This is a genomic window from Microbacterium sp. LMC-P-041 (assembly GCF_030209555.1).
GTDB lineage: Bacteria > Actinomycetota > Actinomycetes > Actinomycetales > Microbacteriaceae > Microbacterium.
In genome coordinates this window covers 55058-110812 of the sequence record NZ_JARVRV010000002.1, presented here as the reverse complement: position 1 = coordinate 110812, position 55755 = coordinate 55058, and the positions used below count along the sequence as shown (strand labels likewise).

Sequence of the window (55755 nt, the reverse complement as noted above, 5' to 3'; positions counted from 1 at the left end):
GCGGGTTGCCGGCATGCGGGCGGATGCCGAGCTGCGCGTGATCTCCGTGACCGAGGAGAAGCGCCGGATCGGATTCGTGCTGGGCACGGTCGGAGGCTCGGTGGTGCGCGGTGAGGAGTCTTTCGACATCGACTGGCGTGAGGACAACGACGAGGTGTGGTTCTCCGTCCGTGCCTTCGACGCGCCGAACTCCCTGCTCTACCGCGTCGTCCCGCCGCTGGTGAAGCGCCGTCGCCGGGAACTGTTCGCACGCTATCTGCGGGCGATCTCGCCGCTGTACGCGACTCCGGTCTGATGGTCGCACCTCTCTGATGGCCGGTCCGCTTCCACTCGGCGATCCGGCACCGGCAGACGGACATCTGCCCTCCGATCTGCCGATCGATTCCTCCGTGCCCTTCTCCGCATACCTGCACGTCCCCTTCTGCCGGGTACGGTGCGGCTATTGCGACTTCAACACCTACACCTCGGGAGAGCTCCGCGGCGCGAAGCAGGAGGACTACGCCTCGACGCTCATCACCGAGATCGCCCTGGCGAGGCGCGTTCTCGCGGATGCGGGCGCGCTGCGCCCGATGGACACCGTATTCTTCGGAGGCGGCACGCCGACGCTGCTGCCGCCGGGCGACCTGGCGCGGATGCTCGGTGCGGCGACCGACGCGTTCGGCCTCGTCGACGGCGCCGAGGTCACGGTCGAGGCGAACCCCGACACGGTGACGTCCGAGGTCGCGCGGACCCTCGCGGATGCCGGCGTCACGCGGCTGTCGATCGGCATGCAGTCGGCAGTGCCGCATGTGCTCGCCGCTCTCGACCGCACTCATCGCCCCGAGAACGTGACGACAGCGGTCGCCGCGGCGAAGGACGCTGGCCTCGCCGTGAGCGTGGACCTCATCTACGGCGCCCCCGGTGAGTCGATCGGTGATTGGGAGGCGTCGCTCGATGCGGCGCTCGCACTCGAGTCGGACCACATCTCGGCGTACGCGCTGATCATCGAGGACGGCACGAAGCTCGCGCGACAGATCCGCCGAGGCGAGGTGCCGGCGCCGGACGACGACCTGCAGGCCGACATGTACGAGCTCGCCGATGCGCGTCTCGCAGCGGCGGGCTTCGACTGGTACGAGATCAGCAACTGGTCTCGCTCGCCCGAGCAGCGTTCGCGGCACAATCTCGCCTACTGGCGGGGGAGCGACTGGTGGGGATTCGGTCCCGGCGCGCACAGTCACGTCGCCGGCCTGCGGTGGTGGAACGTCAAGCATCCGGCCGCGTATGCACAGCGGCTCGCCGCAGCGGAGTCTCCCGCCGCCGGCACGGAGCGGCCGGACGAGCAGTCGACGACGCTCGAGCGCATCCTGCTGCTGAGTCGCATCCGCGAGGGCATCGCCGTCAGCGACCTCGCCGCGGACAAGAGGACACGCGTCGCGGGTCTGATCGCGGATGGGCTCGTCGACCCGGCCGCTGCCGTTCGCGGACGCGTGCAGCTCACACTGCGGGGGCGCCTGCTCGCCGATGCCGTCGTGCGTGAGCTCACCGACTGATCGGCGACCGCTGAGTCCGGACATCGTGCCGGATCAGCACGTGGTCGGCGTCGGCGGGTAGAATTGGCACTCGTAGCCAGTGAGTGCCAAGAGGGAGGGAGTTGCGATGGTCAGCGAAAGAGGCCTCCAGGTTCTCCGCGCGATCGTGCAGGACTACGTCGAGACCCATGAACCCGTCGGCAGCCGATCGATCGTCGACCGATACTCCTTCGGCGTGTCCGCGGCGACGATCCGCAACGACATGGCACTGCTCGAAGACGAAGAGCTGATCGCCGCCCCGCACACCTCCTCCGGTCGCGTCCCCACCGACAAGGGCTACCGCGTGTTCGTGGATCATCTCGCCCAGCTGCGGCCACTGTCGGTCGCGCAGCGCACGGCCATCGAGTCCTTCCTCACCGCTCCCTCCGACCTCGACGACCTGATGGTGCGCACGGTCCGAGTGCTGACGCAGCTCACGGGGCAGGTCGCGCTGGCGCAGTACCCGTCATTCGCGCGCGCGCATCTCACGCATCTCGAACTCGTGGCGCTGGCGCCGAATCGTCTGCTCATCGTGCTCGTCACCGACGCGGGCGGCGTCTCGCAGCGCATCGCCCCGCTGCCCGTCGACGTCGACGACGCCGACATGGCGCTGCTGCGTGCTCGTCTCTCCGCCCTGATCACGGGCCGGGCGGTGAGCGACGCCGCTGAGCGGCTGCAGGCGCTTCTCGCGGACGACGCACACAGTCATGACGTCGTACTGCGCGCTCTCGCGACGATCGTCATCGACGAGCTCGGCGCCTTCCGTCAGGAGCGCCTGGTGATGGCCGGAGCAGCGACTCTGGCTCGCCGCGAGCAGGACTTCCGCGGCAGCATCCACCCTCTGCTCGAGGCGATCGAGGAGCAGGTGACGCTGCTGCGGCTGATGAGCGAGATGGAGGCGGACTCCCACGGTCTCGCCGCCAGCATCGGCACCGAGAACGCGTCCTTCGGCCTCGGCGAGGCATCGATCGTGGCCAGCAACTACGCCGCCCCCAGCGGCACGGCGCGAGTCGGCGTGATGGGGCCGACGCGCATGGACTATCCGAGCAATCTCGCGGCGGCGCGGGCCGTGGCCCGCTATCTGTCTCGGATGCTCGACGAAGACGAGGCGGCCCGCTGACGCGGCCGCCCAGAGAACAGCACACGCAGAAGGGCCATTGTGGCAGACCACTACGAGGTACTCGGCGTCTCTCGTGACGCCTCCACCGACGAGATCAAGAAGGCGTACCGACGCCTCGCTCGTCAGCTCCACCCCGATGTGAATCCGGGTGAGGACGCGGCCGAGCAGTTCAAGCTCGTCACGCATGCATACGACGTCCTGAGCGACGACGATTCCCGTCGCCGCTACGACATGGGCGGCGGAGACGGCGCCGCCGGCAACTTCCAGGGCTTCGGCGGCTTCGGGGACATCTTCGAGACCTTCTTCGGCGCGGGCCAAGGCGGTGGCAGGGGCGCGCGTCCGCGGTCACGCCGCGAACGGGGACAGGACGCCCTCGTCCGGGTGACCCTCGATCTCGGCGACGTCGTCTTCGGTGCGCACCGCGACATCGAGGTCGACACGGCCGTGCTGTGCGAGACGTGCAACGGCTCGTGCTGCCAGGAGGGCACGTCGCCCGTCACCTGTGACATCTGCGGCGGCTCCGGACACGTTCAGCGTCAGGTGCGGAGCCTGCTCGGCAACGTCGTGACCTCTCAGCCCTGCGGCACCTGCGAGGGCTACGGCACGACGATCCCGTATCCGTGCGGCACCTGCGGCGGCCAGGGGCGGGTGCGCTCGCGTCGCACCGTCTCGCTCGACATCCCCGCCGGCGTCGAGACCGGGCTGCGCCTGCAGCTGCCGGGCTCTGGCGAGGTCGGCAAGGCGGGTGGCCCGAACGGCGACCTGTACGTCGAGGTCACCGTGAACCCGCACCCGTCTTTCAGCCGCGACGGCGACGACCTGCTGGCGACGCTGGAGGTGTCGATGCCGGATGCGATCCTCGGCACCGAGACCACGATCCAGGGTCTCGACGGCGAGGTCGATCTCGAGATCCGCTCGGGCGTCCAGTCCGGCGACGTGTTGACGATCAAGGGCCGCGGCATCACGCCGCTGCGGGGCAACCAGCGCGGCGACCTCCGCGTCGGCGTGCAGGTGGTCACTCCGACCCGGCTCGACTCCGCGCAGCGCGCGCTCATCGAGGACTTCGCGAAGAAGACCAAGGCACCGGGCCCGCAGCTGGCGCAGTTCCAGCAGGGGCTGTTCTCGAAGCTCCGCGACCGCTTCCGTTCGCACTGATCCGGACGGCGCTCATGGCACTCCACTTCCTCGTCGAGAACTCCTCGGATGCGGCGGTCGGCGACCTCGTGTCGCTCACCGGCGCCGAGGCGAAGCACGCCGCCGTCGTCCGACGGCTCCGCGTCGGTGAGGCGGTGACGGTCGGCGACGGCTCGGGGGTGTGGCTGACCGGCGTCGCCGAAGAGGTGTCTCCGTCCCGCGTCGACGTGCGCGTGGCCGAGCGATCGGTCGACCCCGCGCCCAGCCCTCGCATCGTGCTCGTGCAGGCTCTCGCGAAGGGCGATCGCGACGAGCTCGCCGTGCAGGCGGCATGCGAGCTCGGCGTCGATGAGATCGTGCCGTGGCAGGCGAGCCGAAGCGTGTCCCGATGGGATGGTCCCAAGGCCGTCAAGGGGCGCGAGCGGTGGGCGACGATCGTCCGCGAGGCGGCGAAGCAGGCTCACCGGGCGTGGGTCCCGGAGGTGGCGCCTCCGGCGTCGACCGCCGACCTCGCGAGACGCGCCGCATCTCAGCGGGTGCTGCTTCTCGACCCGACCGCCCCCGTGCGGTTGTCCGAGCTCGAGCCGGACGGCAGGGACATCGTCCTCGTCGTCGGGCCCGAGGGCGGTATCTCCGACGACGAGCTCTCGAAGCTGTCGGATGCCGGCGCCGAGCGTGTGCTGCTCGGAGACACCGTGCTGCGCACGTCCACGGCGGGCCCGGCTGCGATCGCCGTGCTGTCGGTCGCACTCAGCCGCTGGTGATCAGGCTACGGACCCGGCAGTGCTGCGGTCAGTAGACTGGGAGCATGTCCGAGCCCTCGATCTTCACGCGCATCCTCAACGGCGACATCCCGGGTGAGATCCTGCTCGACACCGGCCGCGTGTTCGCGATCCGGGACATCAACCCGCAGGCACCGCTGCACGCGCTCGTGATCCCCAAGACCGAGGACTACCGCGACGTCACGGAGCTCGCCGAGGGCGACCCCGGTCTGCTCGCGGAGATCGTCGCGGCTGCGAAGCAGCTCGCCTCCGAGCATGCGAACGGCGAATACCGCCTCATCTTCAACAACGGCGCCAGCGCCGCCCAGTCCGTCTTCCACGTGCACGCCCATGTGCTCGGCAACATCGAGGAGAGCAAGCTCGTTGGCTTCTGACGAAAACGACCTGACCGCATCCGACACCGCCGTCGAGAAGATCTACGCCGACGGCGTCGCCATGGTGCAGCTCCTCGGTCCGCAGGATCGACTGCTCCGGATGCTCGAGAAGGAGCACCGCGACGTCCAGGTGCTCGTGCGCGGCAACGAGATCACGCTCACCGGCGCGCCGGAGGCAGTCGCGAAGGCGAAGACCCTGGTCGACGAGCTGATGACCATGACCAAGGCAGGCCACGACCTCGCCCCGAGCGACGTGACGAGCTCGGCCCGCCTGCTGCGCAACGACGGCGGCCCTCGCCCGAGCGAGGTACTCGGAGAGGCGATCCTGTCGACCAGGGGCAAGGTCATCCGTCCCAAGACGCTGGGGCAGAAGGAGTACGTCGACGCGATCGAGGAGAACACGATCGTCTTCGGCATCGGCCCGGCCGGTACCGGAAAGACCTACCTCGCGATGGCCAAGGCCGTCCAGGCCCTGCAGCGCAAAGAGGTCACCCGCATCATCCTCACCCGCCCCGCGGTCGAGGCTGGAGAGCGGCTCGGATTCCTGCCCGGCACGCTCACCGACAAGATCGACCCGTACCTCCGCCCGCTCTATGACGCGCTGAACGAGATGATGGACCCCGAGATCGTCCCTCGTCTGATGGCGACGGGCACGATCGAGGTCGCCCCTCTCGCCTACATGCGCGGCCGCACGCTCAACGACTCGTTCGTGGTGCTCGACGAAGCGCAGAACACGACTCCCGAGCAGATGAAGATGTTCCTCACGCGTCTCGGCTTCGGGTCGAAGATGGTCGTCACCGGTGACATCACCCAGGTCGATCTCCCGCAGGGATCCTCGGGACTCCGGCTCGTCACCCGCGTGCTCGACGGCATCGACGACATCCATTTCGCGCGGCTCACGAGCGACGACGTGGTGCGTCACTCGCTGGTCGGACGGATCGTCGACGCCTACAGCGAGTATGACGAGCGGCGCACCGCCCAGCGCTACGAGCGCGAGCAGGCGGCGGAGTTCGCCAACCGTGCCGACCGGCGGGGCGCACAGCGACCAGGACCCCGAGACCGGATGCCGAAACGAGGCCTCTCCTGATGAAACGAGCACAGCCATGATCGAGATCAACAACGAGTCGGCCATCGACGTCGACGAGACCGTGCTGCAGCGCCTGACAGACTTCAACCTCGCGCAGATGCATGTCAGCCCGGACGCCGAGGTCGCGATCGTGCTCGTCGACGAGGCTGCCATGGAGGCCCTCCACGTGCAGTGGATGGATGAGCCCGGTCCGACCGACGTGCTCAGCTTCCCGATGGACGAGCTGCGCCCGGGCACCGAGGATCGCCCCACGGCCCCGGGGCTGCTGGGAGACATCGTGCTGTGTCCTCAGGTCGCCGAGGCTCAGGCCCAGGCCGCCGGCCACACCCTGATGGACGAGCTGATCCTGCTCACCACCCACGGTCTGCTGCACCTCCTCGGCTTCGATCACGCCGAGCCCGACGAGGAGCGCGAGATGTTCGGACTGCAGAAGGAGCTCATCCAGGGCTTCGCCGCGGCTGAACGTCGACGATGACCGCGGCCCTCCTGCTCGCAGGCGCTGTCCTGCTCGTCGCCTTCGGCGGCCTGATGGCGGCGATCGACGCCGCCTTCGGCGTCACGTCCCGGTCGGACATCGAGGAGATGGGCGCGGAGGGGCGCAACGGCCCCCAGCTGGTGCGCATCGCCGCCGACCCTGACGCACACGTCAACGCCGTCGCATTCATCCGCGTGCTCGCCGAGACGGCGGCCGCGGTGCTCGTCACGGTGGCGTTCAGCATCCTGTTCGACAACATCTGGTGGGCGATGCTGGCCGCAGCGCTGCTCATGACGGGTATCAGCTTCGTGCTGGTGGGGGCGAGCCCTCGATCCTTCGGGCGGCACCACGCCGAGGGCATGCTCCGGGCCAACGCACGCATCGTCCGCGGGCTGCGCATCATCCTGGGGCCACTCGCTCACGGACTCGTGGTGCTCGGCAACCGGGTGACCCCCGGGCGGGGACGCAGCTCGTTCACGTCTGAGGAGCAGCTGCTGAGCATGGTCGACGAGGCCGCCTCGAACGATCTGATCGAGGCTGACGACCGCGACCTCATCCACTCCGTATTCGACTTCACCGACCAGTTCGTGCGTGCGGTGATGGTGCCGCGCACCGAGATGGTGACGGTCGATGCGACGGCGACCACGAGCGAGGCGATGACGCTGTTCCTGCAGCGGGGAGTCTCGAGGATGCCGGTGGTCGACGACGACGCCGATGACGTGGTCGGAGTGCTCTATCTGAAGGACCTGGTGCTGTTCGCCTTCCGCGACGAGAACGCCTGGCGAACCGCATCCATCCGTCCGATCTCGCGACCCGCGACCTTCGTGCCGGAGTCCATGCGCGCCGAGACCCTCCTGCAGCAGATGAAGCGGGATGCCGTGCACGTGTGCCTCGTGATCGACGAGCACGGCGGCATCTCGGGGCTCGTGACCCTGGAGGACCTCATCGAGGAACTCGTGGGCGAGATCTCCGACGAGTACGATCAGGTATCGGCAGAGGTCGTCGAACTCGGCGACGGACGCTATCGCGTGAGCTCCCGACTCTCGCTGGAGGACGTCGGCGATCTGTTCGGCCTCGAGCTCGAGGACGAGGACGTCGATTCCATCGGCGGTCTGCTGGGCAAGGCACTCGGACAGGTCCCGCAACCGGGATCCACAGCGACGGTCGAGGGATTGACCCTCACCGGCGGCGCGTCTCGAGGACGAGGGCGCGGAATCGCGACCGTCTTCGTGGAACGAGCGGCAGACGACGCGGGTCATGCCGCAGAGGAGAGAGACGGAAACGATGACTGAGCAGACGCGGAGCGGGTTCGTGACCTTCGTGGGACGACCGAACGTCGGGAAGTCCACTCTCACGAATGCGCTGGTGGGCGAGAAGATCGCGATCACCAGTGAGAAGCCGCAGACGACGCGACGGGCGATCCGCGGGATCGTGAACCGTCCGCAGGGGCAGCTCGTCATCGTCGACACCCCCGGCATCCACAAGCCCCGTACGCTCCTCGGCGAGCGCCTGAACGACCTCGTCGAACAGGTGCTCGGCGACGTCGACGTGATCGGCTTCTGCGTGCCGGCGACCGAGAAGGTCGGGCCCGGCGACCGCCGCATCGCGACGTCCCTCGACGGATACCGTCGTGCCAAGAAGATCGCCATCGTCACGAAGACGGACGCGGCCAGTCGCGACCAGATCACCGAGCGACTGATGGAGGTCGACGCGCTGCGCGAGGACTGGGACGCGGTGATCCCGATCTCCGCGCTCACGAACGACCAGCTGGAGGTGCTCGCCGACGAGGTGCTCGCACTGATGCCCGAGGGGCCGGCTCTGTACGGCGAGGGTGTCACGACCGACGAGTCGGAGGAGGACCGGATCGCCGAGATGATCCGCGAGGCCGCGCTCGACGGGGTCCGCGACGAGCTTCCCCACTCGATCGCGGTCGTGATCGACGACATCGCCCCGCGTGAGGGAACCGACCTGACCGATGTGCACGCATCCATCGTGGTGGAGCGTGACAGCCAGAAGGCGATCATCATCGGCCACAAGGGCAAGCGTCTGGCCGATGTCGGACGCCGGGCCCGTGTCGGGATCGAAGAGCTTCTCGGCACGAGGGTGTTCCTGGGCCTCCATGTGAAGGTCGCGAAGGAATGGCAGCGCGACCCGAAGCAGCTCGGCCGCCTCGGCTTCTGACCCTCGACACGAGAGGCGGCGAGGATCCGGCGCTCCAGCGGTACGGCCGCAGGACTCTCCCGCAGGGGTAGGGTCGCGATATGACACTCGCACAGCACTGGATCGCATCGTCGTGGGGCGCCCCTGAGACATGGGAGTTCGTCGACTACGAGGTGCCGTCTCCCGGCCGCGGTGAGGTGACGATCCGCGTGGAGGCCGCCGGGGTGAATCCCGCGGACGCCAAGCACGTCGCGTCTGCTCACCAGGGCGTGCAGCTGCCTGTGCCGATCGGCTACGAGGTCTCGGGCACGATCAGCGCGATCGGACCCGACACGCGGATCGGCTCGGGGGAGGCGAAAGAAGGGGACGAGGTCGTCGCCTTCCGCGTGCGCGGGGGATACGCGACCGAGCTGACCGTGCCTGCCGAGAAGGCCTTCGCGAAGCCGACCACACTCACGCACGCGGAAGCCGCGAATCTGCTGCTCGCCGGCACCACGGCCGCTGAGATGCTCTGGGTGACTGGCGCGGCACCGGGGGAGACGATCCTCCTGCACGGCGCGTCGGGAGCGGTGGGAGTGAGCGTGCTGCAGCAGGCCGCGCTGCGGGGGATCCGAGTGATCGGCACCGCGAGCGCCGAGCGGTTCGACGTCGTCCGTCGTCTCGGGGGAGTCCCCGTGCGATACGGGGCCGGCCTGGCGGATCGGGTCCGGGGGGCCGCGGGCGAGGCGGGCGTCTCGGCAGCCCTCGACGCGGTGGGCACGGACGAGGCCGTGGACGTGTCCCTCGAGCTGGTCGCAGACCGCCAGCGCATCGTCACGATCGCAGCGATGGGCAGGGCCGCCTCCGACGGCATCCGGGTGATCGCCGGTTCGATGCCCGTCAGCGCCCGATTCCGGGACGAGGTGCGCGGGGAACTGATCGCTCTCGCTCAGAACGGAGATCTGATCGTTCCCGTGGCGCGGACGTTCGCCCTGGAGGAGGCTCCGGCGGCACTCGCTCTGCTCGCCGAAGGGCACCCCGGCGGAAAGCTCGCTCTGATCCCGTCGTCCTAATCGATCTCGCGCAGCGCCGAGGTCACGACCACCACCCCATCGCCGTAGGCCGCATCCATCGCGTTCTGCACCGACCCGTCGTCCCACACGACCTGCATCCAGACATAGCCGCGTTCGGTCCACAGGGTGAGCGCATCGCGTCCCACGGCATTCGACAGCTCGTCTGACACCTGCGCCAGCTCAGCCTCGGAGCTCGCGCCTGGGACACCGCCCGTGGGATCCTCCGGTCGGACAGGGTCGTACAGGGCGAGCATGATCGGAGGATCGGTGACCGCGTATCGCTCGCCGTCGAAGGTTCCGTACACCGCGTAGGTTCCCCACGTGGTGTCGCCGCTGGATTCGCTCCCGTCTACCCCGTCCCAGGTCCAGCCGTCGAGGGGAAGGCCCGAGCACTGCGGTGGATACGACTCGGCGACGATTCCGAGGCAGAGCCGAGGCTCACCGTCCACATCGAGCACCGTGCCGGTGCCGATCACCCGTCCTTCCGGCGGTGGGACGCTCGCGGCATCCCAGGTCGGTGAGGCCGAACTCGTCGGCGCGGATGCAGCTCCGGAACCGGACGAGCAGGCGGCGAGGCCGCACATCCCGATGACGGCGACGGCGGCGAGAAGCATGCGGCTGTGCGATGTGCTCATGCCTGACAGTATCTCGTGACGGGTGATCGTCTCACGGCGGCTCGGAGCGGATCGGCATCCCTGCTACCATGGCCGCATGCCTTTCGGCGGTCTGCTTCTTCTTAGCTGCCGCGACGAGTCCTAAAGCTAGGGCCTTCCTCGTCGCGGCGCTTGTGTTGGCCCGTTCACAATTCTGACGAAGAGAAGAAGCCCCATCATGCAGAACACTCAGCGCCCGTCTGCGATGCCGATCCACAAGTATCGGCCGTACCACGAGCAGATCACGGTCAACCTGCCCGACCGCACCTGGCCGGACGCCCGCATCACCGAGGCGCCCCGTTGGTGCGCAGTCGACCTCCGCGACGGCAATCAGGCGCTCATCGACCCGATGTCGCCCGAGCGCAAGCGCGTCATGTTCGAACTCCTCGTCAGCATGGGGTACAAGGAGATCGAGGTCGGATTCCCCTCGGCGAGCCAGACCGATTTCGACTTCGTCCGTCAGCTCATCGAAGAGAACCTGATCCCGGATGACGTCACCATCCAGGTGCTGACCCAGGCGCGCGAGCATCTGATCGCCCGCACGTACGAGTCGATCTCCGGGGCCAAGCAGGCGATCGTGCACCTCTACAACTCGACCAGCGTGCTGCAGCGCGAGGTCGTCTTCCGCACTGACAAGCAGGGCATCATCGACATCGCGCTCGAGGGTGCTCGGCTCTGCCGTCAGTACGAGAAGACCATCCCCGACACGAAGGTCTACTACGAGTACTCGCCCGAGAGCTACACGGGAACCGAGCTCGAGTTCGCCGTCGACGTCTGCAACCAGGTGATCGAGGTCTTCGAGCCCACCCCCGACCGTAAGGTCATCGTCAACCTGCCGGCGACCGTCGAGATGGCCTCGCCGAACGTCTACGCCGACTCGATCGAGTGGATGAGCCGCAACCTGGCGCACCGCGAGAACGTGATCCTGTCGCTGCACCCGCACAACGACCGTGGCACGGCGATCGCGGCGGCCGAGCTCGGCTACATGGCCGGGGCCGACCGCATCGAGGGCTGCCTGTTCGGCAACGGCGAGCGCACCGGAAACGTCGACATCGTGGCGCTGGGCATCAACCTCTTCACGCAGGGCATCGATCCGCAGATCGACTTCAGCGACATCGACCAGGTCAAGCGCACCGTCGAGTACTGCAACCAGCTGCCGGTGCCCGAGCGGTCGCCGTGGGCGGGCGACCTGGTCTTCACCGCGTTCAGCGGGTCGCACCAGGATGCGATCAAGAAGGGCTTCGAGGCGATGGCTGCCCGTGCCGAGGCTGAAGGCGTCACGGTCGACGACATCGAATGGGCCGTCCCCTACCTGCCGGTCGACCCGAAGGATCTCGGACGCTCCTATGAGGCCGTGATCCGTGTGAACTCGCAGTCCGGCAAGGGCGGCGTCGCCTATCTGCTCAAGGCGGACCACGCGATCGACCTGCCGCGCAAGCTGCAGATCGAGTTCTCGGGCGTCGTCCAGAACAAGACCGACGCCGAGGGCGGCGAGGTCACGAGCGAGCAGATCTGGTCGATCTTCAACGACGAGTACCTGCCCGCCACTGACACCGAGGCAAAGTGGGGGCGGTTCGAGCTGCTCTCGACGCAGACCCGCAGCGACATGTCGGGTGACGTGGTGCTCGACGTGACACTGCGCGACGACGATCAGCAGGTGTCCGTCGCCGGTAACGGCAACGGACCGATCGCCGCGTTCATCGAGGTGCTGCGCGGTCAGGGCTTCGACATCACTCTCTACGACTACGTCGAGCACGCACTCAGTGCAGGTGGCGACGCACAGGCTGCGGCGTATGTCGAGCTGCAGGTCGGCGATCAGCGCCTGTGGGGCGTCGGCATCGACGGAGACATCTCGACGGCATCCCTCAAGGCGATCGTCTCGGGCGTCAACCGCTCGATCCGCACGCGCCAGCTGGAGCTGGCAGCGGTCTGACGGTCGACGAGAACGCCCCCGCGGTCATCGACCGCGGGGGCGTTACGTCTGCCCCGTGCCGAGGATCGGTCACTCAGGGCTCGGCGTGACGACCTGGATCACTCCGGTCTCTGCGGCGACCTTGCGGCGATACAGGCGACGTTGCTCCGGAAGCGAGACGTCGAAGCTCACGGCGAGCACTCGGATCACCGCGGTGACGACGATGCCGAGCACGGCGGCGAGCGTGATCGACATCCCGAGTCCGTTCGCGGTGGCGATGAAGACGCAGCCGGCACCGGCGGCGACGGCGTAGAGCGAGCCGACATGCATGATCGAGGTCGGCAGGCCCATCAGCATGTCGCGCAGCACGCCGCCGCCGACCGCTGCGCAGACGCCGATGAACACCGCGGGAACGGGAGGGATGCCGAAGGCGATCGCCTTGCTCGTGCCGAACGCGCCGAACATGCCGATCACCACGGCGTCGAGCACCACGATGACGGTGTTGAGACGGTTGAAGAGTCCCGCGAGCAGCATCCCGAGCAGCGAGGCGCCGGTGGCCGTGAGCAGGTACCAGTTGCTCTGCAGCGTGGCCGGAGTCTGACCGAGCAGGATGTCGCGGATGAGACCGCCGCCCATACCGATCATGATGCCGATGATCGCGACGCCGAGCCAGTCGAGTCGTCGCTGCCCCTGGAACCCCGACGCGAACATCGCGCCCTGCACGCCGCCGAGGCCGACGCCGAGGAGGTCCGCCCAGAGCGGAATGGTGAAGAGCGGTTCGGTCACGCCTCTATTCTCCCGCACGGAGGATAATCGAACGGTGCCCACCTACCGAGACGAAGCGGTGATCCTGCGCACCCACAAGCTGGGTGAGGCGGATCGCATCGTCACCATGCTGTCGCGTCAGCACGGCAAGATCCGTGCGGTGGCCAAGGGCGTCCGGCGCACGTCGTCGAAGTTCGGGTCGCGCCTCGAGCCGTTCATGGTGGCCGACGTGCAGCTGTATCAGGGACGTTCGCTCGACATCGTGCAGCAGGCGGAGTCGCTCGGCTCCTACGGTTCCGACATCGCGGCCCACTACGACCGGTTCACATCGGCGAACGCGATGGTCGAGACCGCCGATCGGCTGAGCGACTCCGAGGCGACGCCCGAGCAGTACCTGCTGCTGGTGGGCGGGCTGCGTGCGCTCTCGCGGGGCGAGCATTCCCCCAGGAGCATCCTCGACTCCTACCTTCTGCGCGTGATGGCGCTGTCGGGATGGGCGCCGTCTCTCGGCGACTGCGCACGATGCGCCGCCCCCGGCCCGCACGCGCACTTCGTCGGTCAGCTCGGAGGCGCCGTATGCGTGAACTGCGCGCCGGCCGGAAGTCCGAAGGTGGCAGAGAAGACCCTGTCGCTGCTGCGATCCCTCATGACCGGAGAGTGGGAGGCGATCGATGCCGCGCCTCACGCGGACAACGCCGCGGCATCAGGCCTCGTCGCTGCCTATGCGCAGTGGCACCTGGAGCGCGGCATCCGCTCGCTGGCCCACCTCGTGGCCGACATCCCTCGAGAAGGAGCACGGTGAGCCCCAAGCCCTACACCCACAAGGATGCCGTCGCCTATCGTCCGCTCGACTGGACGGGCGTCCACCCGCCGGCGTTCCGAGCGGTGCCCGAGCACGTCGCCATCGTCATGGACGGCAACGGCCGCTGGGCGAACCGCCGCGGACTGAACCGCGTCGAGGGGCACAAGGCGGGGGAGGAAGTGCTCCTCGACGTCGTCGCCGGTGCGATCCAGGCAGGGGTCAAGCATCTCTCCGTCTACGCGTTCTCGACTGAGAACTGGGCCCGGTCTCCCGAGGAGGTGCGCTTTCTCATGGGGTACAACCGCGACGTGCTGCACCGTCGACGTGATCAGCTCAACGAGTGGGGCGTGCGCGTGCGATGGGCTGGACGCAAGCCCCGGCTGTGGGGCAGCGTGATCAAAGAGCTGCAGTACGCGGAGCAGCTCACGAAGAGCAATGACGTGCTCACCCTCACCATGTGCGTGAACTACGGCGGGCGTATCGAGTTGGTCGACGCGATGCGCGCGATCGCCGCCGATGTCGCGGCGGGACGGGTGAAACCGAACGCGATCACCGAGAAGATGATCCGTCGCAACCTCTACGTGCCGGACATGCCCGACGTCGACCTGTTCCTGCGCAGCTCCGGCGAGCAGCGCACCTCGAACTTCCTGCTCTGGCAGGCGGCGTATGCCGAGATGGTGTTCCTCGACACGCTCTGGCCCGATTTCTCTCGCGAGGAGCTCTGGCGCGGGATCGGGGTCTACCTGTCCCGCGATCGTCGTTTCGGCGGGGCGATCGACACCCCCGACGTTTCCGCCTGAGCCCGCAGCCACCGTTCCGTCTCTCGCGGGTGGCGCAGCCGGACGATGAGAAGATGGGGCTGCTCGCTCACGACGTCGGGCATCCGCTCGGTCCACTTGTGCAGCGTTAGCGTCTGCCAGGCGATGATGTTCTCCTCGGGATCTCCCGAGAACATCCGCCAGATCGGCTTCTCGACGTTGCCGTTCCACATGCGGGTGCGCAGGATGCTGCGCCCGAGCGTGCGCCGCAGCAGACGTGCCCGGACCACGCGATACGGGTAGTCCAGCCAGATCACGACCTTCGCACGAGGAGCGAGGATCTCATCGGTTCCCTTGCTCGTGTACTGCCACTCGGTGACCCAGCGGTCCTCCGCAGCGAAGGCGCGGACGTCGTCGAGGAAGGACGGCCGTGGAGTCCAGTTCTCACCGTGGAAGAGTCCGTCGATCTCGACGTGACGCAGATCCCAGAGGTCGGCGATGCGTCGTGCGAGCGTCGTCTTGCCGGATCCAGTGACACCGGCGATCAGCACTCTCTCCGGCCGAAGCGGCAGCGGATCGTCGGCGGAGAGCATCTGAGAATCCTAACGACGGAATAGCCCATAGGTGCATACGGTTGGATGTCAATGTGAGTGAAGCCATCTCGATCGACATCTGGTCCGACATCGCCTGCCCGTGGTGCTACATCGGCAAGCGCAACCTCGAGAAGGGTCTCGAAGCCGTCTCCGGCGACGACGACGCGCCGCAGGTGAACATCACCTTCCATTCGTTCGAGCTCTCGCCCGACACCCCGGTCGACTTCGACGGGGATGAGATCGACTTCCTCGCCGGTCACAAGGGGATGCCGCGCGACCAGGTCGAGCAGATGCTGTCGCACGTCACCGGAGTTGCCGAGAACGCCGGGCTCGCGTACCGCTTCGACCTCCTTCAGCACACCAACACCGTGAAGGCGCACGAGCTCCTTCACTTCGCGAAGGCGCAGGGTGTGCAGCACGCGATGGAGGAGCGGCTGATGTCCGCGTACTTCACCGAGGGCAAGCACGTCGGCCGTATCGACGACCTGGTCGAACTCGCGGTCGAGGTCGGACTCAACCCGGATGACACGAGAGAAGCACTGGTGTCCGCTCGTCACCTCGCCGACGTCCGCCAGGACCAGGCGCAGGCCCAGGCCTATGGGATCCAGGGCGTGCCGTTCTTCGTGATCGACGGTCAGTACGGCATCAGCGGAGCGCAGCCGCCCGCAGCGTTCGAGAACGTCCTGCGTGACCTCTGGGCCAAGCGCGGTGAGACCGAGCCGGAAGCCGAAGCCGAGAAGGCCGCGGTCTAGCGGGTCAGCGCGGCTTCGATCGCGCCGACGATCTCGGGGTCGTTCGGCTTCTGCTTCGGGCGGAAGCGGACGACCTCTCCGTCGGGAAGCACCAGGAACTTCTCGAAGTTCCACTCGACGCGACCTGCCTTGCCGCCGGCATCCGGGGTCTCCTTGAGCGTCTTGTAGAGATCGGTGGCGTTCTTGCCGTTGACCTTCACCTTGTCGTTGATCGGGAAGGTCACACCGTACGTGGTCGAGCAGAACTCGAGGATCTGATCGACCGATCCCGGCTCCTGCCCGAAGAACTGGTTGCAGGGGAACCCGACGACGCTGAACCCGCGGTCGCCATACAGGCGCTGCAGCTCCTCGAGCTGCTCGTACTGCGGAGTGAGGCCGCACTTCGAGGCGACGTTCACCACGAGGACGACATCGGCACCCAGATCATCGAGTGTCTTCTCGTTGCCGTCGGCGTCTGTGAAGGGGATGGAACGGACTGCGGGATCGGTCATATTCACAGCTTAGGTCGATGCGCCAAGACCGGCTCCGTGTCTGGGAGAATGGAGGGGACATGACTCTCGCCACCGCCTCAGCTCGCACCCTCAACATCGGTCCGATCGCCCTCGACGTGCCGGTCGTCCTCGCACCCATGGCGGGTATCACGAACACCGCGTTCCGCAGGCTGTGCCGCGAATACGGTGCGGGGCTCTACGTGAGCGAGATGATCACCTCGCGCGCGCTGGTCGAGCGCAACGAGACCACGATGCGACTCATCCGCCACCACGAGTCCGAGACTCCGCGGTCGATCCAGCTCTACGGCGTCGACCCGCACACGATCTCCGAGGCCGTCCGCATCATCGTCGCCGAAGACCACGCCGACCACATCGACCTGAACTTCGGATGCCCGGTCCCCAAGGTCACGCGCAAGGGCGGGGGAGCGGCGCTGCCGTGGAAGAGCTCTCTCTTCTCGCAGATCGTCACCCAGGCGGTCAAGGCGGCGGGCGACGTGCCCCTGACCATCAAGATGCGCAAGGGCATCGATCCCGACCACCTCACGTTCCTCGACGCCGGGCGCGCTGCCGAAGACGCCGGTGTCTCGGCCATCGCGCTGCATGCGCGGACGGCGAGCGAGTTCTACTCCGGCTTCGCGGACTGGAACGCGATCGGCGAGCTCAAGCAGGCCGTCACCAGCGTCCCCGTGCTCGGCAACGGCGACATCTGGTCGGCCGACGACGCCGTGCGCATGATGCAGCAGACCGACTGCGACGGAGTCGTCGTCGGACGTGGATGCCTCGGTCGTCCCTGGCTCTTCGGCGAGCTCGCGGCGGCCTTCGGCGCGGAATCGCATCCGGTCGACGCGACCCTCGGGTTCGTGGCCGATGCCTTCCGTCGCCACGCCGAGCTGCTGGTCGAGTTCTTCGAGGATGAGGACCGCGGATGCCGCGATGTCCGCAAGCATGTCGCGTGGTACTTCAAGGGCTATCCGGTCGGCGGCGACATCCGGACGGGGCTCGCGACAGCATCCAGCCTCGCCGAGATCGACGAGCTGCTCGGCCAGCTCGATCATTCGGCGCCGTACCCCGGCGCCGATGCCGAAGGACAGCGCGGTCGGTCCGGTCGCCCGAAACGCCCGGCGCTGCCGGACAAGTGGCTGGAGTCGCGGGAACTCGCGGCGTCGGCCTCAGAGATGATGCGAGGGGCGGAGATCGAGAACAGTGGCGGCTGATCCTCAGGCATACCCGGCTCGCGGACGCTCGGACGGATACGACCCGCGCGATGCCGAGCGATTCTTCGCCGAGACCCATCGATCCGAACGAGACGACTTCGCCCGCGACCGTGCGCGCGTGTTGCACTCGGCGGCTCTGCGTCGACTGGCCGCGAAGACCCAGGTGCTCAGCCCGGCCAGCACAGCCGATTTCGCCCGCAATCGTCTGACCCACTCGCTCGAGGTCGCCCAGGTCGGACGCGAACTCGCCACCGCACTCGGAGTCTCGGCCGATGTGGTCGACACCGCGTGCCTCAGTCACGATCTCGGACACCCTCCCTTCGGGCACAACGGCGAGCGTGCGCTCAACGAGTGGGCCGAACCCATCGGCGGGTTCGAAGGCAATGCGCAGTCGCTGCGCATCCTGAGCCGTCTCGAGGCCAAGGCGATCGACGACGACGGGCGCTCTGTCGGACTCAACCTGACGCGAGCCAGCCTCGACGCGACCTGCAAGTACCCGTGGACCGCCGACAGCCCCGTGCCCGACCCAGGAGGTCGACTCAAGTTCGGCGTGTATCCCGAGGACGAGGCGGTCTTCCGGTGGCTGCGCGAGGGAGTCCCCGGACGCCGACGCTGCATCGAGGCGGAGATCATGGATCTGTCCGATGACATCGCCTATTCGGTGCACGACTTCGAGGATGCGATCGTCAACGGCTACGTCGATGTCGCGCAGCTGTCCGATCCGCGTCAGCATGAGGCGCTCATCGACCGCATCCAGCAGTGGGTCGGGTACGACTTCACCCGCGACGACCTCGCCGATGCCCTGTATCGACTCGCCTCCCAGCCGATGTGGCTGCAGTCCTTCGACCGATCACGGCATGACCTCGCCCGGCTCAAGAACCTGACGAGCGACTTCATCGGCCGCTTCGCGAGAGCAGCCGTCTCGGCGACGCGTGAGGCATACTCCGGCCCCGCTCTCGTGCGCTACAACGCTCACGTCGTGGTGCCGCGGGTGATCGAGGCTGAGATCGCCGTGCTCAAGGGCATCATGGGGCAGGCGATCGTCACGATCGATGCCCGCAAAGGCGTGTACAAAGAGCAGCGGCGGGTGCTGAAGCGTCTGGCCGATGCGCTCTGGTCGACCGACGCGCTGTGGTCTGCCGGCGCGGACGTGCTCGAGCCCGCCTTCTCGGCGGACTTCCTCGCGGCGACGAGCGACGCCGAGCGCGCCCGCGTGATCGTCGATCAGATCGCGAGCCTCACCGATCAGAGCGCGATCGACTGGCACAACAGGCTCGTCGGCGAGATCGACCCTGCGGAGGTCGGGATCTGGACTCCGAGACATGCGCGACCGGGTGCTCGTCAGCACACGCCGCGTCAGGCGGTCATCGAAGGGGTCGGCTGATGCCCCGCATCCGCCAGGCCGATGTCGACGAGGTCAAGGCCCGCACGAACATCGCCGACATCGTCGGGGAGCGCGTCGCACTCAAGTCCGCCGGAGTCGGCTCGCTGAAGGGCCTGTGCCCGTTCCATGACGAGAAGAGCCCCAGCTTCCACGTGCGGCCCCAGGTCGGCTACTACCACTGCTTCGGATGCGGTGAATCGGGTGACGTCTACTCGTTCCTGCGCGAGATGGACCACGTCAGCTTCACCGAGGCCGTAGAGCGACTGGCCGGCCGCCTCGGCTACGCGCTGCACTATGAAGACGGCGGGTCGGCACCGGAGACGAGCGGACGCAGTCGTCTCTATGCGGCCAACACCGCCGCCGCCGAGTACTTCCGCGGCCAGTTGCTCACCGCCGATGCGGAGGCGGGACGCCGGTTCCTCGGGGAGCGCGGCTTCGACGCCGGTGCTGCCGCGCACTTCGGCGTGGGCTTCGCGCCGCGCGGGTGGGACAAGATGTTGAAAGCCCTCACGGCTCAGGGGTTCACGCGCGAGGAACTGAGTGCTGCCGGTCTGGTGTCGACAGGTCAGCGCGGCGTCTACGACCGCTTCCGAGGCCGCCTCGTCTGGCCGATCCGCGACGTCTCCGGTCAGACGATCGGGTTTGGTGCGCGCAAGCTCTTCGACGACGACCAGGGGCCGAAGTACCTGAACACGCCTGAGACGCCGATCTACAAGAAGGCCCAGGTCCTGTACGGCCTCGATCTCGCCAAGCGCGACATCTCGCGGGGCGATCCCCGCCGGGTCGTGGTGGTCGAGGGATACACCGATGTCATGGCGTGTCACCTCGCCGGCCTCACGACCGCGATCGCGACGTGCGGCACGGCGTTCGGAACCGATCACATCAAGGTGCTCCGCCGGGTGATGGGCGACGACAACGCCTCCGGAGAGGTGGTCTTCACCTTCGACGGCGACGAGGCAGGTCAGAAGGCCGCGCTTCGCGCCTTCACCGAGGACGATCGCTTCAACGCGCAGACGTTCGTGGCGGTGGCGCCCGACGGCCTCGACCCGTGCGACCTCAGGCTGCAGCGCGGTGATGCCGCCGTGCGCTCCCTCATGGAGACCAAGCAGCCGATGTTCGAGTTCGCGATCGACAGGAAGCTCAGCGGCTTCGACCTCTCGACGGTCGAGGGCCGGGTGGGCGCGCTGCGCGCGGCAGCGCCGATCGTGGCGGAGATTCGCGATCGTCTGCTGCGACCCGGATACGAGCGGGTGCTCGCGCGAAGGCTGGGCATGGACCCGACCGAGGTGCGCAACGAGGTCGAACGTGCCGCACGTGGGGGAGCGCAGTCCGCGCGGCACGAGGCGGCCAGGCACGAGACCACGATCGACCCCGCCACAGTGGCGCCGGGCATGGCTCCGGTCACTCTTGCGAGCCTGCCGCGAACCGCGGATGTCGCGGTCGAACGCGACGCGCTGATGGGCGCCCTGCAGTACGGTCACCAGATCGATCAGGCGCTGCTCACCCGCGCCCTCAGCGCTCCGTTCCGCACCCCGGGGCTCGACGCCGTGCGCGAGGCCGTCGCGGCCGCGGCTGACCGCACCCGCGCCGGTTGGGTGACGGATGCCGTGAACTCGGTGCGCGAACCCTACCGATCGCTCGCGGGCGAGCTGCTGATGACGCCGTTCCCGGCTCGCAACGAAGACGGCGCCGTCGCCTCGACGACCGATCTCGCCAAGCGGCTCATCATGCGCATCCTCGAGCACGAGAAGCAGGAGCTCCTCGGTGCCGTGCAGCGGGTTCCCGCGGACTCGGACGGCGGGCGCGCCCTGCGGATGCGTCTTCGCGACATCGACGTCGAGCGTCAGCGGTTCGCCGAGTCGTAACGCCGGCTGTCAGGCGCGGCAAGGCAGGATGGAGGAATGTTCTCCCGGCCCGAATCGACCAACGCGATCGACAGCTCTGATCTGGTCATCGATCGAATCGGGCACAGCGGCCCCACCCGCGCGATCGACGGGGTGAGCTTCGCTCTCGCACCGGGCGAGCTCATCTGCGTCGCCGGCCCGACCGGCTCGGGCAAGTCGACGCTCGTCGCGGCGCTGGCAGGATCCACGGATCCGTCGGTCCGGGTCGTCGGAGGCAGCGCTCAGGTGTGCGGAGTCGACATCCGCCGGCCGGGACGCAAGCATCGCCTGCTGACCTACCGCACGGGATTCGTTCCGCAGGGCGCCGGTGCCGACCTCCCTCCCCAGCTCACGGTGAGCGAGATCATCTCAGAGCCGATCCTGATCCGCGAGAAGCGGGTCAATACCCAGGCGCTCTCCATCCGCGTCGCGACGCTGCTCGACGAGTTGCACCTGCCTCTCGGAACAGCCGCGAGGTTCCCGTACGAGTTGAGCGCAGGCATGCGTCAGCGCGTGGCGATTGCGCGATCGTTCGTGCTCGAGCCCTGGGTGCTCATCGCCGACGAGATCCTCGCCAACCTCGATCTCGAGGTGCGGCCCGTGGTGTTCGACGCGATCACCCGTCGGCGCAAGGAGCAGGGGATGGGCGCGCTGCTGGTGACGAACGACGCCGACTTCATCCGTGAGCTGAATGCGGAGACGCTGATGCTGCGCGGGGGTCACGTGGTCGCCCGCGGTGTCGGCAAGGACCTGCTGTGGGCGCCCAACGCCGAGGCGGATTCGGGCCACTGACAGGGGTGCCGACGACACGCCCGACCTGCGGCCCGTGTCACGAGCACGCTCCGGAGTTTGCTAGGATTGACGAGTTGCCCGCACAGCGGAGCACATTCCTCGGTAGCTCAATTGGCAGAGCAGCCGGCTGTTAACCGGCAGGTTCTTGGTTCGAGTCCAAGCCGGGGAGCCAATGAAAAGCCCCTCTTCGGAGGGGCTTTTCCCTTTCTGCGGTGCGAGTCCCCGCTATTGTCTCTTCGAGGTCATTCGATGGTGACCTCCGGATATGCGAACGAGGCCCCGTCGGATGACGGAGCCTCGTTCGGTGATCAGAGCGAGATCAGCGCGCTGCGCCCTTGAGTGACCCGGTGGTCTGGCCGGCGGGGTCGGAGATCACGCACTGCACGACGCGGTCGTTCAGCTCGTCCCAGGTCTGCTGGGTCGGCGTGATCGGGTAGACCTCGAGCACCGAGGCCTCGAAGGCGACACCGACGAAGCTCGTGTAGGCGTCGCCGATGCACTCCTGCGACGCGGCGTCGATGTTCTCCTCGGAGAACTCGCCGTCGTCCATCGTGATCTCGTAGTAGACCTCTTCATCGTGCGGCTGGTCGCACGGGACGACGTCGGCGTCCTCGATGAGACCGCTTGCACTCGCCATCTTGCAGTCGCCGAGCTTCAGCGAGAAGATGTCGATGTTCGAGCTCTCGGTCACCTGTCCGGTGTCCTCGTCGCGGTCGGCGTCGCCCGAGCCGCCCCCCAGGATGCCGTTCAGCGCGCTGCAGCCGGTCAGTGCGACCGACAGCGCCACAGCAGAACCTGCCAGCGCCAGTGCGCGTCGCGTGCGCATCTTCATCATTTCGTCCCCTCCAGAGCCTCTTGGTGAGTGGCATATTGAAATACCACCTCAAGCACGGTATCCGGGCCGGAGTCTGTGATGCAACTCCGAGAAGACTGTGAGCGGGCTGGGAGGGAAGGTCAGGCTTCCAGATCGTCGATGCCGGGGACCCAGCTCGCGCCGGGCTTGCCCCACCCGCGCTTCTTCGCGATCTTCTGGACGGTCTTCCAGTCGCCGTCCGAGAGGCGGTCGATGTAGAGGATGCCGTCGAGGTGGTCGAACTCGTGCTGCATGATGCGGGCGCGCCAGCCGTCGACCGCGATCTCCACAGGCGCCCCGTCGAGATCGACGCCTGAGACCCGCACCCGCTCCGAGCGCCGTAGCGGGAATCGCTCACCCGGGAACGAGAGGCAGCCTTCGGACTCCAGCTCGTCGTCCGGCTCGCCGGGCTCCAGCGGCACCATCCAGAGCTCCGGGTTGATGATCACGCCACGCCACGGCTGCTCGTCATCGTCGACGTACGCGTACGTGTAGATGCGCAGCGGCACGCCGACCTGGGGTGCGGCGAGACCGACGCCCGGGGCCCTGTCCATCGTCTCGAACATGTCGGCGACGAGCGTGCGGATGTCGTCGGAGATCTCCTCGACGACGGAAGCGGGGGAGTGCAGGACGGGGTCGCCCATGATGCGAATAGGAAGAACAGCCACGCCATAACCCTACTCGGCGCACATCGCCGGGTAGGGTCGAAGGGTGAGCATCTCCGTATGGATGACTGGGGCGGAAGACGTCACCGAGCAGCTGGTCGGTGTCTTCCAGAACCCGAAACTGCTCCTCGGCATCCCCCTCGCGCTTGCGGGTGCCGTCTTCATGTCTCTCGGCGCGCAGTATCAGCATCGTGGCGTCGAGAAGGTGGAGCGGCTCAGCGGATCCGACGGAGCCAGCGGTCTGAGCATGAGCCAGATGAAGGGCCTGCTCACCCGGCCCTCCTGGATAGCCGGAACGCTGATGCTCGGCCTGGCGATCGTGTGTCAGCTCGCGGCGCTCTCTCAAGCGCCGCTGATGGTCGTGCAGCCGCTCGGCGCCATCGCGCTCGTCATCACCACGCTGCTCAACGCACGGATCTCGGGTCATTCGCCGACCAGGAAGTCGATCATCGCGATCGTCTGCTGTGTGGGCGGCATCTTCCTGTTCGTCTTCTTCGCAGCGATCTACGCCACGGAGAAGGAGATCACCGACACCGAGCTCTTCACGATCCTGGCGATCCTGCTGGTCGTCATCATCGTGCTCGGCGCCTGCTGGCTGGTGCTCCGCCACCGCATGCGCGCTCTGTTCTACGTCATCGGCGCCGGCATCCTCTACGGTTTCGTCGCCACTCTCGCCAAAGCCGTCATCAGCCGGATCAGCGCCGGCAACTTCGAGTGGATCACCCTCGTGTGCGTCATCGCGCTGATCGCGGCCGGCGCCGTCGGAGCGTACTTCGTCCAGTCCGCCTACAGCTCGGGGCCGCCGGATCTCGTCATCGCCGGACTGACGGTCGTCGACCCCATGGTCGCCGTGCTCATCGGCATGGTCGTGCTCGGAGAGGCCGCGGCGTCACCGCCGTGGGTCCTCGTGATCTTCGCCGTGGCCGGTGCCATCGCGATCTGGGGCGTCGTCAACCTCGCGCGGTACCACCCGCAGGTGCTGAGCGACAGCCAGGACCTCGGGATCACGCGCGGCAGTGACGACGCGACAAAAGACCCCGAGGCCTGAGTTCTCTCGACTTCAGTACGCCGGGTCGATGAGGTCGGGCGAGACCTCTGACGCAGCGGCCTCGTCGACGAAGAAGACGGTGCGCTTGCGGCCCTTGGCGCCCGCGGCTGGAACGTTGGTGTAGCTCGCTCCCGCGAGGGCGAGTCCGAGCGCCGACGCCTTGTCCGCGCCGGTGAGGACCAGCCAGACACGCTTCGACGCGTTGAGCACCGGGCGCGTCAGCGTGACACGCTCCGGCGGAGGCTTGGGAGAGTCGCGAACTGGCAGCGCGGCGGCGTCCGTCACGGTGACCTCGGGGCGATCGGGGAAGAGTGAGGCGATGTGGCCGTCGGGCCCCACGCCGAGGAAGCAGACCGCGAACGAGGGCCACGGGTGCTCGTCGGTCCCGTAGCGCGCGAGATCCGCCGCGTACCCCGAAGCCGCCTCGTCGAGGGTCAGCCCCTCGTCCGCAGCAGCGACCTCGTGGATGTTCTCGGCGGGGACGGGAATGTGGTCGAGCAGGGCCTCACGCGACTGCACCGCATTGCGATCGGCGTCGTCGCGAGCGACGAACCGCTCATCGCCCCACCAGAAGTGAACCAGCGACCAGTCGATCTGACCCGACCTGGGGTCGTCGCGCGTCGCACGCAGAACCGCACCGCCCATCGAACCGCCGGTGAGGGCGATGTGGGCGATGCGGCCGTTGCGCGTGCGCGCACGAAGGCGCGTCAGGAATCTGTCGGCCACGCTCGCGGCAAGTGCTGCGGGCGTGGCTTCGACCACGACCCGCTTCTCTGCGGGCGCTGTCTTCGTCGACATCATTCTCCTGTCTGGGGCGGACCCAGTTTCTCCCAGCCCTCGGTGATCACTCGACCGTACAGGACGTCGGGGTCGAGGCGACGCAGCTCCTCGGCGAGGCACTCCCGCAGCGTGCGGCGCGGCAGGTGCAGGTCGTGGTCGGGCTGGTCGGGCTGCGTGAGCACGGCCACGCCGGGCGTGGGGCGCTCGAGCAGGATGTCGCCCGACGAGCGGTGCAGACGCACCGACTTGATGCCCTCCTGCCAGTGCTCGGGGTCTTCGTACGACCAGGTCACCGGGACGTTGAGGGCCATCTGCAGCCATGCGGCGAGCAGCGCGGTCGACGGCGAGGCCGATCCACCGCGCACCTCGACAGCGGTGACCTCTTCGAACGGCGGCTGATCGAGCACGGCGGCGAGCTGCTCGCGCCAGTGCGTGAGACGGGTCCACGCGAGGTCGGTGTCGCCCGGCGCGTGGGTCTCGCCGAGCAGTCCCAGGCGGTCGCGAACATCGGGTGCGGTCGCGGCATCCGTGATGCGGCGCTGCGCGATCTTGCCGAGGGGAGACGAGGCCGGCGATGTCGGCGCCTCTTCGGGCCACCAGGCGACGACGGGGGCGTCGGGCAGGAGCAGACCTGTGACCAGGCTCTCCTCGTTGCTGGCGGCGTCGCCGTAGGCCCGGAGGACGACGACCTCGGAGGCGCCGGCGTCACCGCCGACGCGGATCTGAGCGTCGAGACGCGACTCGCCCTCACCCGTGGTGAGAACGATGACACGCATGGGGTGCTCGCGGGACGCGTCGTTTGCCGCGTCGATCGCTGCCTCTGCGACGCCGTTGCGTGCAGAGATGATCAGCGTGAGCACACGGCCGAGTGCGACGGCGCCGCCCTCTTCGCGCACCTTGACGAGCTGCTTGGCGACCTGGCTGACGGTCGTGTCGGGAAGGTCGATGATCATGGGCGTCTCCACACTCGTCCATCACGGGCAAGGAGGTCGTCGGCGGATGCCGGACCCCACGAACCGGGTGCGTACTGGTCGACCGGGCCGCCCTCGGCTGCCCAGTACTTCTCCACGGGGTCGAGGATCTTCCAGGAGAGCTCGACCTCCTCATGGCGCGGGAACAGCGGCGGGTCGCCCAGGAGCACGTCGAGGATCAGACGTTCGTACGCCTCGGGGCTCGCCTCGGTGAACGCGTGGCCGTAACCGAAGTCCATGGTGACATCGCGCACGTTGGTGCCGTTTCCGGGCACCTTCGATCCGAAGCGGATCGTGACGCCCTCATCGGGCTGGACGCGGATGACGAGTGCGTTCTGGCCGAGCTCTGCCGTGTTCGAGCGGCCGAAGAGGTGCTCCGGTGCCTTCTTGAACACGACGGCGACCTCGGTCACACGACGCCCCAGACGCTTTCCGGTGCGAAGGTAGAACGGGACGCCGGACCAGCGTCGGGTGTCGATCTCCAGCTTGATCGCGGCATAGGTCTCGGTCGCGGACTCGGGGTTCATCCCGTCCTCGTCGAGGAATCCGGTCACCTGCTCGCCACCCTGCCAGCCGCCCGCGTACTGCCCGCGGGCGGTCGCGAGCGAGAGATCCTCCGGCACGTGGACCGCAGCGAGAACCTTCTCCTTCTCGGCACGCAGGTGCTCGGCGGACAGGCTGATCGGCTCTTCCATGGCGGTGAGCGCGAGCAGCTGCAGCAGGTGGTTCTGGATGACATCGCGCGCCGCACCGACGCCGTCGTAGTAGCCCGCACGGCCACCGACGCCGATGTCCTCGGCCATCGTGATCTGCACGTGGTCGACGTAGTTGCGGTTCCAGATCGGTTCGTACAGCTCGTTCGCGAAGCGCAGGGCCAGGATGTTCTGGACCGTCTCCTTGCCGAGGTAGTGGTCGATGCGGAAGATCGAGTCGGCGGAGAACGCCACCTCGAGGGCGGCATTGAGTTCGCGCGCCGACTCGAGGTCGTGGCCGAACGGCTTCTCGATCACGACACGTCGCCAGCGCTCATCGTCGTCGTCATTCGCTCCGACGAGGCCGGAGTCCTTGAGCTGCTTCGCGACGAGGGGGAAATCCTTCGGCGGGATCGACAGGTAGAACGCGTGGTTGCCCATCGTGCCGCGTTCGACGTCGAGCTGATCGACCGTGTCGCGCAGCTTGCGGAAGGACTCGGGGTTGTCGAACTCGCCCGAGACGAAGCGGATGCCCTGCAGCAGCTGCGCCCACGTCTCTTCGCGGAAGGGCGTGCGTGCATGCTGCTTCACGGCGTCGTACACGACCTGGGCGAAGTCCTGGTCCTCCCAGTCTCGACGGGCGAAGCCCACGAGAGCGAATCCGGGAGGCAGGAGTCCGCGGTTGGCGAGATCGTAGACGGCGGGCATGAGCTTCTTGCGTGACAGATCTCCGGTCACACCGAAGATCACGAGGGCGCTGGGCCCGGCGATCCGGTTGAGGCGGCGATCATCGGGGTCACGCAGCGGGTTGTGCCCGCGCGAGATGGGAACAGACATCGGTGGGGGATTCTCCTGGCTGTTACTTCTGTGCGGCTTCGAAGAGGGTGAGGACGTCGGCCGACGAATCGGTGATCGTCAGGGAGACGACCGGACGGCCGTGCTCGGCGAGGACACCGGCATCGCCGGCGGCCTGTGCCTCGATGAGCTGTCCGAACGTGAACGGGCGCTCGGGGATCTCGAGGTCGACATCCGTGCGCTCCAGGATCTGCAGGAACACGCCCTGCGCCGGCCCGCCCTTGTGGTACTGGCCGGTGGAGTGCAGGAACCGGGGTCCCCATCCGAACGTCGTCGGCCGACCGGAGTCGGCGGCGACGAGCTCGCGGAGACCCTGCAGCTGCGGGACGTCGAGCCTGTTGACGTATGCCTGGATCGACACGTAGCCGTCTTCCGGCAGCACAGCCCACAGCGCGTCGAGCACGCCCTCGACGGTTCCCGACACCGCGAGAGCGGGGTCGGAGACGCGGACCTCGACGCCGTTCTCGACGAACGCCGGTGTCGTCGGAGCGGGACGTGCATCCAGCAGTCCACGGGCGGCGACCTTCGCCGACTCGACGTCGGGCTGGTCGAACGGGTTGATGCCGAGCAGATACCCGGCGATGGCGGTCGCGTACTCCCACACGATGAGCTGCGCACCCAGCGAACCGCTGACGAGGATCTCGCCCTCGTGACGTTCGCGCAGGTGGAACTCGTTCGCGTCGTCGACGAGCCGCACGATCTGGAGATCGGCGGGTCGGGAGTCGAGCTCCGGCGACACGGGCAGCAGGACGACGGGAAGGATGCCGGTGCCGTCCTTGCCGGTGGACTCCGCGATGAGCTGCTCGATCCAGTCGGGGAGCCCGTTGATGTGCGTGCCGTCGGTGATGAGACCGAGCTTGTCGCGTCGCGGCGTGGTGGCTGAGATTGCCGCGGCCAGCCGGAGTGCCGGGTTGTCGGCCGAGTCGATGGCGACCTCGAGGAGCGAGGCCTCGGCCTCGTCGAGGAGCTCGGCGATGTCAGCGCCCGCGAGCCCCGACGGTACGAGGCCGAAGGCGGTGAGGGCCGAGTACCGCCCGCCGACGTGCGGGTCGGCGTTGAACACGCGGTAGCCGGCTTCACGAGCGGAGACGTCGAGCGGCGAGCCCGGGTCGGTCACGACGATGATGCGCTCGAGCGGGTCGATGCCCACGTCGCGGAACGCGGCCTCGAAAGTGCGACGCTGCGAGTCGGTCTCGACGGTCGAGCCGGACTTCGAGGAGACGACCAGCACGGTGTTCTCCAGGCCCTCGTCGAGCGCGGCGAGCACCTGGCTCGGCGCGGTCGAGTCGAGAATCGTCAGCGGGACACCGGCGGTCTGGGCGATCACCTCGGGGGCGAGCGATGAGCCGCCCATGCCGGCGAGCACCACGCGGTTCACACCCTTCGCGTGCAGATCGGCGCGGAGGGCGACGATCTCGGCGACGAGGGGGCGCGAGACGGATACCGCCTCGACCCAGCCCAGGCGGATCGACGCCTCGGACTCGGCGGCGGGACCCCACAGGGCTGCGTCGCCGCCGGTCACCCGCGAGGCGACCAGGTCGTGGACGAGAGCGGGAACCGTCTCGTCGATCGCGACCCGAGCCGCGCCCGAGGCGTGGATCGCAAAGGTCATCGCTGCGCCTCGAGGCCCTCAGCCACCTGCGTCAGCAGATCGTGCCAGGAGTCGATGAACTTGGCGACGCCCTCGTCCTCAAGCACCTGGGTGACGTCGGTGAAGTCGATGCCGAGGTCGGCGAGACCGGCGAACACGGCGCGAGCCTCGTCGTAGCCGCCCGTGATCGTGTCACCGGTGACGACGCCGTGGTCGAAGGTGGCCTCGAGCGTCTTCTCCGGCATCGTGTTGACGACGTCCTTCGCCACGAGCTCGGTGACGTAGAGCGTGTCGGGCAGGGCCGGGTCCTTGACGCCGGTCGACGCCCACAGCGGACGCTGCGGGTTGGCGCCCAGCTTGATGAGGTCCTGCGCACGCTTCTCGGCGAACTTCTGCTCGTAGAGCTCGTAGGCGAGACGCGCGTTCGCGAGGCCTGCCTTGCTCTTGAGCGCCTCGGCCTCGTCGGTGCCGATCGCCGAGAGGCGCTTGTCGGTCTCCGTGTCGACGCGCGACACGAAGAACGAGGCCACGGAGTGGATGCTCGACAGATCGAAGTCGGCGCTGTGCGCGCGCTCGAGACCGGTGAGGTAGGCGTCGATGACCTCGGCGTAGCGCTCGAGGCTGAAGATCAGGGTGACGTTGACGCTGATGCCCGATGCGATCGCCTCGGTGATGGCAGGCAGGCCCGCCTTCGTCGCGGGGATCTTCACGAGCAGGTTCGGACGGTCGACCTTTGCCCACAGCTGCTTGGCCTGTGCGACGGTGCCCTCGGTGTCATGCGCGAGGTCGGGGGAGACCTCGATGGAGACGCGGCCGTCGACGTGGCCCGACTTCTCCCACACGGGGCGGAAGACGTCGAGAGCGGCGGCGACGTCCTGCGTGGTCGCGGCGAACACGGCCTCTTCCGCCGTGGCGCCCGACGCTGCGAGCTCGGTGACCTGAGCGTCGTACGAGGTGTTGTTCTTGTCGGTGATCGCGTTCGCGAAGATCGTCGGGTTGGTGGTCACGCCGACCACGTTGCGCGACTCGATCAGCTCGGCGAGGTTGCCGGACGAGATGCGGGTGCGGGACAGGTCGTCGAGCCAGATGCTGACACCGGCTGCTGCGAGGTCTGCGGTGGGGGTGCTCATGCGTTCTCCTTGATGGTCTCGCGTGCGGCCGCGATGACGGCCTCGGTGGTGATGCCGAACTTCTGGAACAGGGTCTTGTAGTCGGCGGAGGCGCCGAAGTGGTCGATGCCGACCGAACGGCCGCGGTCGCCCACGATGCCGCGCCAGCTGAGGACGGAGCCGGCCTCGACCGAGACGCGGGCGGTGACGGCCTTCGGCAGGACCGACTCGCGGTACGCCTCGTCCTGCTCGTCGAACCACTCGAGCGAGGGAGCCGACACGACGCGGACGTTGACGCCCTCTTCGGCCAGGGCCGCCCGGGCGTCGACCGCCAGCTGGACCTCGGACCCGGTCGCGATGATGATCACGTCGGGGGTGCCGTTCGGCGCCTCGGCGAGCACATATGCACCCTTCGAGACACCGTCTGTCGAGGCGAAGAGGTCGCCGTCGGCTGCACCCTGGCCGCGCTCGAACACCGGGATGTTCTGACGGGTCAGCGCGATGCCGGTGGGGCCCTCGTGGCGTCGGAGGATCTCGAGCCAGGCGGCCGAGGTCTCGTTGGCGTCAGCCGGACGCACCAGGGTGAAGTTCGGGATGGCGCGGAGCGTCGCGATCTGCTCGACGGGCTGGTGCGTCGGGCCGTCCTCTCCGAGGGCGACGGAGTCGTGGGTCCAGACGAAGATGCTGGGGACGTTCATCAGCGCGGCCAGACGCACCGGCGGGCGCATGTAGTCGCTGAAGATGAGGAAGGTGCCGCCGAAGGCGCGCGTCGGGCCGTGCAGCACGATGCCGTTGACGATGGCGCCCATGGCGTGCTCGCGGATGCCGAAGTGCAGCACGCGGCCGTAGGGGTCGCCCGACCACTCGTGGGTCGACCACTCGGCGGGGATGAAGGACTTCGAGTCCTTGATCGTGGTGAGGTTCGACTCGGCGAGGTCGGCCGATCCGCCCCAGAGCTCGGGGAGCTCGGCGGCGAGTGCGTTGATGACCTGACCGGAGGCCGCACGCGTGGAGACGTCCTTGCCGCCTTCGAAGACGGGGAGCGCCGAGGTGATGTCGGCCGGCAGCTCCTTCGCCTCGAGGCGGTCGAGCAGCGCCTTGCGCTCAGGGTTGGCCGCGGCCCACGCGTCGAACGACTTCTGCCACTCGGCGCGGGTCTCCGCGGCGCGATCCGCGAGTGCGCGGGTGTGGGCGATGATGTCGTCGGCGATGGAGAAGTGCTCTTCGGGGTCGAAGCCCAGGACCTTCTTCGTTGCGGCGAGCTCGTCGCCACCGAGCGCGGAGCCGTGGATCTTGCCGGAGTTCTGCTTGCCGGGCGAGGGCCAGCCGATGATCGTCTTCAGGATGATGAGCGACGGCTTCGAGGTCTCGCCCTTCGCGGCCTCGATCGCCGCGTTGAGCTCGGCGACGTCCTCGACGTACTCGCCGGTCTTCTTCCAGTCGACGAGCTGGACCTGCCAGCCGTAGGCCTCGTAGCGCTTGGCGACGTCTTCGGTGAAGGCGACGTTCGTGTCGTCCTCGATCGAGATCTGGTTGGAGTCGTAGATCGCGATGAGGTTGCCGAGCTCCTGGTGGCCCGCGAGCGAGGAGGCCTCGCTGGTGACGCCTTCCTGGAGGTCGCCGTCACCGGCGATCACGTAGACGAAGTGATCGAACGGGCTGGTGCCCGCCTCTGCCTCGGGGTCGAACAGGCCGCGCTCGTAGCGAGCGGCGTACGCGAAGCCGACGGCGGAAGCGAGTCCCTGGCCCAGCGGGCCGGTGGTGATCTCGACGCCCTTGGTGTGACCGTATTCGGGGTGACCCGGGGTGAGCGAGCCCCAGGTGCGGAGCGCCTTGAGGTCGTCGAGCTCGAGGCCGAAGCCGCCGAGGTAGAGCTGCACGTACTGGGTGAGAGAGGAGTGTCCGACCGAGAGGATGAAACGGTCACGACCCAGCCAGTCGGTGTCGGTCGGGTCGTGACGAAGCACCCGCTGATAGAGGAGATACGCGGCCGGAGCCAGGCTCATCGCGGTGCCGGGGTGGCCGTTGCCGACCTTCTCCACGGCATCCGCAGCCAGAAGACGCGCGGTGTCCACCGCGCGTCGGTCGATCTCATCCCACTGCAATTCCGACACTGTGAAGCCCTTCTGCAACTGTTCGAGAGCGCCGGATTGCACGATCGCAGTCCGCAACGATACGGAGGGGTTTGTGATGTGCGCCGGACGCGCGAGTCATTTCAGCATAGCGCCGAGGTTCGACTCGTTACCCCCCTTTACAACGCTCCGCCCGTCCAGTAATTCCATGCCTTCGTCGAGGCTTGCGATGAGCGGTGGAACTGCGGATCAGGAGTCCTGGAACGCGATCCCGTCGCGTCCCGGGAGCCCGGATGCGAGGGTCGGTGGAGCGCTGATCATCGGGGCGGGCGAGCCCTGCGCCCGGCGTGCCCTAGACTGGGAAACGCTGTCGTGACGCGTGTGGAGGAGGCGATCGAGATCTCGACGATGTCTGATCAGACCGTTGTGAAGAAGTCCATCGGTCGCACCGTGAAGGCGTACGTCGCCCTCACCAAGCCGCGCGTCCTCGAACTGCTGCTGGTGTCGACCGTCCCGGTGATGTTCCTCGCTCAAGGCGGTCTTCCCGATATGTGGCTCGTGCTGGCCACCGTGATCGGCGGCTCGCTGAGCGCCGGCTCGGCCGCGGCGTTCAACATGTACCTCGACCGCGACATCGATGCCCACATGCATCGCACGGAGAACCGTCCGCTGGTGACCGGCGAGATCAGCCCGCGAGGCGCGCTGATCTTCTCCTGGACGCTCGCCGTCGTCTCGACCGTATGGCTGTGGTTCACCACGAACTGGCTGGCGGCCACGCTGTCGGCATCCGCCATCTTCTTCTACGTCGTCATCTACACGATGATCCTCAAGCGACGCACCGAGCAGAACATCATCTGGGGCGGCATCGCCGGGTGCTTCCCGGTGCTCATCGGCTGGGCTGCCGTCACCGGCTCGCTCGACTGGCCCGCGTTCATCCTGTTCGCGCTCATCTTCCTCTGGACGCCGCCGCATTACTGGCCGCTGTCGATGAAGTACAAGGACGACTACGACGACGTCGACGTGCCCATGCTCGGTGTCACCCGCAACGCCTCACAGGTCGGCCTCCAGGTCATCCTCTATGCCTGGGCGACCGTCGCCTGCTCGCTGCTGCTGATCCCGATCGCGAACATGGGCCTCGTCTACGGCGTCTCCGCCGCGGTGTTCGGCGGCTGGTTCATCTATGAGTCGCACCGCCTGTACAACCAGGCGGTGCGAGGCAACGAGGCGCGGCCGATGCGAGTCTTCCACGCCTCGATCACTTATCTGACGCTGATCTTCGTGGCCGTCGCGGTCGACCCGCTGCTGCCGTTCTGATCCTGCTCGGCGTCGCCGACCAGCTCGTCGTCCGCCACTGTCGCGGGGATCTCGGAGTCGATGGTGTCGGCTTCATCGGCCTCAGCTGACTCGTTCGTCCCGTCGATCGGCCCGACGACTGCGGGCGCAGGAGAAGACAGGAGCGCCTGCACCGCACTCAGACCGACGGCGATCAGCACGCCGATGACGCCGGCGCCCAGAAGCGCGGCTCCGACGACGACGAGCGACTGCCCCACGTAGACCTCGATGCCGGTCGCCGTGCCGTCGAGCAGAGTGCTCGTCATGGTGCCGACCTGGCCGGCGATCAGCCACCCGCCCACTCCCGCTGAAGCGAGCGAGAGCACGAGGAGGAGCCAGAAGCCGATGCTGCGTGTCAATGACTTGTTCATGTCCGCAACGGTGCAAGACGAACTGATGAGCCGCTGATGCCCGGGCTATGCATCCCCTGTGCGCAGCCGGGGTCAGGCCTCCGCAGCGGCCGGCTTCTTCAGGTTCAGCACCACCACGGTGTACGCAGCCGCCGACAGCGAGGCGAGCACCATGTGGATGCCCACGAGCACCGGCGGGAGGCCTTCGCGCGCCTGCCACACGCCCACGCCGACCTGCACCAGGATCGCCAGCACGAGCACGAGCAGCCATCTGCGCGGTCGTAGGTGCAGGACCCACGCGGCGATCGTCAAGGTGACGACGAGCGCGGCGAGGATGTATCCCGGCCAGGAGTGCACGTGGGCGAGCACCGTGGCGTCGAATCCCTGGCGCTCGACGGCCGCGTCGCCGGAGTGCGGCCCGGAACCGGTGGTCAGCACGCCGAACAGGATCGTCACGGCGAGGGCGAGACCGGTGATGTGGCTCAGTGCCGCGAACCAGGTCGGCACCGCGCGCTCACGCGGTCCGGGCGCGGCGTAGAGCCTGACCAGGAAGGCCGCGGTCACGCACACAAGGAGGAGGGACGACACGTAGTGGAATCCGACGATGAAGGGGTTCAGTCCCGTGAGCACCGTGATGCCGCCCACAAGAGCCTGCGCGACGACGCCGATCAGCACGACCCAGGCGAGGATGACGAGATCCCGCCTTTCGGTCGTCACCCTGACCGATCTGACCGTGGCGGCGATGACCGTCACGAGCAGAGCCGCCATCGCGAAGGGCGTGGCGGGGAGGTCGACGAGCGTGAAGACGAAGAACACGACCCCGGCCGCCACGATTCCGGCGGCGGCGAAGCGGAGGGCCGAGAACACCGTGGCCTTCCCCCCGGTGCGCGCCAGCACGAGCAGCAGGACGGCGAGGGCGATGACGCCGACCACACCCGTCATGACGCGGTTGCCGAACTCGATGATGCCGTGGATTCCCTGATCGGCATAGATCGGGACGAGCGACTCCGGCGTGCAGAGCGGCCACTCGGAGCATCCGAGGCCTGATCCGGTCAGCCGCACGGCACCGCCGGTGCCGATGATGATGGTCTGCGCGAGGAATGAGAGCCAGGCGAAGACGCGAAGCGCTCGTCCCCAGAGGATCGCATGCGTCGACGCTGCCGCGTTCGTGGGGGAGGAGATCGTCGTCTCGGGCATAAGTCTCTCCGAACCGCGCCGGACACGGCGAGCGGCCCTGTCTTCAGGCGGAACCTGTAGAATCGGATTGTTGTGATGAGCGCTGACCGCGCTGAAGCATCGCTAACAGTTTAGGCGCGATGGATGCGCCGGTGATGAGGGCCCACCAACGGCACCCGCTCCCGCAGACTCGACGGGGATCAGGTGTGTCGGGGCGGATGACACCGTTTGGGACCTGTGAGGAGAGTGTGTGATGTCGGATGTGCTGATCGACCGCCCGGAGCTTGACGGCCTGGGGGTGTACGAATTCGGGTGGCATGACGAAGATGCCGCCGGAGCCATCGCCAAGCGCGGTATCTCCGAAGAGGTGGTCCGCGGGATCTCGGCGCTCAAGCACGAGCCCGAATGGATGCTGAAGACCCGACTCAAGGGCTATCAGCTCTTCGGTCGCAAGCCGATGCCGACCTGGGGTGCAGACCTCAGCGAGATCGACTTCGACAACATCAAGTACTTCGTGCGCTCGACCGAGAAGCAGGCCCAGTCCTGGGAGGATCTCCCGGCTGAGATCCGCGAGACGTACGAGCGCCTCGGCATCCCCGAGGCCGAGCGTCAGCGCCTCGTCGCCGGCGTCGCAGCGCAGTACGAGTCAGAGGTCGTCTACCATCAGATCCGCGAGGATCTGGAGGAGCAGGGCGTCATCTTCATGGACACCGACACCGCGCTCCGCGAGCACCCCGAGTTCTTCGAGGAGTACTTCGGCACCGTGATCCCGGCCGGCGACAACAAGTTCGCCGCGCTCAACACCGCCGTGTGGTCGGGAGGTTCGTTCGTCTACGTCCCCAAGGGCGTGCACGTCGAGATCCCGCTGCAGGCGTACTTCCGCATCAACACCGAGAACATGGGCCAGTTCGAGCGGACCCTGATCATCGCCGACGAGGACAGCTACGTCCACTACATCGAGGGCTGCACCGCTCCGATCTACAAGTCGGACTCGCTGCACTCGGCCGTCGTCGAGATCATCGTGAAGAAGAACGCCCGCGTTCGGTACACGACGATCCAGAACTGGTCGAACAACGTCTACAACCTCGTCACCAAGCGCGCCGTCGCCCATGAGGGCGCGACGATGGAGTGGGTCGACGGCAACATCGGCTCCAAGGTGACGATGAAGTACCCGTCGATCTACCTGATGGGCGAGCACGCCAAGGGCGAGACCCTCTCGGTCGCCTTCGCGGGTCCCGGCCAGCACCAGGATGCCGGCGCGAAGATGATCCACATGGCTCCGTACACGCAGTCGTCGATCGTCTCCAAGTCGATCGCCCGTGGCGGCGGACGTGCGGGATACCGCGGCGAGGTGAGGGTGGACGCGAACGCGCACCACTCCGCGAACACCGTGCGCTGCGACGCGCTGCTGGTGGACACGAAATCGCGCTCCGACACGTACCCGGCCATCGACATCCGGGTCGACGACGTGCAGCTGGGCCACGAGGCCACCGTCTCGAAGGTCAGCGAGGAGCAGCTCTTCTACCTGCAGTCCCGCGGCATGCCCGAGGACGAGGCGATGGCGATGATCGTGCGCGGCTTCATCGAGCCGATCGCGCGCGAACTGCCCATGGAGTACGCGATGGAATTGAACAAGCTCATCGAAATGGGCATGGAAGGATCGGTCGGCTAAATGGCGGCCTCGACGACAGCGCCCAGCGAGGCGCAGCACACGAACGCGCACATCGACCCCGCAGCTCAGGTCTCGGATGCCGGATTCGTCCCGGTGCAGACCCGCTCGGAGCGTCCGCACTCCTTCGAACCAGCCGACTTCGGTTCGCCGACCGGCCGCGAGGTCAACTGGAAGCACACTCCGGTGGCCAAGCTCTCCGCCCTCTTCGAGGTGGCAGGTCCGACCGAGGGCGTGCGCTACTCGTTCGGTGACGGCGAGAAGTACGTGGCGGCACCGCTCGCCGCGGGTGATGCCCCGCGCGGAGAGGTCTTCCTGGCCGAGGACATCACGGCGGCCGTCGCCTGGCAGGGCTCGTCCGAAGCGCTGCACATCCGCATCCCGCGTGAAGAAGAGGTCGCTGAGCCGATCCTCGTCTCGATCGAGGGCCTCGGCGCCGAACTGCGCGCCGATGCCCACATCGTGATCGAGGCACTCGAGCACAGCTCGGCCACCGTCGTGCTCCAGCACACCGGAGCCGCGCAGTACTCGCAGAACGTCGAGATCATCGTCCGCGATGGCGCGAAGCTCACTGTCATCAGCCTGCAGCAGTGGCAGGACGAGGCCGTGCACACCTCTGCGCATCAGGCCAGGGTCGATGCGGATGCCACGCTCAAGCACTTCGTGATCAGCTTCGGCGGCGGAGTCGTGCGCGTGAACCCGAGCGTCGAGCTCGCCGGCGGCGGATCCGAGGGGTACCTCTACGGACTGTCCTACGCCGATGCCGGGCAGCACCTCGAGAGCCAGGTCTACCTGCACCACAAGGGCCCGCACACCAAGGGCGACGTGCTCTACAAGGGTGCGCTCCAGGGGCAGGGAGCGCACAGCGTCTGGATCGGCGACGTGCTCATCGGCGCCGACGCGACGGGCACCGACTCCTACGAGGCGAACCGCAACCTGGTGCTCACCGAGGGTGCACGCGCCGACTCGATCCCGAACCTCGAGATCGAGACCGGGGACATCCTCGGCGCCGGCCACGCCAGCGCCACGGGGCGCTTCGATGACGAGCAGCTGTTCTACCTGCAGGCCCGCGGCATCAGCGAAGAGGAAGCGCGCCGACTCGTCGTGCTCGGATTCCTCACCGACATCGTTCAGCGCCTGGGGATCCCGGCACTGGAGACCGAGCTGCTCGACGCGATCGAGACGGAGCTCGCCGAGGTGAACGCATGAGCGCCGAGCGCGTGTGCGGCGTCGCGGAACTCGAGCAGGACATGCCGATCCGCGTCGAGCCGAACGGCGTCCCGATCACCGTGATCAAGGACTCCGAAGGCGTGATCCACGCCATCGGGGACACCTGCACGCATGGCGACATCTCTCTCGCCGAAGGCTTCGTCGAAGGTGACACGGTGGAGTGCTGGGCCCACGGCTCCGCGTTCTCGCTGCTCACCGGCAAGCCCCAGAACCTCCCTGCTTATGAGCCCGTTCCGGTCTACGTCGTCGAGATCGACGGCGACGACGTGCTCATCGACCCGACTGTGACGAAGGAAGTCTGAATGTCTGTTCTCGAAATCCGCGACCTGCACGTGACGGTCGAGACCGAGGCGGGTACCACCCCGATCCTCAACGGAATCACCCTCACCATGAACACCGGTGAGACGCACGCGATCATGGGCCCCAACGGCTCGGGCAAGTCGACGCTCGCGTACACGATCGCCGGTCACCCGAAGTACACCGTGACCTCCGGCTCGATCACCTTCGACGGCCAGGATGTGCTCGCGATGAGCGTCGACGAGCGCGCGCGCGCCGGCCTGTTCCTCGCGATGCAGTACCCGGTCGAGATCCCCGGCGTGACGGTGACGAACTTCCTCCGCACCGCCAAGACGGCACTCGACGGCGAAGCTCCGGCGATCCGCGGCTGGACCAAGGACGTCAAGGCGGCCATGGCGAACCTCCGCATGGACCCGAAGTTCGCTCAGCGCAACGTCAACGAAGGCTTCTCCGGTGGCGAGAAGAAGCGTCACGAGATCCTGCAGCTCGAGGTCCTCAAGCCGCAGTTCGCGATTCTCGACGAGACCGACTCGGGCCTCGACGTCGACGCGCTGAAGATCGTCTCGGAAGGCGTCAATCGCGCCAAGGAGTCGACCGGACTCGGCGTGCTGCTGATCACGCACTACACCCGTATCCTCCGCTACATCCGTCCGGACTTCGTGCATGTGGTCGTCGCGGGCAAGATCGTCGAAGAGGGCGGCCCTGAGCTCGCAGACCGGCTCGAGGAAGAGGGATACGACCGTTTCCTCGACCCCGCAGCCCCCATCGAGGCGTAGGCTGATTCGCATGACAGCCACCCTCACGGACGCGAAGTACGACGAGGTCACCGAGGCGCTCAAAGACGTCATGGACCCGGAACTCGGGATCAACGTCGTCGACCTCGGCCTCATCTACGACCTCGCCTGGGATGACGAGAACGATGCTCTCGTCATCCACATGACGCTGACCAGCGCCGGCTGCCCCCTGACGGACGTGCTCGAGGACCAGACCGCGCAGGCTCTGGACAACGTCGTCGACCGCTTCCGCATCAACTGGGTGTGGATGCCGCCGTGGGGTCCGGAGAAGATCACAGACGACGGGCGCGACATGATGCGCGCCCTCGGCTTCGCGATCTGAGAATGCTCGAAGTCACGGCTCTGCCTCTGGCGGAGCTCAGACGACGTAGCAGCGAGAAGTGGCGGGAGTATCCCGCCGACGTGCTTCCGCTCTTCGTCGCGGAGACCGATTTCCCGCTCGCACCGGAGGTCTCGAACGCGTTGCGTCGCGCCGTCGAGCTCGGAGACACGGGGTACATCGCCTCGCGGACACCATTGCCCGACACCTACGCGGCGTTCGCACGCCGTCGCTTCGGCTGGGAGGTGGATCCGACGCGGATGCGCACCACGGCCGATGTGAGCATGGGCATCGTCGAGATACTCCGCCGCGTGACGCAGCCGGGAGAGCGCGTGGTCGTCACCCCTCCCGTGTACCCGCCGTTCTTCGACCTGGTGTCCGAGGCCGGCGCCGAGGTGGAACGGGTGCCTCTCATCGACACGGGGATGGGGTGGGAACTCGATCTCGACGGCGTCCGTGCAGCGTTCGAGGACGGCGCGACCGCGATCCTGCTCTGCAATCCGCACAACCCGACGGGCACCGTCCACAGTCGCGACGCGCTCGCGGCGCTGGCCGAGATCGCCGACGAGTTCGGCGCGGCGGTGGTCTCCGACGAGATCCACGCACCGCTCGCCCAGCCGGGAACCGGCTTCACGCCGTTCCTCCACACGGGCGAGGCCGCCGAGCGCGTGGGGTATGCGGTCGTCAGCGCGAGCAAGGCCTTCAATCTGGCCGGCCTCAAGTGCGCCCTCATGGTGACCGCTTCCGAATCGACGAGCGCGGTCGTGCGCGGGTTGCCGATCGAGGTCGAGTGGCGCACCGGTCAGTTCGGTCTGCTCGCGGCTGTCGCCGCCTTCTCGGAGGAGAGCGATGAGTGGCTGGACGGGCTGCTCGCGACACTCGACGCGAACCGCGTACTCCTCGAGGACCTGCTCGCATCGAAGCTCCCCGGTGCCCGCTACCGGATGCCCGATGCTGGCTACCTCGCCTGGATCGATCTCTCGGCTCTCGGATGGGGCGACAACCCCGCGCGTCGGATCCTCAAGGAGGCGAAGGTGGCCCTGCACTTCGGCCCCGCCTTCGGCGAGCAGGGCAGGGGATTCGTGCGGTTGAACTTCGGGACGAGTCCGGAGATCATCACCGAGGCCATCGAGCGCATCGCGACGCTCGTGGATCGATGACGGTCGATCGCGCGACATCATCGATCTGGGACCGAGAACGCCTCTGGGTCACCGCCGGCGCAGTCGCGCTGATCTTCCTCGCGGCGATCGAGGCTCTGGCGGTGACGACCGTCATGCCGATCGTCAGCGAGGCGCTCGACGGCCAGGCGCTGTATGCGGTGGCCTTCGCGGGGACACTGGCGACGAGCGTGATCGGGATGGTCGCAGCGGGTGCCTGGTCGGACGCTCGCGGGCCCCGGGGTGCGCTGTACGCCGCCGTGTCGCTGTTCATCGCCGGCCTTCTGCTGTCGGGGTTCGCGGTGACGATGGATCAGTTCCTCATCGGCCGCCTGGTGCAGGGGCTCGGTGCGGGCGGACAGACGGTGGCCCTGTACGTCGTGGTGGCCCGCCTCTATCCGCCCCACCTGCACGGAAGGGTCTTCGCGGCGTTCGCCGCGGCCTGGGTGGTGCCGTCGATGATCGGCCCGTTCCTCGCGGGTGCCGTCGCCGAGTACCTCGACTGGCGGTGGGCATTCCTCGGGGTGGCCGTGCTGACGACGGCCGCCTTTCTCATGATCGCGATCCGGTTGCGCGGCGTCGACCTCGGGCATGGCGAACCACAGGACCGTCGAGCTCTCGTGACTCGTCTGATGCTCGCCGTCGTCGTCGCGGTGTTCGCCGTGCTGATCGGTTTCACGGCCGAGATGACCGCGCAGATCGGATGGTCGGTCGCACTGGGCTCGGTGGCCGTCATCGCCATGGCCGTGCTGCCGCTGCTCCCTCGACGCACTCTGCGCGCCGGCCGGGGCCTGCCGAGCGTCGTGCTCATGCGGGGCGTCGTCGCCGGCGCGTTCTTCGCCGCGGAAGCGTACATCCCGTACCTGCTCATGGAGAGGTTCGGGTTCACGGCGACGTGGGCGGGCATCGCCTTGATGTTCGCCGCGTTCGCCTGGGCCGGTGCGTCCGCGCTGCAGGGGAGGTTCGGTGAACGTCTCGGCAACACGAGGATCACCGTCATCAGCCTCTCGCTGCTGGTCTGTGCTCTGGTGTTCGTGCTCCTCGCAGCGCTCTGGGGGTTCTCGCCGCTCGTCGTGGTGGTGGGATGGGCCTTCGCCGGCGGCGGCATGGGTCTGCTCTATCCCCGCCTCACCGTGCTCACGCTCGCGTACTCGGATGCCGGCAACCAGGGCTTCAACTCGTCAGCTCTGTCGATCTCGGACTCCACGGGCGCCGCGGTCGTCATCGCTCTCGCGGGTCTCGCCGTCGCCAGCCTCGGCGGTGGTGCGAGCGCCTTCGGCGTCGTCTTCGCGTTCTGTCTCGGTCTGGTGCTCCTGGCGTTCGTGCCAGGACTCAGGCTGGGGCACGCCGCGGAGCTGACGGATGCGGAGTCGCGCGAGCGGTGAGGCCGGCGCCGGACGACTCTCCGGCGAGCGCGGCCACGCCGAGGTCGAAGACGCGGTCGAGTCCCGCTGTGACGTCGATCGTGTGGTCGTCGAGCGCTGCTCCGTGGCTGTCGGCGTGCATCCGCTGCTGAACGAGAGTCGCATGGCCGAGCACGAAGTGCAGGAGTGCGGCTGCTCGCTCCGGTGCGTCCGACAGGCCGTGGCGCGTCAGCGCGGCTTCCAGTGCGGTGTGCGCATACGACGAGCCGAGACGCAGGGCATACGTGCTGAGCACGAGCTCGGCCCCGTCGCGATAGGTGAAGAGCGCGTCGCGGATGCTGCGGGCGGTGGTCAACACGTCCGCATCGTCGCGCGGGATGCCCGCGGTGATGCGATCGGCCAACTCCGCCAGCAGCTCCTGCTTGCTCGAGAAGTGCCAGTAGAGAGCACTCGGCTGCACATCGAGCGTGCCGGCGATCCGCCGCATCGAGAGGTCGGCGAGGCCGACCTCGTCGAGGAGCGCGAGTGCAGCGCGCGCGACGCCGTCGCGGTCGTGACGGGTCGAGTTGTGCTCCGGGGTCATACCGTCAGTATAGTGAACACCGTTCAAGTGAACGGTGTTCAGGAAGGTGATGGATGATGGCTCGGCACACAGACGACCTCGGTCGCGAACTCGCGAGGGTGGCGATCTTCGCCGCGCTCATCATCGTCCTCGGAATGGTGACGATCCCGATCCCCGGCGGGGTGCCCATCACCGCGCAGACCCTGGGGGTGATGCTCGCCGGCGCTGTACTCGGCCCGCGGTCGGCCCCGCTCTCGGTGCTCCTCGTGTTGGTGCTGGCAGCGGTCGGGCTCCCCGTCCTCGCCGGTGGCCGTGGCGGTCTCGGCGTCTTCGTCGGTCCGACAGCCGGCTACCTGCTCGGGTGGCTCCTGGGCGTCATCGTCATCGGACTGATCGTGCGCAGCGGTCGGCCCAGCTGGTGGCGGATCGCCCTCGGGGTCGTCGTCGGCGGCATCGTGGTCGTGTACGTCTGCGGGGTGCCCGTCACCGCGCTCGTACTCGGGCTCGACCTGGGACCCACCGCACTGGCGAGTCTCGTCTTCCTCCCCGGCGATCTGCTCAAGGCGGCAGCGGCCACAGCGCTGGTCCTCGCGCTACGGCGCGCGTACCCTCGAGCTTTCGGCACGAGTGCCCCATCCGTGCCGGCATCCGTCCGTGCGGTCTGAGACCTCGACCGGATCGATCTCGGTCGACGATGTCACCGTGGAGCGGGAGGGGCAGCCGATCCTGCGCGATGTGAGCATCGAGCTCACGACGGCGAGGATCGCGGTCATCGGCGCGAACGGTTCAGGAAAGTCCACTTTCGCGCGTCTGCTGAACGGCCTCGTGCTCCCGGATGCAGGGCGCGTGACGGTCCACGGTCTCGATTCTCGTAGGGATGTGAAGGCTCTGCGGCGGCGGGTGGGTTTCGTCTTCACCGATCCGCAGGCGCAGATCCTCATGCCTACGCCTGCCGAGGACCTCGCGCTGTCGCTTCGCGGATCCTCTCGTGCGGACGTCGACAGACGTGTGGCCGCGGCACTCGCCGAGCACGGCTTGACCGATCGGGCGGACGTGCCGGCGTCGGCGCTGTCCGGCGGTCAGAAGCAGATGCTGGCTCTCGCGTCTGTCCTGATCACCGAACCGCAGCTGATCGTCGCCGACGAGCCGACGACCCTGCTGGACCTGCGCAACTCCCGACGGATCTCGGATCTGCTGCTGGCGCTTCCCGCCCAGGTCGTCATCGTCACCCACGACCTCGAGCTCGCAGCGAGGTGCGACCACGCGGTCCTCTTCGAGGCGGGCTCGATCATCGCGTCGGGCGCCCCGCCGGACGTGGTCGCCGAGTATCGCGAGCTGGCCGCGTGATCCAGTCCTATCGGCCGGGGGCGAGTATCGTCCACCGGATGCCGGCGGGCCCCAAGCTCGCCGTCTTCGCCGTGCTCGCGCTCGTCTCGTCCGGCTATCCGCACGATCGATGGAGCGTCACAGCCGCGCTTCTCGTCGTCTGCCTGCTCTATCTCGCCGCCGGCCTTCCGGTGACGGCCCTGCTCGTCGAGGCGTGGCGGCTGCGGTGGCTCGTACTGGTTCTCGGGGCCGCCCTGTGGATCTTCGCCACACCGCTCACGGCATGGGTCAGCACGGCCAGGGTGGCATCACTGCTGCTGCTGGCGTCGCTTCTCACGATCACCACCCGGATGGGCGATCTGCTCGCGGTGCTGCATCGGATGCTGAGACCGCTGCGCCGACTGGGCATCGATGCGGATGCCGTCGCGATGACGATCTCACTGACCCTCACGATGATTCCGGTGGTCGCAGGCTTCGCCCATGCGGTCACCGAGGCCCACCTCGCACGCGGCATCCGTCGCGGCGTGCGAGGCGCGGTGCCGCTCATGGTCAGGACACTACGCCACGCGGACGACGTCGGCGACGCTCTCGCCGCTCGCGGTCTCGTGTGATCGGCGGGCGATGCGCAGGGACAGCAGCATCCCGCCGGCGGCGACCGCGGCAGTGAGCACGGTCGTCCCCACGACGAGGAGCAGGACGACGGAGGTGATGCCCAGGACGGCGGCGATCACGACCCGGTGCGTCCTGTCAGCGGATCGCGGCGACGGCTGCGTCTCGATGCGGGTGAGGGAGATCGCGATCGCCGCTGTCAGAGTCAGGGCGACGGCGAGCCAGATCGGACGCGACACCCACCACGAGACGGAACTCGGATCCGGCAGCGCGATTCCGCTGACGAGTGAGGCGACGGCCGAGATCCCCGCCATGGCGAGCAGTACCGGCATGTGCCACAGGTAGATCGTCATGGTGCGGCGATTGACGAAGGCGCCGAACGCGGCGGGGACCGGCCGGTGGCTGAGCGCGTCGATGCGATCGCGCAGAAGCGAGACGGCGCTCAGGTGCACGACGCCGACGAGCAGCAGCGCGGCGGTCGGGGGATTGATGTTCGCGATGAGGTCGGGGGAGTAGATCCCGGTCGCGAACGCTGCGATGAGGGCGGTCAGAGCCGCTGCTCCCACTAGGGCCCGCGTCGCTCGAGGCAGCCGGTCGATCGTGCCGTCGGCGAGGAAGAACCCGATCTGCTGGAGTGCGAGCCACACGAAGGCGAGATTCAGAAACCCCAGTCCCTCGACCCCGGTGCTCGCCCGGACCACATCGACGCAGACCGATGCCCACACGAGGGCTGCGACGGTGACCAGGGGCCTGCGTGCGTGGGCTCTCGAGAGTGCCGGGAGGAGCGCCTGACAGCCCAGGAAGACACCGAGGAACCACAGCGGCTGGCTGTAGCGGAAGCCGGCGGTGACGATGATGTCGGCGGGAACACCTGCGACGCGGAGAGCCGCGAGCGCGACGCCGACGACGGCGATGGCGAACAGTGCGGGCCGGAGCAGGCGATGCACGCGGGCTGCGATGAAGTCGGATGCGGTGCCGCCGCGCGCCTGCGACCGCCGGAAGGCGATGTGACCGGCGAAGCCTCCGATGATGAAGAACAGCGGCATGACCTGGAGGACCCAGCTCACGGGGATGATCCACGAGGTGCCCTCGCTCGCGTTCGCGAAGACCGGGCTGCCGTCGGCGATCGTGACGCCCACCATGATGGCGTGAAGCAGCACGACTCCTGCGACGCAGATCGCTCGCAGCAGGTCGATCGCGGCATCACGACCGGCCGGCAGCGGGGGGCGGGGAGCGATGCGGGGCGGCGCTTCGACGATGGCCATGGAGTCCTCCTCGGATGGGTGTCCGAGGAGCGTATGGACGCGGTGCCGGTCGGGGGATCACTCTCCGGGCTGGTTCGCACCCCTACTGCGGTGTGACCCGGAGCAGCGGCTCAGGAGGGCTCGACGAGACCCGTGTCGTAGGCGAGGATCACGGCGTGCACGCGGTCGCGGAGTCGGAGCTTGGCGAGCACCTTGCCGACATGCGTCTTCACGGTCTGCTCGGCGATGAAGAGGTCGGACGCGATCTCGCTGTTCGACCGTCCGCGACCGATGAGCACCAGCACCTCCCGCTCCCGATCGGTCAGGTCCGCGAGCGAGGTCGCCGCCTTCGCAGTGCGGGGCCGACGTCCGGCGAACTGCTCGATCATGCGCCGCGTCACACTGGGGGCGAGCAGGGCATCGCCGCCGGCGACGACGCGCACGGCGTGCACGAGCTCCTCGGGAAGAGCGTCCTTCAACAGGAATCCGCTCGCGCCGGCCTCGAGCGCGTCGTAGACGTAGTCGTCGATGTCGAAGGTCGTGAGCATGAGGATCCTCGGCACATGAGCCGCAGGGTAGCCGGGTCCGAGGATGCGCCGAGTGGCCTCGATGCCGTCGACCTGCGGCATCCGCACGTCCATCAGGATGACGTCCGGATCGAGGCGGGCAGCGAGGGTGATGGCTTCGGCTCCGTCGGCCGCCTGGCCCGCGACACGGATTCCCTCGTGCGCATCGAGCAGAGCGGCGAATCCGGCGCGCACCATCGCCTGGTCGTCGGCGATGAGGACGCTGATCGTCACGGGTTCTCCTGGGTGATCGGAGCGGTGGTCTCGCTCGATGGACGCTCGTGCAGCGGGAGGGAGGCGATGACCTCCCACCCGCCCTCGGTGGTGGGGCCGGCGGTGAAGGACCCGCCGAGCAGTTCGACGCGCTCACGCATGCCGCGAAGTCCATAGCCTCCGCTGGGGTGAGCCGGTGGGGTGGTGGCGCGGCCGTTGCGGACGCGGATGCCGATGGCGTGGAGATCCGCCTGCAGGCGCACCGTGACGGCGGCGCCGGACGCGTGCCGTACCGCGTTGCTGAGCGCCTCCTGCGCGATGCGGAAGGCGGCGATCTGCACGGCCTGCGGGGCGTCGGTGAACGCGCCCGTCATCTCGAGCCCCACCGTCACGCCGGCGCGCCGGATCGTGTCGACGAGGGCCGGGATGTCGTCGATGCTCTGCTGCGGCGCCAGCTCGGCCGCCTGATCCTCGGTGCGCAGCACGCCCAGCATCCGCCGCATCTCGGTGAGCGATCCCCGCGCTGTGGCCGCGATGCTCTCGAACTCCGACGTCGCCGCGTCGCCGATCTCGGGGAGTCGGTATCGAGCAGTGGACGCCTGCACCTGGATGACCGACATGCTGTGGGCGATGACGTCGTGCAGTTCGCGGGCGATACGGGTGCGCTCCTCGACGAGCGCGCGGCGGGACTCTTCGAGGGCTGAATGCTCCCGTTCCTTCGTGAGCTCGGCAGATACCCTCACGCGTCCTGCGACCAGTATGGCGACCAGGAACACGGCTGCGGCCACAGACGTGGTCACGATGAGATCTGCCGTGGCGCTGCCTGCCGTCGCCGGAGTGGCGACGATCTCGGGGCGCAGCAGCGGGGCCGTGAGGGAGAGCAGCGCGCCGACGCCGAGCGGGACGACGCCCAGGCGCGCGCCGTGGACGAAGGTCACGACGCCCACGAAGAGGACGAAGGTGACGAGCGCGGGCACCGACCACGGCCACGGCGCCTCGGTCGCCTGATCGGGCACGACCAGCAGCGGGAGCGCGAACGCCGCAGAGCAGAACATCGCGATCGCCCACCGCGGATACCGCAGGGAGAGCAGCGGTGCCGAGCAGAGTGCGGCGCCGAGGATGAACGTCAGCGGCAACGCGGTGCCGTACAGCACGGTCTGCAGCGACACGAGCACCGCGAAGAGCGCCAGGCTCGCCACGGCGAGCGCGGCGAGCGCGGCCGTTCGACGGCTGATGCGGGGAGTCCGCGGTGTGCGGGGTGTGCGGGGCAGGCGACGTGCCATGAGTGTCATCCTGCCAGTTGCGGGACGGGGGCGCGTCGACGCCGGGCAGCGGTGACGCGGTCGATGACCAGTCCGATGATGAGAGCGACCCCGATGCCGATCCCGGCGCTGGCGAGGGGCTGATCTTCGATCCATGATCCGGCGAGCAGCCCGATCGCCAGGCTCAGCGCGCTCCAGCTGAGACCGGCCACGACGCTCAGGGGAAGGAAACGCCTCCAGGGGAATCGCAGCGCGCCCGCCGACATGTTCACAGCGACACGGCCGACAGGGATGTATCGAGCGCCGAGGATCAGAGCCGCACTGCGCTGGTCGAGGGCGCGTTCCGCGTGGGCGAAGGCCGAGGCGATCCGCGGTCGACGCATCCACGCCCAGCGGGTCGTGCCGAGTCGACGACCGAGCACGAATGCGATGTTGTCGCCGATGGTCGCGCCGACGGCGGCGACGAGCCCGAGCGGGATCAGCGCCCATGGCTCTCCTGAGGATGCCAGCACGGCGGCTGCCGCCACGAGCACGGTCTCACTCGGAACAGGCGGGAAGAAGCCGTCGATGATCGTCACCGCGAGCAGCACGGCATACAGCCAGGGGGAGGCGACGGTCTGCAGGATGAGCTCGTTGATGACGTCCACCTCAGCAGGCTAGAAAGCGGAGGGCACGCAGGGCATCACCCTGAGGTATCGATCGCATCCACCCGCAGAGGTAGATCTGTGCACAGGCCGACGACTGCACCACGATCCGTACGTCGACTGAACACCCAGCCGAGCGATCTATACTGGGAGTTTGGCCCCTCGGCCTGAACCCCCTTGAAAGAACGGACATCCCGCCTGTGCTTGCCGTGCACGAACTCGAGATCCGCGTGGGCGCACGCCTCCTGATGGAGAACGTGTCGTTCCGTGTGAGCGACGGAGACAAGATCGGTCTCGTCGGCCGCAACGGTGCAGGCAAGACCACGCTCACCAAGGTGCTCGCCGGCGACGTCCTTCCCTCTGGGGGCACGGTGACGCGCTCCGGAGAGCTCGGCTACCTGCCCCAGGATCCCCGTTCGGGCAACCCGGAGGATCTGGCGCGCACGAGGATCCTCGATGCCCGCGGACTCGGACAGCTGAATCTCGGCATGACCGAGGCCTCGCTGGCCATGGGCTCGGAAGACCCCGCCGTGGCCGAGAAGGCGATGAAGCGCTATGCGCGCCTCACCGAGCAGTTCGAGGCACAGGGCGGATACGCCGCAGAAGCCGAGGCGGCATCCATCGCCAACAACCTCTCGCTGCCCGACCGCATCCTCGATCAGCCGCTCTCGACGCTCTCGGGCGGACAGCGTCGTCGCATCGAGCTCGCGCGCATCCTGTTCTCGGATGCGGAGACGATGATCCTCGACGAGCCGACCAACCACCTCGACGCCGACAGCGTCGTGTGGCTGCGCGAGTTCCTCAAGAACTACAAGGGCGGGCTGATCGTGATCAGCCACGACGTCGAGCTCGTCGGCGAGACCGTCAACCGCGTCTTCTACCTCGACGCGAACCGCCAGATCATCGACACCTACAACATGAACTGGAAGAACTATCTGCGCCAGCGGGTGGCCGACGAGGAGCGCCGCAAGAAGGAGCGAGCCAACGCCGAGAAGAAGGCCACCACGCTGCAGCAGCAGGCGGCCCGCTTCGGTGCGAAGGCGTCGAAGGCCGCTGCCGCTCACCAGATGATCGCGCGTGCCGAGAAGCTCCTCGCGGGTCTCGACGAGGTCCGCCAGGAAGACCGGGTGGCGAAGCTCCGCTTCCCCAAGCCCGCCGCCTGCGGCAAGACCCCGATGATGGCGACGGGGCTGTCGAAGTCGTACGGATCGCTCGAGATCTTCACGGATGTCGACCTCGCGATCGACCGCGGATCGAAGGTCGTCGTGCTCGGACTCAACGGTGCGGGCAAGACCACGCTGCTGAGGATGCTCGCCGGAGTCGACGAGCCGGACACGGGTCAGCTCGAGCCGGGCCACGGGCTCAAGGTCGGCTATTACGCGCAGGAGCACGAGAACCTCGACGTGAACCGCTCGGTGCTCGAGAACATGGTCTCGGCCGCTCCGCACATCACCGAGATGGAAGCGCGCAAGGTGCTCGGATCCTTCCTCTTCACCGGCGACGATGTGCTCAAGCCCGCCGGGGTTCTCTCGGGCGGCGAGAAGACGCGTCTCTCGCTGGCGACCCTCGTGGTCTCCTCCGCCAACCTGCTGCTGCTCGATGAGCCCACCAACAACCTCGATCCCGCGTCTCGCGAGGAGATCCTCGGTGCTCTCGCGCACTACGAGGGTGCAGTGGTCCTCGTCTCGCACGACCCCGGTGCGGTGCAGTCGCTCAACCCGGAGCGCGTGCTGATCCTTCCCGACGGTGTCGAGGACCTCTGGAGCCAGGAGTACCAGGACCTCATCGAGCTCGCCTAACGCGTCCGGGGTGGGCCACGTCCGACGGGAGTGGCATAGTCGACAGGGTGACCCATGACGACTCCGACCTCGCCCTCGATCCGCTCAACGACTGGCTCAGAGGACGCCACGCTCTCACCGGCGTCGCTCCGGACTGGGACATCCGCGACCTGCCGGATGACCCGGCGGTCCTGTTCGCCGAGTGGTTGCGCGCCGCCGCCGCAGCCGGGGTGGCGGAACCGCACACGGTGACGCTGGCGACGGTCGACGAGGACGGGATCCCCGATGCGCGCACGCTCATCCTGAAGAGGATCGACGAACGAGGGTGGGCCTTCGCGAGCACGCGGTCGTCCCGTAAGGGCGCGCAGCTCGGCGCAGTGCCGGCAGCGGCCCTGAACTTCTGGTGGCAGCCGCAGGTCCGTGCAGTCCGCGTGCGCGGCCGCGTGGAGGAGGCGACGCCCGAGGAGAGCGCCGCCGACCTCGCTGCTCGCTCGGCGGCCGCACAGGCAGGCATCGCCGACGGGGACTGGGTGCTCTGGCGCATCGTCCCGAGCCGCATCGAGTTCTGGCAGGGGGAGACCGATCGGAACCACACCCGTCTCGTGTACGAGGCATCCGCGGACGGCTGGAGCCGGGCGCTCTCCGGTCGCGCCGCTGACCGCATCGAGGAGGAGGCTCGCGCATGAGCGACTTCCAGGTCATCGAGATCGGTGCGCTGGACGAGTGGCGTGAGCACCACGGCGGCTTCGATGCCGCGCGCTCCCGCGACGGTCGCCGCGTCGTCGACCACGAGCTGACGATGCAGTTCATCGGACTCACCGCGAACGCCCTCGCTCCGGGTGAGGAGGCGGGGTACTGGCACGTTCATTCACGCATCGAGGAGCTCTACGTCTTCCTCGAGGGGCGCGGGCAGATGGGTCTCGACGACGAGATCGTCGAGGTCGGCCCCGGCACCGTGATCAGAGTCGGTCAGGGGGTCGCCCGCACCTGGCGGTCTCACCCTGGCAGTGCGGGGGAGCTCCGCTGGCTGTGCATCCGGGCCGGAGGCCAGGAGCTGCCGCATCTTCCCGATGACAGTGCGCGCCTGCCTGACCGGCCGCTACCCTGGACCGACTGAACGATGAGCGAGGTTCTCCCGCCTCCGCCGTCAGAGGCCCCGAGCTTCGCCGACGACTTCTCGACGGGGCTCGACGACGAGAAATGGGTCGCCCACTACCTCCCGCATTGGACGGTTCCCGAGAGGTCGGCGGCGCGATATGAGATCGTCGACTTGGTGCTGCGCCTGCGTATCGACAGCGATCAGCTCGATTGGCGGAAGGAGGATGCCCCGCTCCGTGTGTCGAATGTGCAGACCGCGGTGTTCTCCGGATCCGTCGGGTCGGCGCGAGGCACGCACCGACATCGTCCGGACGGTCTGGAGGTGCGAACGGAGACGCCTCTGCACTTGCTGTTCGCTCCCGCCCGCGGACGCATCGATGTGACCGTCGCCGCGAGCACCGACGAAGGATGCATGCTCGCCGCCTGGCTCGTCGGGATCGAACACCTCTCGGAGAGGGATGCCGGCGAGATCTGCATCTTCGAGATCGACGCGGATGCGGTCTCGAATACGACTCCAGCGCGGACCGGCATCAAGGCGCACGGTGATCCGCGTCTGCAGACCGACATGGCCGAGGTGGTGCTCCCGTTCGACGCGAGTGAGCAGCACACCTGGACAGTCGTCTGGGGTGACGGCGAGACGGTGATCGGCTGCGAGGGGAGGGTGCTGCGGCGGATCCCGCAGTCGCCCGACTATCCGCTGATGCTCCTGATCGATCTCTTCGAGATCGGGACGCCCTCGGGCAGCTACCCCAAGTCCGCCCTCGTCGTGGACGTGCGGGCCTGGGGCTGACGCGTCTCAGCGAGCATCGAGGAGCTCGTCTTCGACGTCGGCATCGCTGTCACGGCGCCGGGACTTCTTGACGGGTGCGGGCATCCCCTCCACCTCTTCGCGGTGCTTCACGATCTCGGTGCGGATGATGTAGCCGATGAACACGAAGCCCATCAGCGCGAACAGGATCCACTGGATCGCATACGACAGATGCGGGCCGGGGTCGTCGGTGGGGGAGTCGAAGCGGCCCAGGGTGCCTTCGCCCGCCGGTTCCTCGCTCACGATCTGCCCGTACGCGCTCGTGATCACGTCTCCGTCGACCAGCTCGGCGATCGAGGGGAGGTTGATCGTCGGCACCTGGCCCTCGGGAGCGCCGCGTCCCGAGGCCGGCAGCTGCTCTCCGGGACGCAGACGCACGATGACCTCGACGTCTCCGCTCGGAGGCGCAGGAACGGCATCCGGGGAGTCACCGTCACCGGGCGGCACCCATCCGCGGTCGACGATGAACACACGTCCGTCGACATCGCGGAACGGCACCAGAACCTCGAACGCACTCGTGCCGCCATGGGGCCGATTGCGCACGAGGAGCTGGTCATCGGCGATGTACTCGCCGTTCAGGACGACGGGATGCCAGACGTCGCCGGGCTCGAGCGCTCCGTCGGCGCCGATGAGGTCGGACAGCGGGACGGGATCCGCGTCATAGTTCTTCTCGACGAGAGCGATCTGCTCGGATCTCGTCTCGTTGCGCTCGAACTGCCAATTCGACAGGAAGGCGCACCCGACCGCGAAGCCGATCGCGATCAGCACGTACACGGTCCATCGACCCATCCGGGCACTCACGAGGGCATACCATCTCTCACTGTCACGGGGAAGTCTCTGGCAGCCAGGTAGTCGTGGAGGAACGAGACATGCTCGTCGCACGCGAGCCAGATCTTCTCACGGTCGGCGGCATGGATACGCGGATTGCGCCACACCACCTGCGTGGTCGCCGCGCTCCGGCATCCGGCACGCGAGCACTCCAGTCCACTCACTCGCGATCCTGGCGGCTTTCGTGGATGGTGATGACGTGAGGCGGCGGATCCTGTTCGACCGGAAGCGTCGGGGCCGGGGCAGGTGCCTCCAGCTGCTGCACGGGAGATTCCGCCGTCGTCTCGGTGCTGTCGCTTCCTGCGTTCGCGAACACCACCGCGATGTAGGGAAGGAGCGCGGCCGCGAGCGCGAAGACCCATGTGTACCAGCCGTAGGGCTGCACGAACATCATGAGCGCGAAGCAGACGATGCGGATCGTCATGGTGAGCGCGTATCGGCGCACGCGGTGGTCCGCCTCGTCTTTCGGCGACTGCGGAAGCGAGGTGACAGCAGGGACCAGTGGCTTGCTCTTCACGATGAGTCCAGCCTACGCCGGTGCGGGCACCACGGCGCGCCCGTCTGCCGCTCAGGTCGAGAAGAGGAAGGGCAGAGTGAAGGCGCCGAAGAACAGGAACCCGATGACCGTCATGACGATGCCGATGACGAGCACCGCGACCATGATGTACCCCATGATGAGGCCGGCGAAGGCCATGCCGCGTCCGCCGATCGAGGGGTTCGCCTTCGTCTGTCGGAGCGCCATGTGGCCGGTGATCACGGCGACGATCGAGGCGAGCAGAGGCACCACAGCCCAGAAGAGCACGACTCCGGCGATTCCGCAGATCAGCGACGTGACCGCGAGTCCGCTCGCCGGGCGAGGTGCGGGATAGTTCGGTGCTGCGTAGTTCGGTGCCGCGTAGTTCGGGTATCCGGTGGCGGGTTGGCCGGGAGCGGACGTCGGGTAGGGCGACGCTGCAGACGCTGAGCCGTAGGGGTGCATCGATTCGCCGCCGTGGACAGGCTGGCTCGGCGCGAAGGAAGGCGCGGCGCCCGGGTACGCCTGGGTGGGCGACGCCGGAGGGGCAGTCGGGTACGACGGCGGCTGCGCCGCCGGAGAAGGTGCCTGGTAAGGCTGTGCGGGTGGTGCCGACGCTGCGGGCGGCGGGGGAGTCGGCTGCGGTCCGCCCGAAGGGGTGGGGATGCTGTTGTCGCTCACGGTGGCGCCTTTCGTCGGGTTCAGCGTTCCAGTCGCGGCGTCCGTCTGTCAAACGTCGCCGGTCGGACGGCGGCATCCTCGGTAGGATCGAGGACGACCAGGCCCCGACCCGAGCGGCCAGATCAGGAGTGGAAATGAGTTCTCGCGTCGTCCTCGTCACCGGCGGCAACCGCGGCATCGGCCGCGCCATCGCAGAGCGGTTCGTCCGTGAGGGATACCGCGTCGCAGTGACGGCGCGGAGCGGGGAAGGCCCCGACGGCACGTTGACGGTCCGCGCGGACGTCACGGACGCCGCGGCTCTCGACGCGGCATTCACCGAGGTCGAGCAGCAGCTCGGGCCGGTGGAGATCGTGGTCGCCAACGCGGGGATCACCAAGGACACTCTCCTCCTTCGCATGAGCGAGGACGATTTCGACAGCGTCGTCGCCACCAACCTCGGCGGAACGTTCCGTGTCGTCAAGCGCGCGTCCAAGGGCATGCTGCGGGCTCGTTTCGGACGCGTCATCCTCATCTCGAGCGTCGTGGGCCTGTACGGCTCGGCGGGGCAGGTGAACTACTCCGCATCGAAGAGCGCACTGGTGGGCTTCGCGCGATCGCTGACCCGCGAACTCGGCGGACGCGGCATCACCGCGAACGTCGTCGCGCCGGGCTTCATCGAGACCGACATGACCGCAGAGCTGCCCGAGGAGACTCAGAAGCAGTACAAGGCGAACATTCCCGCCGGACGCTTCGCCACTCCTGACGAGGTCGCGGGTGTGGTCACCTGGCTCGCGGGCGACGACGCCGGCTACATCTCGGGCGCGGTCATCCCCGTCGACGGCGGCCTCGGGATGGGGCACTGAGCCGAGGCCGACGCCCTGTCGTCACCGACGGGAGACCGCCGCGTCGATGAGCTCGGCCAAGCGGCCCGGAACCGAGAACTGCGGCCAGTGTCCTGAGCCGATGCGGATGACCTCGGCATCGCCGATCGCTCGGAATTCATCCGCGTACGGGCCCCATTGCTCGAGCTCCGACTCGAGAGTCTCCTGATCCATCGCGCCCATCAGCAGCGTCACGGGGACCCCGTGGCGCTGCTCCGAGCGCAGCTCGATCGGATCGGTGGGCACCCGCGCGGGAACGCTCCGAGCGAGCGGAGCGGTGCGGGCGCGGGTCGAGTCGTCGAGGTCGTCGACGTCTTCGGCGGGGAAGTAGTCCCACCCCGGGAAGGGGACGACGCCGTCGAGGACCTCGAATTCGCTGATGCCGAACCCGGAGGGCGGCGGCACCGTGTCGACGAAGACGACCCGCGAGACGAGGTCGGGCCGTGCGTCGGCGACGCCCCAGGCGACGTTGCCGCCGCCGCTGTGACCGACGACGGCCACGGGTGCCCCGATGTCGTCGACCGCGGCCACGGCGGCATCGACCCACTCGGCGATTCCGATGTCGGAGGAAGCGGCGGCGGGGAGACCGACGCCGGGCATCGTCAGGGGATGCACCGAGTGCCCCGCGCGTTCGAGGTCGGCGGTCACCTCGCTCCAACTGGACGCGTCGAGCCAGAGACCGGGGATGAGGATGATGTCCATGCCCCG

Annotated in this window: 60 protein-coding genes and 1 tRNA gene (1 of these 61 running past the window's edge); 37 read left to right on the top strand and 24 right to left on the bottom strand. The window is 67.9% G+C overall.

From position 1 onward, the window contains the following. The 11 genes from QRN21_RS04420 to QRN21_RS04370 form a co-directional block, all read left to right on the top strand. Positions 1-295: the final stretch of a DUF1990 domain-containing protein gene (locus QRN21_RS04420; protein WP_053096528.1), read on the top strand. It extends 359 nt beyond the left edge of the window; only the last 295 of its 654 coding nucleotides appear in the window; its start codon lies off the left edge, out of view; its stop codon occupies positions 293-295. Between the two features lie 16 nt (positions 296-311). Then, complete coding sequence (hemW, locus tag QRN21_RS04415; protein WP_072591396.1) at positions 312-1529, top strand: radical SAM family heme chaperone HemW; 1218 nt, start codon at positions 312-314, stop codon at positions 1527-1529. A 106-nt stretch (positions 1530-1635) separates the two neighbouring features. Beyond that, positions 1636-2667, top strand: a complete 1032-nt coding sequence (gene hrcA / locus QRN21_RS04410) for a heat-inducible transcriptional repressor HrcA (protein WP_053096524.1) — start codon at positions 1636-1638, stop codon at positions 2665-2667. A 39-nt stretch (positions 2668-2706) separates the two neighbouring features. After that, complete coding sequence (dnaJ, locus tag QRN21_RS04405; protein WP_053096522.1) at positions 2707-3822, top strand: molecular chaperone DnaJ; 1116 nt, start codon at positions 2707-2709, stop codon at positions 3820-3822. Positions 3823-3836: 14 nt separating this feature from the next. Further along, positions 3837-4565, top strand: coding sequence for a 16S rRNA (uracil(1498)-N(3))-methyltransferase (locus tag QRN21_RS04400; protein WP_053096520.1), 729 nt, complete (start codon positions 3837-3839; stop codon positions 4563-4565). 44 nt (positions 4566-4609) lie between these two features. Beyond that, positions 4610-4957: an HIT domain-containing protein gene (locus QRN21_RS04395; RefSeq protein ID WP_053096519.1), complete on the top strand. Its 348-nt coding sequence runs from the start codon at positions 4610-4612 to the stop codon at positions 4955-4957. A 61-nt stretch (positions 4958-5018) separates the two neighbouring features. Next, on the top strand, positions 5019-6044 hold the full coding sequence (locus QRN21_RS04390; protein ID WP_230100781.1) for a PhoH family protein: 1026 nt from the start codon (positions 5019-5021) through the stop codon (positions 6042-6044). Between the two features lie 16 nt (positions 6045-6060). Continuing rightward, positions 6061-6519 (top strand): rRNA maturation RNase YbeY, encoded by a 459-nt coding sequence (ybeY, locus tag QRN21_RS04385; RefSeq protein WP_053096515.1) that lies wholly within the window; start codon positions 6061-6063, stop codon positions 6517-6519. After that, positions 6516-7811, top strand: a complete 1296-nt coding sequence (locus tag QRN21_RS04380) for a hemolysin family protein (RefSeq protein ID WP_285363233.1) — start codon at positions 6516-6518, stop codon at positions 7809-7811. Before ybeY ends, QRN21_RS04380 begins: the two co-directional genes overlap by 4 nt. Next, positions 7804-8700, top strand: a complete 897-nt coding sequence (era, locus tag QRN21_RS04375; protein WP_053096511.1) for a GTPase Era — start codon at positions 7804-7806, stop codon at positions 8698-8700. The genes QRN21_RS04380 and era overlap by 8 nt, the downstream gene beginning before the upstream one ends. Positions 8701-8780: 80 nt before the next feature. Continuing rightward, complete coding sequence (locus QRN21_RS04370; protein WP_053096509.1) at positions 8781-9731, top strand: quinone oxidoreductase family protein; 951 nt, start codon at positions 8781-8783, stop codon at positions 9729-9731. Here the strand turns inward: QRN21_RS04370 and QRN21_RS04365 are convergent. Next, positions 9728-10366, bottom strand: coding sequence for a hypothetical protein (locus tag QRN21_RS04365; protein ID WP_285363232.1), 639 nt, complete (start codon positions 10364-10366; stop codon positions 9728-9730). The two genes, QRN21_RS04370 and QRN21_RS04365, sit on opposite strands and share 4 nt — an antisense overlap. A 196-nt stretch (positions 10367-10562) precedes the next feature. Here QRN21_RS04365 and leuA point away from each other — a divergent pair, with 196 nt between their 5' ends. Continuing rightward, positions 10563-12317 (top strand): 2-isopropylmalate synthase, encoded by a 1755-nt coding sequence (gene leuA / locus QRN21_RS04360; RefSeq protein ID WP_053096506.1) that lies wholly within the window; start codon positions 10563-10565, stop codon positions 12315-12317. A gap of 69 nt (positions 12318-12386) precedes the next feature. On the opposite strand, the gene QRN21_RS04355 is transcribed toward leuA, so the two are convergent. Further along, positions 12387-13082 carry a trimeric intracellular cation channel family protein gene (locus QRN21_RS04355; RefSeq protein WP_285363231.1) on the bottom strand — a complete coding sequence of 232 codons (696 nt, stop codon included), beginning with the start codon at positions 13080-13082 and terminating at the stop codon, positions 12387-12389. Positions 13083-13116: 34 nt separating this feature from the next. On the opposite strand from QRN21_RS04355, the gene recO reads away from it, so the two are divergent. Together recO and QRN21_RS04345 are read left to right on the top strand one after the other, a co-directional pair. Continuing rightward, positions 13117-13863, top strand: a complete 747-nt coding sequence (recO, locus tag QRN21_RS04350; RefSeq protein ID WP_053096502.1) for a DNA repair protein RecO — start codon at positions 13117-13119, stop codon at positions 13861-13863. Continuing rightward, complete coding sequence (locus tag QRN21_RS04345; protein WP_285363230.1) at positions 13860-14663, top strand: isoprenyl transferase; 804 nt, start codon at positions 13860-13862, stop codon at positions 14661-14663. Before recO ends, QRN21_RS04345 begins: the two co-directional genes overlap by 4 nt. On the opposite strand, the gene QRN21_RS04340 is transcribed toward QRN21_RS04345, so the two are convergent. Continuing rightward, entirely contained in the window at positions 14603-15214 is a 612-nt protein-coding gene (locus QRN21_RS04340; protein WP_285363229.1) for a P-loop NTPase family protein, read from the bottom strand. The genes QRN21_RS04345 and QRN21_RS04340 overlap by 61 nt on opposite strands. Before the next feature lie 53 nt (positions 15215-15267). Here QRN21_RS04340 and QRN21_RS04335 point away from each other — a divergent pair, with 53 nt between their 5' ends. After that, positions 15268-15966: a DsbA family oxidoreductase gene (locus QRN21_RS04335; protein ID WP_285363228.1), complete on the top strand. Its 699-nt coding sequence runs from the start codon at positions 15268-15270 to the stop codon at positions 15964-15966. Here QRN21_RS04335 and QRN21_RS04330 read toward each other — a convergent pair. Continuing rightward, on the bottom strand, positions 15963-16457 hold the full coding sequence (locus QRN21_RS04330; RefSeq protein WP_053096494.1) for a glutathione peroxidase: 495 nt from the start codon (positions 16455-16457) through the stop codon (positions 15963-15965). The genes QRN21_RS04335 and QRN21_RS04330 overlap by 4 nt on opposite strands. 59 nt (positions 16458-16516) lie before the next feature. Here QRN21_RS04330 and dusB point away from each other — a divergent pair, with 59 nt between their 5' ends. The 5 genes from dusB to QRN21_RS04305 all read left to right on the top strand — a co-directional run bounded on the left by dusB (position 16517) and on the right by QRN21_RS04305 (position 21902). After that, entirely contained in the window at positions 16517-17671 is a 1155-nt protein-coding gene (gene dusB / locus QRN21_RS04325) for a tRNA dihydrouridine synthase DusB (RefSeq protein ID WP_053096491.1), read from the top strand. Beyond that, positions 17661-19055 carry a deoxyguanosinetriphosphate triphosphohydrolase gene (locus tag QRN21_RS04320; protein ID WP_187249759.1) on the top strand — a complete coding sequence of 465 codons (1395 nt, stop codon included), beginning with the start codon at positions 17661-17663 and terminating at the stop codon, positions 19053-19055. Before dusB ends, QRN21_RS04320 begins: the two co-directional genes overlap by 11 nt. Then, positions 19055-20920 carry a DNA primase gene (gene dnaG / locus QRN21_RS04315; protein ID WP_056278891.1) on the top strand — a complete coding sequence of 622 codons (1866 nt, stop codon included), beginning with the start codon at positions 19055-19057 and terminating at the stop codon, positions 20918-20920. The genes QRN21_RS04320 and dnaG overlap by 1 nt, the downstream gene beginning before the upstream one ends. Positions 20921-20956: 36 nt before the next feature. After that, positions 20957-21730: an ATP-binding cassette domain-containing protein gene (locus QRN21_RS04310; protein ID WP_053096485.1), complete on the top strand. Its 774-nt coding sequence runs from the start codon at positions 20957-20959 to the stop codon at positions 21728-21730. Positions 21731-21826: 96 nt separating this feature from the next. Continuing rightward, positions 21827-21902: transfer RNA gene (locus QRN21_RS04305), tRNA-Asn, on the top strand. A 147-nt stretch (positions 21903-22049) separates the two neighbouring features. Here QRN21_RS04305 and QRN21_RS04300 read toward each other — a convergent pair. Beyond that, on the bottom strand, positions 22050-22565 hold the full coding sequence (locus tag QRN21_RS04300; RefSeq protein WP_053096476.1) for a septum formation family protein: 516 nt from the start codon (positions 22563-22565) through the stop codon (positions 22050-22052). Positions 22566-22684: 119 nt separating this feature from the next. After that, positions 22685-23251 carry a peptide deformylase gene (gene def, locus QRN21_RS04295; protein WP_072591388.1) on the bottom strand — a complete coding sequence of 189 codons (567 nt, stop codon included), beginning with the start codon at positions 23249-23251 and terminating at the stop codon, positions 22685-22687. A 61-nt stretch (positions 23252-23312) separates the two neighbouring features. On the opposite strand from def, the gene QRN21_RS04290 reads away from it, so the two are divergent. Beyond that, positions 23313-24296, top strand: a complete 984-nt coding sequence (locus tag QRN21_RS04290; RefSeq protein ID WP_053096472.1) for a DMT family transporter — start codon at positions 23313-23315, stop codon at positions 24294-24296. Positions 24297-24308: 12 nt separating this feature from the next. On the opposite strand, the gene pgl is transcribed toward QRN21_RS04290, so the two are convergent. From pgl to tkt, 6 genes are read right to left on the bottom strand one after another with little or no spacing between them, the layout of a single operon-like run. After that, positions 24309-25094 carry a 6-phosphogluconolactonase gene (pgl, locus tag QRN21_RS04285; RefSeq protein ID WP_285363227.1) on the bottom strand — a complete coding sequence of 262 codons (786 nt, stop codon included), beginning with the start codon at positions 25092-25094 and terminating at the stop codon, positions 24309-24311. Further along, positions 25094-26029, bottom strand: a complete 936-nt coding sequence (locus QRN21_RS04280) for a glucose-6-phosphate dehydrogenase assembly protein OpcA (RefSeq protein ID WP_285363226.1) — start codon at positions 26027-26029, stop codon at positions 25094-25096. Before QRN21_RS04280 ends, pgl begins: the two co-directional genes overlap by 1 nt. After that, positions 26026-27576, bottom strand: a complete 1551-nt coding sequence (gene zwf / locus QRN21_RS04275; RefSeq protein WP_053096466.1) for a glucose-6-phosphate dehydrogenase — start codon at positions 27574-27576, stop codon at positions 26026-26028. Before zwf ends, QRN21_RS04280 begins: the two co-directional genes overlap by 4 nt. 22 nt (positions 27577-27598) lie before the next feature. Beyond that, positions 27599-29206: a glucose-6-phosphate isomerase gene (locus tag QRN21_RS04270; protein ID WP_053096464.1), complete on the bottom strand. Its 1608-nt coding sequence runs from the start codon at positions 29204-29206 to the stop codon at positions 27599-27601. After that, on the bottom strand, positions 29203-30315 hold the full coding sequence (gene tal / locus QRN21_RS04265; RefSeq protein WP_053096462.1) for a transaldolase: 1113 nt from the start codon (positions 30313-30315) through the stop codon (positions 29203-29205). Before tal ends, QRN21_RS04270 begins: the two co-directional genes overlap by 4 nt. Continuing rightward, on the bottom strand, positions 30312-32408 hold the full coding sequence (tkt, locus tag QRN21_RS04260; RefSeq protein WP_285363381.1) for a transketolase: 2097 nt from the start codon (positions 32406-32408) through the stop codon (positions 30312-30314). The genes tal and tkt overlap by 4 nt, the downstream gene beginning before the upstream one ends. A gap of 366 nt (positions 32409-32774) precedes the next feature. Here tkt and QRN21_RS04255 point away from each other — a divergent pair, with 366 nt between their 5' ends. Continuing rightward, complete coding sequence (locus tag QRN21_RS04255) at positions 32775-33680, top strand: heme o synthase (protein ID WP_053099149.1); 906 nt, start codon at positions 32775-32777, stop codon at positions 33678-33680. Here QRN21_RS04255 and QRN21_RS04250 read toward each other — a convergent pair. Then, positions 33626-34069 carry a hypothetical protein gene (locus QRN21_RS04250; RefSeq protein ID WP_285363225.1) on the bottom strand — a complete coding sequence of 148 codons (444 nt, stop codon included), beginning with the start codon at positions 34067-34069 and terminating at the stop codon, positions 33626-33628. The two genes, QRN21_RS04255 and QRN21_RS04250, sit on opposite strands and share 55 nt — an antisense overlap. A gap of 72 nt (positions 34070-34141) precedes the next feature. Beyond that, positions 34142-35245, bottom strand: coding sequence for a COX15/CtaA family protein (locus tag QRN21_RS04245; protein ID WP_056278886.1), 1104 nt, complete (start codon positions 35243-35245; stop codon positions 34142-34144). A gap of 232 nt (positions 35246-35477) precedes the next feature. Between QRN21_RS04245 and sufB the strand changes: the two genes are divergently transcribed. Genes sufB through QRN21_RS04210 form a run of 7 tightly spaced genes read left to right on the top strand, consistent with a single transcriptional unit; the run spans position 35478 to position 42075 of the window. Continuing rightward, a complete protein-coding gene (gene sufB / locus QRN21_RS04240) occupies positions 35478-36896 on the top strand; it encodes a Fe-S cluster assembly protein SufB (protein ID WP_053096457.1) in 1419 nt (472 codons plus the stop codon). Next, positions 36897-38102 carry a Fe-S cluster assembly protein SufD gene (gene sufD, locus QRN21_RS04235; RefSeq protein WP_187249747.1) on the top strand — a complete coding sequence of 402 codons (1206 nt, stop codon included), beginning with the start codon at positions 36897-36899 and terminating at the stop codon, positions 38100-38102. It abuts the gene before it with no gap. Then, positions 38099-38425 carry a non-heme iron oxygenase ferredoxin subunit gene (locus tag QRN21_RS04230; RefSeq protein WP_053096453.1) on the top strand — a complete coding sequence of 109 codons (327 nt, stop codon included), beginning with the start codon at positions 38099-38101 and terminating at the stop codon, positions 38423-38425. Before sufD ends, QRN21_RS04230 begins: the two co-directional genes overlap by 4 nt. Continuing rightward, positions 38426-39196, top strand: a complete 771-nt coding sequence (gene sufC / locus QRN21_RS04225) for a Fe-S cluster assembly ATPase SufC (RefSeq protein WP_053096451.1) — start codon at positions 38426-38428, stop codon at positions 39194-39196. A 10-nt stretch (positions 39197-39206) separates the two neighbouring features. Next, positions 39207-39536: a metal-sulfur cluster assembly factor gene (locus QRN21_RS04220; RefSeq protein WP_053096448.1), complete on the top strand. Its 330-nt coding sequence runs from the start codon at positions 39207-39209 to the stop codon at positions 39534-39536. 2 nt (positions 39537-39538) lie between these two features. Next, positions 39539-40693 (top strand): MalY/PatB family protein, encoded by a 1155-nt coding sequence (locus QRN21_RS04215; RefSeq protein WP_285363224.1) that lies wholly within the window; start codon positions 39539-39541, stop codon positions 40691-40693. Continuing rightward, a complete protein-coding gene (locus tag QRN21_RS04210; protein ID WP_285363223.1) occupies positions 40690-42075 on the top strand; it encodes an MFS transporter in 1386 nt (461 codons plus the stop codon). Before QRN21_RS04215 ends, QRN21_RS04210 begins: the two co-directional genes overlap by 4 nt. Here the strand turns inward: QRN21_RS04210 and QRN21_RS04205 are convergent. Next, positions 42023-42637, bottom strand: a complete 615-nt coding sequence (locus QRN21_RS04205) for a TetR family transcriptional regulator (RefSeq protein WP_285363222.1) — start codon at positions 42635-42637, stop codon at positions 42023-42025. The genes QRN21_RS04210 and QRN21_RS04205 overlap by 53 nt on opposite strands. 53 nt (positions 42638-42690) lie before the next feature. On the opposite strand from QRN21_RS04205, the gene QRN21_RS04200 reads away from it, so the two are divergent. Genes QRN21_RS04200 through QRN21_RS04190 form a run of 3 tightly spaced genes read left to right on the top strand, consistent with a single transcriptional unit; the run spans position 42691 to position 44553 of the window. Beyond that, positions 42691-43281, top strand: a complete 591-nt coding sequence (locus QRN21_RS04200) for a biotin transporter BioY (protein WP_187249744.1) — start codon at positions 42691-42693, stop codon at positions 43279-43281. Further along, positions 43271-43963: an energy-coupling factor ABC transporter ATP-binding protein gene (locus QRN21_RS04195; RefSeq protein ID WP_285363221.1), complete on the top strand. Its 693-nt coding sequence runs from the start codon at positions 43271-43273 to the stop codon at positions 43961-43963. Before QRN21_RS04200 ends, QRN21_RS04195 begins: the two co-directional genes overlap by 11 nt. 38 nt (positions 43964-44001) lie before the next feature. Next, a complete protein-coding gene (locus QRN21_RS04190; RefSeq protein WP_285363220.1) occupies positions 44002-44553 on the top strand; it encodes an energy-coupling factor transporter transmembrane component T in 552 nt (183 codons plus the stop codon). On the opposite strand, the gene QRN21_RS04185 is transcribed toward QRN21_RS04190, so the two are convergent. The 4 genes from QRN21_RS04185 to QRN21_RS04170 form a co-directional block, all read right to left on the bottom strand. After that, a complete protein-coding gene (locus QRN21_RS04185) occupies positions 44500-45816 on the bottom strand; it encodes an acyltransferase family protein (RefSeq protein WP_285363219.1) in 1317 nt (438 codons plus the stop codon). The genes QRN21_RS04190 and QRN21_RS04185 overlap by 54 nt on opposite strands. 110 nt (positions 45817-45926) lie before the next feature. Continuing rightward, complete coding sequence (locus QRN21_RS04180; RefSeq protein ID WP_285363218.1) at positions 45927-46595, bottom strand: response regulator; 669 nt, start codon at positions 46593-46595, stop codon at positions 45927-45929. After that, positions 46592-47857, bottom strand: coding sequence for a sensor histidine kinase (locus tag QRN21_RS04175; protein WP_285363217.1), 1266 nt, complete (start codon positions 47855-47857; stop codon positions 46592-46594). The genes QRN21_RS04180 and QRN21_RS04175 overlap by 4 nt, the downstream gene beginning before the upstream one ends. A gap of 5 nt (positions 47858-47862) precedes the next feature. Further along, complete coding sequence (locus QRN21_RS04170; protein ID WP_053096431.1) at positions 47863-48483, bottom strand: DedA family protein; 621 nt, start codon at positions 48481-48483, stop codon at positions 47863-47865. 197 nt (positions 48484-48680) lie between these two features. Between QRN21_RS04170 and QRN21_RS04165 the strand changes: the two genes are divergently transcribed. The 4 genes from QRN21_RS04165 to QRN21_RS04150 are packed head-to-tail and all read left to right on the top strand — an operon-like array spanning position 48681 to position 52146. Then, positions 48681-50279, top strand: a complete 1599-nt coding sequence (locus QRN21_RS04165; RefSeq protein ID WP_053096429.1) for an ABC-F family ATP-binding cassette domain-containing protein — start codon at positions 48681-48683, stop codon at positions 50277-50279. A gap of 47 nt (positions 50280-50326) precedes the next feature. After that, entirely contained in the window at positions 50327-50944 is a 618-nt protein-coding gene (locus QRN21_RS04160) for a pyridoxamine 5'-phosphate oxidase family protein (RefSeq protein ID WP_056278879.1), read from the top strand. Further along, the gene (locus QRN21_RS04155) at positions 50941-51375 is read left to right on the top strand and encodes a cupin domain-containing protein (RefSeq protein WP_285363216.1); all 435 of its coding nucleotides are present in this window, start codon (positions 50941-50943) and stop codon (positions 51373-51375) included. Before QRN21_RS04160 ends, QRN21_RS04155 begins: the two co-directional genes overlap by 4 nt. 3 nt (positions 51376-51378) lie before the next feature. Then, on the top strand, positions 51379-52146 hold the full coding sequence (locus QRN21_RS04150) for a LamG domain-containing protein (RefSeq protein ID WP_285363215.1): 768 nt from the start codon (positions 51379-51381) through the stop codon (positions 52144-52146). A 6-nt stretch (positions 52147-52152) separates the two neighbouring features. On the opposite strand, the gene QRN21_RS04145 is transcribed toward QRN21_RS04150, so the two are convergent. The 4 genes from QRN21_RS04145 to QRN21_RS04130 are packed head-to-tail and all read right to left on the bottom strand — an operon-like array spanning position 52153 to position 54187. Continuing rightward, complete coding sequence (locus QRN21_RS04145; protein ID WP_285363214.1) at positions 52153-52953, bottom strand: SURF1 family cytochrome oxidase biogenesis protein; 801 nt, start codon at positions 52951-52953, stop codon at positions 52153-52155. 8 nt (positions 52954-52961) lie between these two features. Beyond that, positions 52962-53156 (bottom strand): hypothetical protein, encoded by a 195-nt coding sequence (locus QRN21_RS04140; protein WP_053096420.1) that lies wholly within the window; start codon positions 53154-53156, stop codon positions 52962-52964. Beyond that, entirely contained in the window at positions 53153-53509 is a 357-nt protein-coding gene (locus tag QRN21_RS04135) for a DUF3099 domain-containing protein (protein ID WP_072591374.1), read from the bottom strand. The genes QRN21_RS04140 and QRN21_RS04135 overlap by 4 nt, the downstream gene beginning before the upstream one ends. Before the next feature lie 51 nt (positions 53510-53560). Next, complete coding sequence (locus QRN21_RS04130; protein WP_285363213.1) at positions 53561-54187, bottom strand: DUF4190 domain-containing protein; 627 nt, start codon at positions 54185-54187, stop codon at positions 53561-53563. A gap of 134 nt (positions 54188-54321) precedes the next feature. Here QRN21_RS04130 and QRN21_RS04125 point away from each other — a divergent pair, with 134 nt between their 5' ends. Beyond that, positions 54322-55029, top strand: coding sequence for a beta-ketoacyl-ACP reductase (locus QRN21_RS04125; RefSeq protein ID WP_285363212.1), 708 nt, complete (start codon positions 54322-54324; stop codon positions 55027-55029). 21 nt (positions 55030-55050) lie between these two features. On the opposite strand, the gene QRN21_RS04120 is transcribed toward QRN21_RS04125, so the two are convergent. Continuing rightward, positions 55051-55749: an alpha/beta fold hydrolase gene (locus QRN21_RS04120; RefSeq protein WP_285363211.1), complete on the bottom strand. Its 699-nt coding sequence runs from the start codon at positions 55747-55749 to the stop codon at positions 55051-55053. Positions 55750-55755: the final 6 nt, after the last annotated feature.

Coding starts and splice junctions, on each gene's coding strand:
- hemW (WP_072591396.1), top strand. CDS start 312: ATGGCCGGTCCGCTTCCACTCGGCGATCCGGCACCGGCAGACGGACAT.
- hrcA (WP_053096524.1), top strand. CDS start 1,636: ATGGTCAGCGAAAGAGGCCTCCAGGTTCTCCGCGCGATCGTGCAGGAC.
- QRN21_RS04400 (WP_053096520.1), top strand. CDS start 3,837: ATGGCACTCCACTTCCTCGTCGAGAACTCCTCGGATGCGGCGGTCGGC.
- QRN21_RS04395 (WP_053096519.1), top strand. CDS start 4,610: ATGTCCGAGCCCTCGATCTTCACGCGCATCCTCAACGGCGACATCCCG.
- QRN21_RS04390 (WP_230100781.1), top strand. CDS start 5,019: ATGGTGCAGCTCCTCGGTCCGCAGGATCGACTGCTCCGGATGCTCGAG.
- ybeY (WP_053096515.1), top strand. CDS start 6,061: ATGATCGAGATCAACAACGAGTCGGCCATCGACGTCGACGAGACCGTG.
- QRN21_RS04380 (WP_285363233.1), top strand. CDS start 6,516: ATGACCGCGGCCCTCCTGCTCGCAGGCGCTGTCCTGCTCGTCGCCTTC.
- era (WP_053096511.1), top strand. CDS start 7,804: ATGACTGAGCAGACGCGGAGCGGGTTCGTGACCTTCGTGGGACGACCG.
- QRN21_RS04370 (WP_053096509.1), top strand. CDS start 8,781: ATGACACTCGCACAGCACTGGATCGCATCGTCGTGGGGCGCCCCTGAG.
- QRN21_RS04365 (WP_285363232.1), bottom strand. CDS start 10,366: ATGAGCACATCGCACAGCCGCATGCTTCTCGCCGCCGTCGCCGTCATC.
- leuA (WP_053096506.1), top strand. CDS start 10,563: ATGCAGAACACTCAGCGCCCGTCTGCGATGCCGATCCACAAGTATCGG.
- QRN21_RS04340 (WP_285363229.1), bottom strand. CDS start 15,214: ATGCTCTCCGCCGACGATCCGCTGCCGCTTCGGCCGGAGAGAGTGCTG.
- QRN21_RS04330 (WP_053096494.1), bottom strand. CDS start 16,457: ATGACCGATCCCGCAGTCCGTTCCATCCCCTTCACAGACGCCGACGGC.
- dusB (WP_053096491.1), top strand. CDS start 16,517: ATGACTCTCGCCACCGCCTCAGCTCGCACCCTCAACATCGGTCCGATC.
- dnaG (WP_056278891.1), top strand. CDS start 19,055: ATGCCCCGCATCCGCCAGGCCGATGTCGACGAGGTCAAGGCCCGCACG.
- QRN21_RS04310 (WP_053096485.1), top strand. CDS start 20,957: ATGTTCTCCCGGCCCGAATCGACCAACGCGATCGACAGCTCTGATCTG.
- QRN21_RS04300 (WP_053096476.1), bottom strand. CDS start 22,565: ATGATGAAGATGCGCACGCGACGCGCACTGGCGCTGGCAGGTTCTGCT.
- QRN21_RS04290 (WP_053096472.1), top strand. CDS start 23,313: ATGACTGGGGCGGAAGACGTCACCGAGCAGCTGGTCGGTGTCTTCCAG.
- pgl (WP_285363227.1), bottom strand. CDS start 25,094: ATGTCGACGAAGACAGCGCCCGCAGAGAAGCGGGTCGTGGTCGAAGCC.
- QRN21_RS04280 (WP_285363226.1), bottom strand. CDS start 26,029: ATGATCATCGACCTTCCCGACACGACCGTCAGCCAGGTCGCCAAGCAG.
- zwf (WP_053096466.1), bottom strand. CDS start 27,576: ATGTCTGTTCCCATCTCGCGCGGGCACAACCCGCTGCGTGACCCCGAT.
- QRN21_RS04270 (WP_053096464.1), bottom strand. CDS start 29,206: ATGACCTTTGCGATCCACGCCTCGGGCGCGGCTCGGGTCGCGATCGAC.
- tal (WP_053096462.1), bottom strand. CDS start 30,315: ATGAGCACCCCCACCGCAGACCTCGCAGCAGCCGGTGTCAGCATCTGG.
- QRN21_RS04255 (WP_053099149.1), top strand. CDS start 32,775: ATGTCTGATCAGACCGTTGTGAAGAAGTCCATCGGTCGCACCGTGAAG.
- QRN21_RS04250 (WP_285363225.1), bottom strand. CDS start 34,069: ATGAACAAGTCATTGACACGCAGCATCGGCTTCTGGCTCCTCCTCGTG.
- QRN21_RS04245 (WP_056278886.1), bottom strand. CDS start 35,245: ATGCCCGAGACGACGATCTCCTCCCCCACGAACGCGGCAGCGTCGACG.
- sufB (WP_053096457.1), top strand. CDS start 35,478: ATGTCGGATGTGCTGATCGACCGCCCGGAGCTTGACGGCCTGGGGGTG.
- sufD (WP_187249747.1), top strand. CDS start 36,897: ATGGCGGCCTCGACGACAGCGCCCAGCGAGGCGCAGCACACGAACGCG.
- QRN21_RS04230 (WP_053096453.1), top strand. CDS start 38,099: ATGAGCGCCGAGCGCGTGTGCGGCGTCGCGGAACTCGAGCAGGACATG.
- sufC (WP_053096451.1), top strand. CDS start 38,426: ATGTCTGTTCTCGAAATCCGCGACCTGCACGTGACGGTCGAGACCGAG.
- QRN21_RS04220 (WP_053096448.1), top strand. CDS start 39,207: ATGACAGCCACCCTCACGGACGCGAAGTACGACGAGGTCACCGAGGCG.
- QRN21_RS04215 (WP_285363224.1), top strand. CDS start 39,539: ATGCTCGAAGTCACGGCTCTGCCTCTGGCGGAGCTCAGACGACGTAGC.
- QRN21_RS04210 (WP_285363223.1), top strand. CDS start 40,690: ATGACGGTCGATCGCGCGACATCATCGATCTGGGACCGAGAACGCCTC.
- QRN21_RS04205 (WP_285363222.1), bottom strand. CDS start 42,637: ATGACCCCGGAGCACAACTCGACCCGTCACGACCGCGACGGCGTCGCG.
- QRN21_RS04200 (WP_187249744.1), top strand. CDS start 42,691: ATGATGGCTCGGCACACAGACGACCTCGGTCGCGAACTCGCGAGGGTG.
- QRN21_RS04190 (WP_285363220.1), top strand. CDS start 44,002: ATGCCGGCGGGCCCCAAGCTCGCCGTCTTCGCCGTGCTCGCGCTCGTC.
- QRN21_RS04185 (WP_285363219.1), bottom strand. CDS start 45,816: ATGGCCATCGTCGAAGCGCCGCCCCGCATCGCTCCCCGCCCCCCGCTG.
- QRN21_RS04175 (WP_285363217.1), bottom strand. CDS start 47,857: ATGGCACGTCGCCTGCCCCGCACACCCCGCACACCGCGGACTCCCCGC.
- QRN21_RS04155 (WP_285363216.1), top strand. CDS start 50,941: ATGAGCGACTTCCAGGTCATCGAGATCGGTGCGCTGGACGAGTGGCGT.
- QRN21_RS04150 (WP_285363215.1), top strand. CDS start 51,379: ATGAGCGAGGTTCTCCCGCCTCCGCCGTCAGAGGCCCCGAGCTTCGCC.
- QRN21_RS04145 (WP_285363214.1), bottom strand. CDS start 52,953: ATGGGTCGATGGACCGTGTACGTGCTGATCGCGATCGGCTTCGCGGTC.
- QRN21_RS04125 (WP_285363212.1), top strand. CDS start 54,322: ATGAGTTCTCGCGTCGTCCTCGTCACCGGCGGCAACCGCGGCATCGGC.
- QRN21_RS04120 (WP_285363211.1), bottom strand. CDS start 55,749: ATGGACATCATCCTCATCCCCGGTCTCTGGCTCGACGCGTCCAGTTGG.